The sequence below is a fragment of the Pseudomonas sp. genome (genome assembly GCF_002796985.1).
GTDB lineage: Bacteria > Pseudomonadota > Gammaproteobacteria > Pseudomonadales > Pseudomonadaceae > Pseudomonas.
On the sequence record NZ_PEKX01000020.1, the window covers coordinates 1 to 57157 of the forward strand.

Annotated in this window: 50 protein-coding genes and 1 riboswitch; of the genes, 35 read left to right on the top strand and 15 right to left on the bottom strand. The window is 66.7% G+C overall.

What is annotated here, in order from left to right; all coding sequences use genetic code 11:
• Positions 1–125: 125 nt before the first annotated feature.
• Positions 126–2042, bottom strand: coding sequence for a sigma-54-dependent Fis family transcriptional regulator (locus tag CTR55_RS22395; protein WP_296289482.1), 1917 nt, complete (start codon positions 2040–2042; stop codon positions 126–128).
• A 341-nt stretch (positions 2043–2383) separates the two neighbouring features.
• Between CTR55_RS22395 and CTR55_RS22400 the strand changes: the two genes are divergently transcribed.
• Positions 2384–3904 carry an aldehyde dehydrogenase family protein gene (locus CTR55_RS22400; RefSeq protein ID WP_296289485.1) on the top strand — a complete coding sequence of 507 codons (1521 nt, stop codon included), beginning with the start codon at positions 2384–2386 and terminating at the stop codon, positions 3902–3904.
• 301 nt (positions 3905–4205) lie between these two features.
• Here the strand turns inward: CTR55_RS22400 and CTR55_RS22405 are convergent, their stop codons facing one another.
• Complete coding sequence (locus tag CTR55_RS22405; protein ID WP_296289487.1) at positions 4206–5258, bottom strand: AraC family transcriptional regulator; 1053 nt, start codon at positions 5256–5258, stop codon at positions 4206–4208.
• Positions 5259–5600: 342 nt separating this feature from the next.
• Here CTR55_RS22405 and eat point away from each other — a divergent pair, with 342 nt between their 5' ends.
• From eat to CTR55_RS22530, 25 genes are all read left to right on the top strand, one after another.
• Positions 5601–6965, top strand: coding sequence for an ethanolamine permease (gene eat / locus CTR55_RS22410; protein WP_296289488.1), 1365 nt, complete (start codon positions 5601–5603; stop codon positions 6963–6965).
• Positions 6966–6976: 11 nt separating this feature from the next.
• Positions 6977–8371, top strand: coding sequence for an ethanolamine ammonia-lyase subunit EutB (locus CTR55_RS22415; protein WP_296289490.1), 1395 nt, complete (start codon positions 6977–6979; stop codon positions 8369–8371).
• Between the two features lie 15 nt (positions 8372–8386).
• On the top strand, positions 8387–9184 hold the full coding sequence (gene eutC, locus CTR55_RS22420) for an ethanolamine ammonia-lyase subunit EutC (RefSeq protein WP_296289493.1): 798 nt from the start codon (positions 8387–8389) through the stop codon (positions 9182–9184).
• A gap of 342 nt (positions 9185–9526) precedes the next feature.
• Complete coding sequence (locus CTR55_RS22425) at positions 9527–9991, top strand: N-acetyltransferase (RefSeq protein ID WP_296289495.1); 465 nt, start codon at positions 9527–9529, stop codon at positions 9989–9991.
• 100 nt (positions 9992–10091) lie between these two features.
• Complete coding sequence (locus CTR55_RS22430; protein ID WP_363711586.1) at positions 10092–10976, top strand: transporter substrate-binding domain-containing protein; 885 nt, start codon at positions 10092–10094, stop codon at positions 10974–10976.
• A gap of 197 nt (positions 10977–11173) precedes the next feature.
• Positions 11174–11833: a DedA family protein gene (locus CTR55_RS22435; protein WP_296289497.1), complete on the top strand. Its 660-nt coding sequence runs from the start codon at positions 11174–11176 to the stop codon at positions 11831–11833.
• 7 nt (positions 11834–11840) lie between these two features.
• A complete protein-coding gene (locus tag CTR55_RS22440; RefSeq protein WP_296289499.1) occupies positions 11841–12659 on the top strand; it encodes a M90 family metallopeptidase in 819 nt (272 codons plus the stop codon).
• 80 nt (positions 12660–12739) lie between these two features.
• Positions 12740–13270, top strand: a complete 531-nt coding sequence (gene ppa, locus CTR55_RS22445) for an inorganic diphosphatase (protein WP_296289501.1) — start codon at positions 12740–12742, stop codon at positions 13268–13270.
• Positions 13271–13595: 325 nt separating this feature from the next.
• Positions 13596–14225 (top strand): START domain-containing protein, encoded by a 630-nt coding sequence (locus CTR55_RS22450; protein WP_296289503.1) that lies wholly within the window; start codon positions 13596–13598, stop codon positions 14223–14225.
• A gap of 128 nt (positions 14226–14353) precedes the next feature.
• On the top strand, positions 14354–14599 hold the full coding sequence (locus tag CTR55_RS22455) for an exodeoxyribonuclease VII small subunit (RefSeq protein ID WP_296289505.1): 246 nt from the start codon (positions 14354–14356) through the stop codon (positions 14597–14599).
• On the top strand, positions 14596–15483 hold the full coding sequence (gene ispA, locus CTR55_RS22460; protein WP_296289506.1) for a (2E,6E)-farnesyl diphosphate synthase: 888 nt from the start codon (positions 14596–14598) through the stop codon (positions 15481–15483). Before CTR55_RS22455 ends, ispA begins: the two co-directional genes overlap by 4 nt.
• 131 nt (positions 15484–15614) lie before the next feature.
• Entirely contained in the window at positions 15615–16289 is a 675-nt protein-coding gene (locus tag CTR55_RS22465) for a GntR family transcriptional regulator (RefSeq protein ID WP_296289507.1), read from the top strand.
• Between the two features lie 112 nt (positions 16290–16401).
• Positions 16402–17346 carry a 4-hydroxyproline epimerase gene (locus tag CTR55_RS22470; protein WP_296289508.1) on the top strand — a complete coding sequence of 315 codons (945 nt, stop codon included), beginning with the start codon at positions 16402–16404 and terminating at the stop codon, positions 17344–17346.
• On the top strand, positions 17343–18455 hold the full coding sequence (locus tag CTR55_RS22475) for an FAD-dependent oxidoreductase (RefSeq protein ID WP_296289510.1): 1113 nt from the start codon (positions 17343–17345) through the stop codon (positions 18453–18455). The genes CTR55_RS22470 and CTR55_RS22475 overlap by 4 nt, the downstream gene beginning before the upstream one ends.
• Positions 18448–18684, top strand: coding sequence for a 2Fe-2S iron-sulfur cluster-binding protein (locus tag CTR55_RS22480; protein WP_296289511.1), 237 nt, complete (start codon positions 18448–18450; stop codon positions 18682–18684). The genes CTR55_RS22475 and CTR55_RS22480 overlap by 8 nt, the downstream gene beginning before the upstream one ends.
• Positions 18681–19928 (top strand): FAD/NAD(P)-binding oxidoreductase, encoded by a 1248-nt coding sequence (locus CTR55_RS22485; RefSeq protein ID WP_296289512.1) that lies wholly within the window; start codon positions 18681–18683, stop codon positions 19926–19928. Before CTR55_RS22480 ends, CTR55_RS22485 begins: the two co-directional genes overlap by 4 nt.
• Before the next feature lie 201 nt (positions 19929–20129).
• Positions 20130–20909, top strand: a complete 780-nt coding sequence (locus tag CTR55_RS22490; RefSeq protein ID WP_296289514.1) for an AraC family transcriptional regulator — start codon at positions 20130–20132, stop codon at positions 20907–20909.
• 474 nt (positions 20910–21383) lie between these two features.
• Complete coding sequence (locus CTR55_RS22495; protein ID WP_296289516.1) at positions 21384–22190, top strand: transporter substrate-binding domain-containing protein; 807 nt, start codon at positions 21384–21386, stop codon at positions 22188–22190.
• A gap of 22 nt (positions 22191–22212) precedes the next feature.
• Positions 22213–23979, top strand: coding sequence for an aconitase family protein (locus CTR55_RS22500; RefSeq protein ID WP_296290351.1), 1767 nt, complete (start codon positions 22213–22215; stop codon positions 23977–23979).
• On the top strand, positions 23979–24644 hold the full coding sequence (locus CTR55_RS22505) for an amino acid ABC transporter permease (RefSeq protein ID WP_296289518.1): 666 nt from the start codon (positions 23979–23981) through the stop codon (positions 24642–24644). Before CTR55_RS22500 ends, CTR55_RS22505 begins: the two co-directional genes overlap by 1 nt.
• 11 nt (positions 24645–24655) lie before the next feature.
• Positions 24656–25306 (top strand): amino acid ABC transporter permease, encoded by a 651-nt coding sequence (locus CTR55_RS22510; protein WP_296289520.1) that lies wholly within the window; start codon positions 24656–24658, stop codon positions 25304–25306.
• Positions 25299–26021, top strand: a complete 723-nt coding sequence (locus CTR55_RS22515) for an amino acid ABC transporter ATP-binding protein (RefSeq protein ID WP_296289521.1) — start codon at positions 25299–25301, stop codon at positions 26019–26021. Before CTR55_RS22510 ends, CTR55_RS22515 begins: the two co-directional genes overlap by 8 nt.
• Positions 26022–26177: 156 nt before the next feature.
• Positions 26178–27209 (top strand): proline racemase family protein, encoded by a 1032-nt coding sequence (locus CTR55_RS22520; protein WP_296289523.1) that lies wholly within the window; start codon positions 26178–26180, stop codon positions 27207–27209.
• A gap of 107 nt (positions 27210–27316) precedes the next feature.
• Complete coding sequence (locus CTR55_RS22525; RefSeq protein ID WP_296289525.1) at positions 27317–28234, top strand: dihydrodipicolinate synthase family protein; 918 nt, start codon at positions 27317–27319, stop codon at positions 28232–28234.
• A gap of 121 nt (positions 28235–28355) precedes the next feature.
• Positions 28356–29933: an aldehyde dehydrogenase (NADP(+)) gene (locus CTR55_RS22530; RefSeq protein WP_296289527.1), complete on the top strand. Its 1578-nt coding sequence runs from the start codon at positions 28356–28358 to the stop codon at positions 29931–29933.
• A 241-nt stretch (positions 29934–30174) separates the two neighbouring features.
• Here the strand turns inward: CTR55_RS22530 and CTR55_RS22535 are convergent, their stop codons facing one another.
• On the bottom strand, positions 30175–31179 hold the full coding sequence (locus CTR55_RS22535; RefSeq protein WP_296289528.1) for an Ldh family oxidoreductase: 1005 nt from the start codon (positions 31177–31179) through the stop codon (positions 30175–30177).
• 639 nt (positions 31180–31818) lie between these two features.
• On the opposite strand from CTR55_RS22535, the gene CTR55_RS22540 reads away from it, so the two are divergent.
• The 3 genes from CTR55_RS22540 to CTR55_RS22550 all read left to right on the top strand — a co-directional run bounded on the left by CTR55_RS22540 (position 31819) and on the right by CTR55_RS22550 (position 38330).
• Positions 31819–33933, top strand: coding sequence for an Ig-like domain-containing protein (locus CTR55_RS22540; protein ID WP_296289530.1), 2115 nt, complete (start codon positions 31819–31821; stop codon positions 33931–33933).
• Between the two features lie 307 nt (positions 33934–34240).
• The gene (gene dxs, locus CTR55_RS22545) at positions 34241–36151 is read left to right on the top strand and encodes a 1-deoxy-D-xylulose-5-phosphate synthase (protein WP_296289532.1); all 1911 of its coding nucleotides are present in this window, start codon (positions 34241–34243) and stop codon (positions 36149–36151) included.
• Between the two features lie 37 nt (positions 36152–36188).
• Positions 36189–36385: riboswitch (cobalamin riboswitch) on the top strand.
• A gap of 88 nt (positions 36386–36473) precedes the next feature.
• A complete protein-coding gene (locus CTR55_RS22550) occupies positions 36474–38330 on the top strand; it encodes a TonB-dependent receptor (protein ID WP_296289533.1) in 1857 nt (618 codons plus the stop codon).
• Positions 38331–38611: 281 nt separating this feature from the next.
• On the opposite strand, the gene CTR55_RS22555 is transcribed toward CTR55_RS22550, so the two are convergent.
• Genes CTR55_RS22555 through CTR55_RS22570 form a run of 4 tightly spaced genes read right to left on the bottom strand, consistent with a single transcriptional unit; the run spans position 38612 to position 42246 of the window.
• A complete protein-coding gene (locus CTR55_RS22555; RefSeq protein ID WP_296289535.1) occupies positions 38612–39211 on the bottom strand; it encodes an HAD family hydrolase in 600 nt (199 codons plus the stop codon).
• A complete protein-coding gene (gene tesB, locus CTR55_RS22560) occupies positions 39208–40077 on the bottom strand; it encodes an acyl-CoA thioesterase II (protein ID WP_296289537.1) in 870 nt (289 codons plus the stop codon). Before tesB ends, CTR55_RS22555 begins: the two co-directional genes overlap by 4 nt.
• Before the next feature lie 13 nt (positions 40078–40090).
• On the bottom strand, positions 40091–41707 hold the full coding sequence (locus tag CTR55_RS22565) for a SagB/ThcOx family dehydrogenase (protein ID WP_296289539.1): 1617 nt from the start codon (positions 41705–41707) through the stop codon (positions 40091–40093).
• Positions 41704–42246 (bottom strand): GNAT family N-acetyltransferase, encoded by a 543-nt coding sequence (locus CTR55_RS22570; RefSeq protein WP_296289541.1) that lies wholly within the window; start codon positions 42244–42246, stop codon positions 41704–41706. Before CTR55_RS22570 ends, CTR55_RS22565 begins: the two co-directional genes overlap by 4 nt.
• 210 nt (positions 42247–42456) lie before the next feature.
• Here CTR55_RS22570 and CTR55_RS22575 point away from each other — a divergent pair, with 210 nt between their 5' ends.
• Complete coding sequence (locus tag CTR55_RS22575; protein WP_296289542.1) at positions 42457–43662, top strand: MFS transporter; 1206 nt, start codon at positions 42457–42459, stop codon at positions 43660–43662.
• Positions 43663–43750: 88 nt separating this feature from the next.
• Positions 43751–44674 (top strand): histone deacetylase, encoded by a 924-nt coding sequence (locus CTR55_RS22580; RefSeq protein WP_296289544.1) that lies wholly within the window; start codon positions 43751–43753, stop codon positions 44672–44674.
• Here the strand turns inward: CTR55_RS22580 and CTR55_RS22585 are convergent.
• A complete protein-coding gene (locus CTR55_RS22585) occupies positions 44659–45159 on the bottom strand; it encodes a hypothetical protein (protein WP_296289546.1) in 501 nt (166 codons plus the stop codon). The two genes, CTR55_RS22580 and CTR55_RS22585, sit on opposite strands and share 16 nt — an antisense overlap.
• Before the next feature lie 331 nt (positions 45160–45490).
• On the opposite strand from CTR55_RS22585, the gene CTR55_RS22590 reads away from it, so the two are divergent.
• The 3 genes from CTR55_RS22590 to CTR55_RS22600 all read left to right on the top strand — a co-directional run bounded on the left by CTR55_RS22590 (position 45491) and on the right by CTR55_RS22600 (position 47856).
• Complete coding sequence (locus CTR55_RS22590) at positions 45491–46732, top strand: TIGR03862 family flavoprotein (protein WP_296289548.1); 1242 nt, start codon at positions 45491–45493, stop codon at positions 46730–46732.
• A gap of 60 nt (positions 46733–46792) precedes the next feature.
• Entirely contained in the window at positions 46793–47398 is a 606-nt protein-coding gene (locus CTR55_RS22595) for an N-acetyltransferase (RefSeq protein WP_296289549.1), read from the top strand.
• A gap of 89 nt (positions 47399–47487) precedes the next feature.
• A complete protein-coding gene (locus tag CTR55_RS22600) occupies positions 47488–47856 on the top strand; it encodes a VOC family protein (protein WP_296289550.1) in 369 nt (122 codons plus the stop codon).
• A gap of 214 nt (positions 47857–48070) precedes the next feature.
• On the opposite strand, the gene CTR55_RS22605 is transcribed toward CTR55_RS22600, so the two are convergent.
• From CTR55_RS22605 to CTR55_RS22635, 7 genes are all read right to left on the bottom strand, one after another.
• Positions 48071–49543 carry an aldehyde dehydrogenase family protein gene (locus tag CTR55_RS22605; protein WP_296289552.1) on the bottom strand — a complete coding sequence of 491 codons (1473 nt, stop codon included), beginning with the start codon at positions 49541–49543 and terminating at the stop codon, positions 48071–48073.
• Positions 49544–49568: 25 nt separating this feature from the next.
• Entirely contained in the window at positions 49569–50387 is an 819-nt protein-coding gene (locus tag CTR55_RS22610; protein ID WP_296289554.1) for an ABC transporter permease, read from the bottom strand.
• A gap of 1 nt (position 50388) precedes the next feature.
• Positions 50389–51300, bottom strand: coding sequence for an ABC transporter permease (locus CTR55_RS22615; protein WP_296289556.1), 912 nt, complete (start codon positions 51298–51300; stop codon positions 50389–50391).
• A 131-nt stretch (positions 51301–51431) separates the two neighbouring features.
• Positions 51432–52574 carry a spermidine/putrescine ABC transporter substrate-binding protein gene (locus CTR55_RS22620; protein ID WP_296289557.1) on the bottom strand — a complete coding sequence of 381 codons (1143 nt, stop codon included), beginning with the start codon at positions 52572–52574 and terminating at the stop codon, positions 51432–51434.
• Between the two features lie 53 nt (positions 52575–52627).
• The gene (locus CTR55_RS22625; protein WP_296289559.1) at positions 52628–53743 is read right to left on the bottom strand and encodes an ABC transporter ATP-binding protein; all 1116 of its coding nucleotides are present in this window, start codon (positions 53741–53743) and stop codon (positions 52628–52630) included.
• 161 nt (positions 53744–53904) lie between these two features.
• Positions 53905–54867, bottom strand: coding sequence for an agmatinase (gene speB, locus CTR55_RS22630; protein ID WP_296289560.1), 963 nt, complete (start codon positions 54865–54867; stop codon positions 53905–53907).
• A gap of 111 nt (positions 54868–54978) precedes the next feature.
• Complete coding sequence (locus CTR55_RS22635) at positions 54979–56070, bottom strand: polyamine ABC transporter substrate-binding protein (protein WP_296289561.1); 1092 nt, start codon at positions 56068–56070, stop codon at positions 54979–54981.
• 115 nt (positions 56071–56185) lie between these two features.
• Between CTR55_RS22635 and CTR55_RS22640 the strand changes: the two genes are divergently transcribed.
• Positions 56186–57094 carry a LysR family transcriptional regulator gene (locus CTR55_RS22640; protein ID WP_296289562.1) on the top strand — a complete coding sequence of 303 codons (909 nt, stop codon included), beginning with the start codon at positions 56186–56188 and terminating at the stop codon, positions 57092–57094.
• Positions 57095–57157 lie beyond the last annotated feature (63 nt).

Consider the following 57157-nt stretch of genomic DNA (forward strand, 5'->3'; position numbering starts at 1 on the left):
ATGATAGGAAACCGTTACCCATGTCCCCCGACAACCGTTACCTATGTCTCCCGGCAGAACACGAAGCGATACCCATGCTGATCCGACGCCCGGCATTGATGGGTATCGCTTCGCTCCACGCCATCCTACGAAAGCTGCTTCCGGCTCAATCCGTGGCGATTGAGCTTGCGGTACAGCGTATTGCGGCTGATGCCCAACTGCTGCGCGACCCGGCTGACATGCCAGTGATGCGCTTCGAGCACCTCCAGCAGGGCGTTGCGTTCGGCAGCGCCGAGAGTGTCGCCGCCCTCCTCGCCCATTGCGACGGGAGAGGCAGCGGCAGCCGGCGTGCGGCGCAGGTCCGGTGGCAGGTCGGCCATCTGGATGCGCCCGCCTTCGCACAGCGCACAGAGCGTGCGCAGCACGTTGCGCAGCTGGCGCACGTTGCCCGGCCAGGGGAAGTCCAGCAGGTGCCGGCGCACGTCGTCGTCCAGTCGCACGCTGCGGCCCTTGCGCTCCTCGGCTAGCAGGTGATCGAGCAACTCGCCACGGTCTTCGCGCTCGCGCAACGGCGGCAGCGCAACGACCAGGCCATTGAGTCGGTAGTAGAGGTCTTCACGGAATTGCCCGGCCGCGACCAGCGCTTCCAGATCACGGTGGCTGGCGCTGATCAGGCGGATGTCCACATCCTGCGGCTCACCGCCGATAGGCACCACCTGGCGCTCTTCCAGCACGCGCAGCAGGCGGGTCTGAAGGGCCAGCGGCATGTCGCCGATTTCATCGAGGAACAGCGTGCCGCCGTCGGCCTGTTGCAGTTTGCCGCGCATGCCTTCCTTGCGCGCGCCGGTGAAGCTGCCGCCGCGATAGCCGAACAGCTCGCTCTCGATCAGGGTCTCGGGAATCGCCGCGCAGTTCAGCGCGACGAAGGTTTTGCCAGCGCGCTCGCCGCCCAGATGCACGGCGCGGGCAAAAGCTTCCTTGCCGGTACCGGTCTCACCTTGCAGCAACAGCGGAACGTCGTGGGCATACACCTTCAGCGCACGGCGGAAATCATGGGCCAGTTGCGGGTCGTCGATGCACAGCCCCTTCGCCAGCGGCGCACGCGGCAGCACCGGCGCGGCGGCGATGGGCCGTTTGCCGCGCAGCAGCGCATAGAGGGTGCGCCCGGCATGGGTGCGCAGCGGCCAGCTGGCATTGGGATGCGGGTCAGCGCGGCTGAACAGGTCGTCCAGCCGGCAATCGAAGAACTGCTCCAGCGAGCGGCCGATCAGGCTGTCCCGGCGGCTGCCGAGCAGGTTGATGGCGCTTTGATTCGCCGCGCGGATGCGCCCGTCGCCACCAAAGGCCAGCATGCCCTCACTGAACAATCCGAGGCCATCCGGCTGCAGATGGAAGCGCAGCAGCCACTGATCCTCGAAATGGCGCAGGAAGTAGCAGCTCTCGATGGCCTTGGCCGACAGGTTGACCAGCGCCATGGTGTGGAACTGGCTTTGCCGCGACACGTCGCGGCGTGCGGAAGAAACATCGAGCACCGCCAGCAGTTCGCCCTGCGGGTCGAACACCGGGCTGGCCGAGCAGGTCAGCCCGGTGTGGCGGCTACGGAAATGTTCGTCCTGGTGGATGGTCAGCGCCTGGCGCTCCACCAGGCAGGTGCCGATGCCGTTGGTGCCTTCGCGCGCCTCGCTCCAGTCGGCGCCGAGCCACAGCCCGGCCTGCTCGAAGGTGCGCCGCTCGGCGGCTTCGCTGACGCAGTTGAGGATGATCCCGCGCGAGTCGGTGAGCAGCACCGCATGGCCAGCCCCGGAGAGTTGCTGGTGCAGGCTGTTCATCTCGTCGCTGGCGATTTCCAGCACCTGGCGGTGGCGCTCGCGGACTTCGAGCATGCGCGCGTGCTCCAGCACCGCCGGCGCCATGGGTTGCGCCGGGTCGAGGTGGTACTGATCCAGGCAGCGCATCCAGGAGCGGGCGATAGAAGGGTCCGCGCCGGGGGCTCCGGCAGGGGCCTTGCCCTCGGCCACGGTCATGACCTGGCGGGCGTGGCGGCTCAAATCGTTGGCGCGCATTCTTGTTGTTCTCCGCTATGGGGTCGGGGAGGCAGCCCCGGGTTCCCACGCAAGCCTTGTAGGACCTTTCTCTTCCTACAGAAAGCGCGGGAACGCAGGACAGCATCCCCCACGCGCCGGACCAATGCAACGGCCGCCCGACCGTCAGGTCACAACTGTCACGGAAACGGGACAAAGTGTCCCGAGGCGCTGTGCCAGGGGCGTAACAGCGTGCTTTGCGGGGCAGCGCCAGCAACCCCTCCAGCCCATGCCCGGCGTGCCTTTCGCTGGCATGGCCCGTCCCTTGCTCTACGCTTGTTCAACGTCCTCCCCAACAAGCACAAGACCCAGGAGATCCGACCATGCGTTATGCCCATCCCGGTAGCGAAGGCGCCATCGTTTCGTTCAAGGCGCGCTACGGCAACTACATCGGCGGCGAATTCGTCGCGCCGGTGAAGGGTCAGTACTTCACCAATACCTCGCCGGTGAATGGCCAGCCCATCGCCGAATTTCCCCGCTCCACCGCCGAAGACATCGACAAGGCACTGGACGCCGCCCACGCCGCCGCCGATGCCTGGGGCCGCACCTCGGTGCAGGACCGCTCGCTGGTGCTGCTGAAGATCGCCGACCGCATCGAACAGAACCTGGAACTGCTGGCCGTCACCGAGACCTGGGACAACGGCAAGCCGATCCGCGAAACCCTCAACGCCGACATCCCGCTGGCCGCCGACCACTTCCGCTACTTCGCCGGCTGCATCCGCGCGCAGGAAGGCAGCGCCGCCGAGATCAATGAGAACACCGTTGCCTACCACATCCACGAGCCGCTGGGCGTGGTCGGGCAGATCATCCCGTGGAACTTCCCGCTGCTGATGGCCGCGTGGAAACTCGCGCCGGCCCTGGCCGCCGGCAACTGCGTGGTGCTCAAGCCGGCCGAGCAGACCCCGCTGGGCATCTGCGTGCTGATGGAAGTGATCGGCGACCTGCTGCCCAAGGGCGTGCTCAACGTCGTCCAGGGCTTCGGCAAGGAAGCCGGCGAAGCGCTGGCCACCAGCAAGCGCATCGCCAAGATCGCCTTCACCGGCTCCACTCCGGTGGGCTCGCACATCCTCAAGTGCGCCGCCGAGAACATCATTCCGTCCACCGTTGAACTGGGTGGCAAGAGCCCGAACATCTACTTCGAAGACATCATGCAGGCCGAGCCGACCTTCATCGAGAAGGCCGCCGAGGGCCTGGTGCTGGCCTTCTTCAACCAGGGCGAGGTGTGCACCTGCCCGTCCCGCGCGCTGGTGCAGGAGTCCATCTACCCGCAGTTCATGGACGTGGTGATGAAGAAGGTGAAGGCCATCAAGCGCGGCGACCCGCTGGACACCGACACCATGGTCGGCGCCCAGGCCTCGCAGCAGCAGTACGAGAAGATCCTCTCCTACCTCGACATCGCCCAGCAGGAAGGCGCGCAGATCCTGGTCGGCGGCTCGGTCGAGAAGCTCGAAGGCAACCTCTCCACCGGCTATTACATCCAGCCGACCCTGCTCAAGGGCAACAACAAGATGCGCGTGTTCCAGGAAGAAATCTTTGGGCCGGTGGTGGGCGTCACCACCTTCAAGGATGAAGCCGAGGCGCTGGCGATCGCCAACGACACCGAGTACGGCCTGGGCGCTGGCCTCTGGACCCGCGACATCAACCGCGCCTACCGCATGGGCCGCGGCATCAAGGCTGGCCGCGTGTGGACCAACTGCTACCACCTGTACCCGGCGCATGCCGCCTTCGGTGGCTACAAGAAATCCGGCGTGGGCCGCGAGACCCACAAGATGATGCTCGATCACTACCAGCAGACCAAGAACCTGCTGGTGAGCTACGACATCAACCCGCTGGGCTTCTTCTGAGTTACTGCTGATTCACCCGCCCGGCGCGCGCCGGGCACTCCTCACATCGATCCTTGCGCGGCCCACGGGCCGCGCTTTTTTATGCCTGGGGGAAAGGTATCGACGGGCTGCCTTGCCGTAGGAGCGGACTCCGTCCGCGATAGGTTCGCGGCGCGCCGGATGCCATCGCGGACGGAGTCCGCTCCTACGCATGCTTCAAGCAGGGCGCGAACCTGTAGGAGCGAGCTTGCTCGCGAACCCGCCCAGCCTCTGAGCTGCCGGGAAATCCGTTCGCGAGCAAGCTCGCTCCTACAGAAGAGCCTCAGCTGGCGTCGCTCCGCCACTGTCGTGGGCTCACGCCGAACCAGCGGCGGAACGCACGGGAGAACGCGCTGGTCTCGGAGTACCCCAGCAGCGGCGCCAGCTCGGAGATCGGCCGCTGCGGCTGACGCAGGTAATGCAGCGCCAGTTCGCGGCGGGTGTTTTCCACCAGTTGGCTGAAGCTCAACCCGGCCTCGCGCAGGCGCCGCTGCAGGCCGGCGGTGGTGAGTTCCAGCTGCTCGGCAATGACCTCCAGCGACGGCTCGCCCTCACACAGAGCCAGGCGAATCTGCGTGCCGGCGTCCTCCACCAGGTTCGGCGCGCCGCCCTGCTCGCCCAGGCGACGGATCACGTCCTGCACCAGGAACAGCAGGTTGGCGTCGTGGTCGGGCATCTGCCGGCCGTAGAGGTCGCGCTTGGGAATCAGCATCGAATTGCAGCCGCGCTGGAACAGCACCGGCGCGTCGAATACCCGGCCATGCTCCTGCCAGCCTTCCGGCCGCCCGTGCTCAAAGCTCACCGCGCGCGGCGCCCATTCCGGGCCGAGCGCGTGGCGCATCAGGTTCAGCGCCATCCCCAGGGTCAGCTCGGCGTCCTGGCGACGGTCGAGGATCGCGCCGTGGCGCACCTGGTAGTCGAAGCGGTAGCACTCGCCGCAATCCACCAGGCGGATCAGGGTGTCGTGCTGGTGATAGGGGAAGGCACTGGCGAAGTTCTTCAGCGCGTCTTCCAGCGTCTCCGAACACAGCCCGACGTAGCCCAGCAGGCCCAGCTCGCGGGGGCGGAACTGCTCACCGTAGCGCAGCCCGAAGTTGTCGCAGCCCGACTGTCGCGCAGCCTCCTCCAGCACCTGGCAGTAGTTGGTCAGCGCCAGGCTCAGGGTCGGATGCAGCAGGCGCTCCGGGTCGATCCCGGCGCGGCCGAAAACGCGGTCGATGTCGCCGCCCTGGTCGCCAATGAAGCGACCCAGGCCGCTGGCGGCAGCGGACAGCACGCCGATGTTACTGGCCAGTGGAAGGTTCAGGCCGGACGGGGAAAACAGAGGCTGGCTCATGTCGGTTACCGATCTTGTTATGGAGCACCCAAGGCACGTCGTTCCCGGAAAAACGGGATGAATAAACAAAGCAAATCCCGTGCCTCGCCCATAGCCCGCCCAAACAGCCAGACGCAGCGCCACGCCTGGCCTGCAGCTGCCACAGCAAGGGGCAGACAAGCGATTTCCGGCACCAGAAACGGGCACCACGCGCGCGGTGGGGCGTTGGGTAACAGCCAGTTGACCCTGCGCGGCGAAAGCCGGTTCCAGCGGTCAAGTCTTGCGCGGCAGTGCACCCCTACCATCGAGGCTCAGGAATTCGTCCACGCCCTCGCGGGCTGCCCCGAAAGAGGAATAACAACAATGAGCGCATCACAACTCAAACCGACGCTTGGCACCCTGCACCTCTGGGGGCTCGCCGTGGGCCTGGTGATCTCCGGCGAGTACTTCGGCTGGAGCTACGGCTGGGCCGCCGCCGGCACCCTGGGCTTCCTCGTCACCACGCTGATCGTCGCGGTGATGTACACCTGCTTCATCTTCAGCTACACCGAACTGACCACCGCCATCCCCCACGCCGGCGGGCCCTTCGCCTACAGCCTGCGGGCCTTCGGCAAGACCGGCGGGATGATCGCCGGCATCGCTACCCTGATCGAATTCGTCTTCGCCCCGCCAGCCATCGCCATGGCCATCGGCGCCTACCTCAACGTGCAGTTCCCCGGCCTCGATCCGAAGTGGGCGGCCACCGGCGCCTACTTCATCTTCATGACCCTGAACATCCTCGGCGTGAGCATCGCCGCCACCTTCGAACTGGTGGTGACCGTGCTGGCGGTGGCCGAGCTGCTGGTGTTCATGGGCGTGGTCGCGCCGGGCTTCAGCTTCAGCAACTTCGTGCTCAACGGCTGGGCCGGCTCGGACGTGTTCGGCTCCACCGCCATGGCCGGCATCTTCGCCGCGATCCCGTTCGCCATCTGGTTCTTCCTCGCCATCGAGGGCGCGGCCATGGCTGCCGAAGAGGCGAAAGACCCGAAACGCACCATCCCGCGCGCCTACATCGCCGGCATCCTGACCCTGGTGACCCTGGCCATCGGCGTGATGATCTTCGCTGGCGGCGTCGGCGACTGGCGTGCCCTGTCGAACATCAACGACCCGCTGCCGCAGGCGATGAAGGCGGTCGTCGGCAACAACTCCACCTGGATGCACATGCTGGTGTGGATCGGTCTGTTCGGCCTGGTGGCGAGCTTCCACGGCATCATCCTGGGCTACTCGCGGCAGTTCTTCGCCCTCGCCCGCGCCGGCTTCCTGCCGCGCAGCCTGGCGAAACTCTCGCGCTTCCAGACCCCGCACCGCGCCATCCTCGCCGGCGGCGCCGTGGGCATCGCGGCGATCTTCAGCGACGGCCTGATCAGCCTGCAGGGCATGACCCTGACCGCGGCGATGATCACCATGAGCGTGTTCGGCGCCATCGTCATGTACATCATGAGCATGCTCAGCCTGTTCAAGCTGCGCCGCAGCGAGCCGGACCTGGAGCGCAGCTTCCGCGCGCCGGGCTACCCGGTGGTGCCGGCCATCGCGCTGGTGCTGGCGCTGGTCTGCCTGGCCGCGATGCTATGGTTCAATAGCGTCATTGCCTCGGTGTTCCTGGTGCTGATGATCGGCGGCTGCTCCTGCTGCAGCATCGTCATCAGCCTCAATCGCGGCACCGACGCCTCGTTCGCCAGCCAGGGTTGAGGAGTAGCGTCATGTCCGGATTCGTCCACAGCGTCGGTGGCCAGACCTGGCGCTTCGACAGCCTGCGCGAAGTGATGGCCAAGGCCAGCCCGGCGCGCTCCGGCGACCGCCTCGCCGGGGTCGCCGCCGGCAGTGATGCCGAGCGCGTCGCCGCGCAGATGGCACTGGCCGACATCCCGCTCAAGCACTTCCTCGACGAGGCGCTGATTCCCTACGAGAGCGACGAGGTCACCCGGCTGATCATCGACACCCACGATCACCAGGCCTTCGCGCCGGTCAGCCACCTCACGGTGGGTGGTCTGCGCGACTGGCTGCTTGGCGAAACGGCCGACGAAACCAGCCTGCGCGCGCTGGCACCGGGGCTGACGCCGGAGATGGCGGCGGCAGTGTCGAAGATCATGCGCGTGCAGGACCTGGTGCTGGTCGCGCAGAAGATTCGCGTGGTCACCCGCTTCCGCAACACCCTGGGGCTGCGCGGGCGGATGTCCACGCGGCTGCAACCCAACCACCCGACGGACGACCCGGCCGGCATCGCCGCCAGCGTGCTCGACGGCCTGCTCTACGGCAACGGCGACGCCATGCTCGGCATCAACCCGGCCACCGACAGCCTGCAGTCGATCTGCACCCTGCTGGAGATGCTCGACGCCATCATCCAGCGTTACGAGATTCCCACCCAGTCCTGCGTGCTCACCCACGTCACCAGCTCCATCGAGGCGATCAACCGCGGCGCGCCGCTGGACCTGGTGTTCCAGTCCATCGCCGGCACCGAAGCGGCCAACGCCAGCTTCGGCGTGAGCCTGTCGATCTTGAAGGAAGGCTACGAGGCCGGGCTGTCGCAGGAGCGCGGCACGCTGGGCGACAACCTCATGTACTTCGAAACCGGCCAGGGCAGCGCGCTGTCGGCCAACGCCCACCACGGCGTCGACCAGCAGACCTGCGAGACCCGCGCCTACGCGGTAGCGCGGCACTTCAAGCCGTTCCTGGTGAACACCGTGGTCGGCTTCATCGGCCCGGAGTACCTGTACAACGGCAAGCAGATCATCCGTGCCGGCCTGGAAGATCACTTCTGCGCCAAGCTGCTCGGCGTGCCCATGGGCTGCGACATCTGCTACACCAACCACGCCGAAGCCGACCAGGACGACATGGACATGCTCCTGACCCTGCTGGGCGTGGCCGGCATCAACTTCATCATGGGCATCCCCGGCTCCGACGACGTGATGCTCAACTACCAGACCACCTCCTTCCACGACGCGCTCTACGTACGCCAAACCCTGGGCCTGCGACCGGCACCGGAATTCGAAGCGTGGCTGGAGCGCATGGATATCCTCCGCCAGCAGGACGGCCGCGTGCACATGGCCAGCCAGCTTCCCGGAGCCTTCCGCCACGCGCTCGCGCAACTGTCCTGAGTGGAGGAGTTTTCGATGAGCGACAGCTTCACCCCCAACCCCTGGCAGGAACTGCGCCGGCTGACCTCTGCGCGCATCGCCCTGGGCCGCGCCGGCACCAGCCTGCCGACCGGCGCGCAACTGGACTTCCAGTTCGCCCACGCCCAGGCGCGCGACGCCGTGCACCTGCCCTTCGACCGCGACGGCCTCGCCACGCAACTGGCCGAGCGCGGCCGCGATACGCTGCTACTGCACAGCGCCGCCGCCGACCGTGACACCTACCTGCAACGCCCTGATCTGGGCCGCCAGTTGAACGAGGAATCGGCGAATATCCTGCGCCGCCATGCTGACCGCCATCCCCAGGGTTACGATCTCGCCGTGGTGATTGCCGACGGTCTCTCCTCGCTGGCCGTGCAGCGCCACAGCCTGCCCTTGCTCGAACGCATGGAAGAACAGGCGCGCAACGAAGGCTGGAGCCTGTCGCCGGTCGCGCTGGTGCAACAGGGCCGGGTCGCCGTGGCCGACGAAGTGGCCCAGCTGCTGCGGGCAAAGATGGTGGTGATCCTGATCGGCGAGCGCCCCGGCCTGTCCTCACCGGACAGCCTGGGCCTGTACTTCACCTGGGCGCCGAAGGTCGGCCTGAACGACGCCTACCGCAACTGCATCTCCAACGTGCGCCTGGAGGGCCTCAGCTACGGCCTCGCCACGCACCGCCTGCTCTACCTGATGCGCGAAGCCTGCCGCCGGCAGCTATCGGGGGTGAACCTGAAGGACGAGGCGGAACTGCCAACACTGGAAGGCATCGGGCCGGGGGCGAATTTCCTGCTGACCTGAACGCCAGCTCAGACGCTTTTTTGTAGGAGCGAGCTTGCTCGCGAACAGGTTTACCGGCGACTCCATCGCTGAAGCGGCTCGCGAGCAAGCTCGCTCCTACAGATATTAATTACCGCCAGCGCATCCACGCCCTGTCACCACCCCGCAAAACTTCGCGAGCAAGATCCAGGCGCCCCTCACTCCTACGGACAGGGCAGCCCCATCTGCCAACCACACCAGATCAAACGCTCGCTTGGATTGCGCTTTCCACAATTTCTGGTGCAGCATCGGACCAATGGCTATTCGCTGGCATAGCCCCTGCATTGCCCTACCCGCCCATTCACCTCCCGCCGAGGCCCGCTTATGCGCATCGTGCAAGCCACGCTCGACCACCTCGATCTGCTCGCGCCGCTGTTCGTCAAATACCGCGAGTTCTACGGCATGCTCCCCTACCCCGAGTCCTCGCGGAAATTCCTCGAGAAGCGCCTGCGCCGCAAGGAATCGGTGATCTACCTGGCCCTGCCGGATGACGACGACAGCAAGCTGATGGGCTTCTGCCAGCTGTACCCGAGCTTCTCCTCGCTGTCGCTCAAGCGCGTGTGGATCCTCAACGACATCTATGTCGCCGAAGAGGCGCGCCGCCAGTTGGTGGCCGACCACCTGCTGCAGACCGCCCGGCAGATGGCCCGCGAAACCCAGGCCGTACGCATGCGCGTATCCACCAGCGTCAATAACGAAGTGGCGCAGAAGGTCTACGAGTCCATCGGCTTCCACGAGGACAGCGAGTTCAAGAACTACATCCTGCCGATCAGCGACGACCTCAACTGACGATCTGATTCAAGGTGCGCCCCGCCCGCTGGCATCGGCGTGCCAGGCGCACTAGAGTGCCCTCAGCGCAATTGCCGCGGCCTCCGCACGAAGGGATCCCATGCGTCATTCCCTGCTCGTTCTGCGTACAGCCTGCCTCTGCCTCGCACTCCTGGGCGCCACCGCCCAGGCCCAGACCCTGCGTGTCGCCACCCTGGAGTGGGCGCCGTACGTCGGTAGCGACCTGCCGGGTAACGGGCTGGCCAGCCGCATCCTCAACGAAGCCCTGGCACTCAACGGCGACAAGGCCGAGCTGGTATTCCTGCCCTGGCAACGGGCGCTCAACGAAACCCGCGAAGGCCGCTTCGACGCCCTGATGCCGGCGTACCTCTCGGCCGAGCGGCGGGAAGACTTCTACACCTCGATGCCGCTGCTGGATTCCCAGCTCGGCTTCTTCCGCCGCCGCGACCGGGCGCTGCCGATCGACCCACACAACCTCGACAGCCTGCGTCCCTACCGCATCGGCGTAGTGCGGGGCTACGTCAACCAGAGCGCCTTCGACGCCGCCGACTTCCTCAACAAGGACGTGGTCAGCAGCGACTGGCAGAACCTGGAAAAACTCCTGCGCGGGCGCATCGACCTGGCCGTGGTGGATCGCTACACCGGCTACCAGCTGCTCAGCCAGAACGCCCCGGCCCTGCGCGAACAGCTGGAGTTCGTCGAGCCGCCGCTGGAGGTCAAGCCGCTCTACGTGCTGGTGCCGAAGAAGCGCGCCGAAGGCCAGGCCCTGGCCGCCAGCCTCGACCGCGGCCTGCGTACCCTGCGCCGCAGTGGCCGTCTTCAGCAACTGATAGCCGAGGCACACCTGGAAAGCGCGATGAACACCCGCGAAGTCGCCGCGCATCCCTTGGCCGAACAGTTGCCGGCGACCAGCGATCCGCACGGGGCCGCCTTGACGTCCAGGACGACACCGGACCTGCTGAGCTGGCAGGCCAGCCTGCTCTGAAACGCCCTATCCGGGACTGCCCGGGGTATTTGTCACAAGGAGTTGCCGCGCTCGCAGCGACAGGATTTTCACGCAGAAGCTGTAATATCCTCCCGCGGACCTTCGTCGCAGGATTCGACGGAGCGCGCCCCCGGCAGCCCGGCCGCGCCTTATAATGGGCGGCCCGGCCGTTCACCTTGTTGTCACACAGGCTTCTCATGGAATTCAACCCGATCGATCTGATTCTCCACCTCGACACCTACCTGTCGATGGCGGTGGCCAACTATGGCACCTGGATCTACGCCATCCTCTTCCTGGTGATTTTCTGCGAGACCGGCCTGGTGGTGACCCCCTTCCTGCCGGGCGACTCCCTGCTGTTCATTGCCGGCGCCATCTGCGCCGCTGGCGGCATGGACCCCTGGCTGCTCGGCGGCCTGCTGCTGGTCGCGGCCATCACCGGCGACAGCACCAACTACGTGATCGGCCGAACACTGGGCAAGCGCCTGTTCAGCAACCCGGACTCAAAGGTCTTCCGCCGCGACTACCTGGACCAGACCCACTCCTTCTACGAGCGTCATGGCGGCAAGACCGTGACCCTGGCGCGTTTCCTGCCCATCGTGCGGACCTTCGCGCCCTTCGTCGCCGGCATGGCCTACATGCCCTACGTACGCTTCCTGTTCTTCAGCGTCGCCGGCAGCATCGCCTGGGTTGGCGGCCTGGTCACCCTGGGCTTCTTCTTCGGCAACGTGCCGTTCATCAAACAGAATCTCTCGGTGATGATCGTCGCCATCATCGCCTTCTCGCTGGTGCCCATGCTGATCGGCTTCATCCGCCACAAGATGCGCCCCTCCGCCAAGGCCCAGCCCGGCGAGCATTGATCCGCCCATGTGGTCGTTCAGCGCCTGGCGCCGCCGGCGCTTCCTAGCCCGTCACCCGCTCGACGCACAGCTGTGGGCGCAGGTGCGTCAGCATCTGCCGATCCTCGACGGCCTGAGCGAAGAGGATCTGTGCCGGCTCGGCGAACGGGCGCTGCTGTTCCTGCGCGACAAGCGCCTCTCGCCGCTGCCGGGCATCGAACTGGACGACCAGCGCCGCCTGCTGCTGGCCGCCCAGGCCGAGCTGCCACTGCTGCACCTGCCCGACCTGAACTGGTACGGCGGCTTCCACGAGCTGGTGCTGTACCCCGACGACTTCGTCAGCCCGCAGAAGCACCGCGACCCGGCGGGCGTCATGCATGAATTCGACGACGAGCGCGCCGGTGAAACGTCCCTGCAAGGCCCGGTGATCCTCGCCTGGCCCGGCGTGGAAAGCGGTGGCGGCTGGGACGCCTACAACCTGGTGATCCACGAGCTGGCGCACAAGCTCGACATGCTCAACGGCGACGCCAACGGCCTGCCGCCGCTGCACCGCGACATGCGCGTCACCGACTGGGCCAGCGCCATGCAGGCCGCCTACGACGACCTGAACCGCCAACTCGACCACGACCCGCAGGCGCACACCGCCATCGACCCGTACGCGGCCGAGAATCCGGCGGAATTCTTCGCCGTTACCAGCGAGTACTTCTTTACCGCCCCCGACCTCCTTCAGGCGGCCTATCCCAAAGTCTATGAACAGCTTTCGCTGTTCTACCGGCAAGATCCGCTCTCGCGCCTGCACCGGCTGCAGACCGAGCACCCCGAATATCAGGAAACTCCGGCGCACTAGGCGATGTCTGTGGCTTGGACACGGCAATCTGCCTATAATCCGCCGCACTTTTTCGGCCCGACCACTATCTGGAGTCGTCCATGAGCTACAGCAGCATCCCGGCTGGCAAAGACCTGCCGAACGACATTTACGTCGCCATCGAGATCCCGGCCAACCACGCGCCGATCAAGTACGAAATCGACAAGGACACCGACTGCCTGTTCGTCGACCGTTTCATGGCCACCCCCATGTTCTACCCGGCCAACTACGGCTTCATCCCGAACACCCTGGCCGACGACGGTGACCCCCTCGACGTGCTGGTCGTGACCCCCTACCCGGTCGCTCCGGGTTCGGTGATCCGCGCCCGTCCGGTCGGCGTGCTGAACATGAGCGACGAAGCCGGCGGCGACGCCAAGCTGATCGCCGTGCCGCACGACAAGCTGAGCGTGCTGTACCAGGACGTGAAGGAATACACCGACCTGCCGGCCCTGCTGCTGGAGCAGATCAAGCACTTCTTCGAGAACTACAAGGATCTCGAGAAGGGCAAGTGGGTGAAAGTCGAAGGCTGGGGCGATACCGCACAGGCTCACGACTACATCAACAAAGCCGTCGCCGCCTACCAGGCCAAGTGATGCTGGCGCGGGCTGCCCGCGCCGTGAAGAGCCCCGCCCGAGCGGGGCTTTTTTATGACTGGGATTAGGCTTTTCGTCCCGACCTTGCTACTATCTTCGCCCCCGCACGCAGCCCGCTGCGTTGCCACAGAATCAAGGCGGCCCGCCCTACCAGAAGTAAGGTTGGACCACCCCCTGAAAGCCGGCCACAAGCCGGCTTTTTTAATGCCTGCGATTCACCCCCGCGCAGCCGGCACAATCCCCCGCCAGACCGCTCGCCGGCCAATGCGCCGTTGTCACGGGCCAGGCATAAGATCGGAGCTAGTCCCCCGCCGGTCTCGCCGTCATGAAGCACTCGTCATCGCTCCTGCTCGCCCTGCTGCTGACAGCGCCTGCGCTTGCCCATGCGCAAGCGGCCGACTGGAAGCTCGCCAAGGACGAAGATGGCGTGAAGGTCTACCTGAGCCAGGTGCCCGGCTCGCGCTACAAGAGCTTCCGAGGCGTGACACTGGTAAAGGCCGACGTCGCCACGCTCGGCCACCTGCAGGAGAACCTGCGCGTCTCCTGCGCCTGGCTCTATGCCTGCGCGCAGATGCGCCTGCTCAAGTACAGCGACGAAGCCATCTGGGTCTACCTCGACACCAAACTGCCCTGGCCCGCCGCACCGCGCGACCTGGTGCTGAAGGTGAGCACCGAGGAAACCCCCGACGGCGGCATGGTCCGCCACCTGCAGGCGGCGCCGAACTACATCCCGCCGGTGAAGGACCGCATCCGCGTGCCCAGCGTGTCCGGCACCTGGCAGATGGTCCCCAAGGGCCCGAAGCTAACCGAAGTCACCTACGAGATGCGCGGCGAACCCGGCGGCAGCGTGCCGTCCTGGCTGGCGAACCAGTTCGTGGTGGATGCGCCATTCGAGTCGCTGCGCATGCTCAAGCTGGTGGCGGAACACCAGGGCGTCCGGGACAGCGGCTACTAGGGCAGCCCGCCCGGAAGTGCTGTCGGCGGCACTGGCACAGGTGCCTGCAGCGTGACCGAAGATTTGCCCGCAATGCCCGTCTCTGCTAGTGTCCCGAGGTTTCCGAATACCCCCGCCGAGATGTCCGCATGGCCCGCAAGAAAGCTTCCCTCGACTTCGAACAGTCCCTCGCCGAGCTGCAAACGCTGGTGGAGCGCCTGGAAAGCGGCGAGTTGTCGCTGGAGGACTCGCTGGGGGCCTTCGAGCAGGGCATCCGCCTGACCCGTGAATGCCAGGGAGCACTGACCCAGGCGGAGCAGAAGGTGCAGATCCTGCTGGAACGCGACGGCGAACTGAGCGAAGCGCCCTTCGATCCGGAAGGCGAAGACGCATGATCGCCGCGTACCAGGCGCGCTGTACGGCGCGTGTCGATGCTGCGCTGGAAAAACTCTTCGTCGCTCCCCGTGAAGAACTCACCCGTCTCTATGCCGCCATGCGCTACAGCGTGGTCAACGGTGGCAAGCGCGTACGCCCGCTGCTCGCCTACGCGGCCTGCGAAGCCTTGGGTGGCGAGGCCGGGCGTGCCGATGGCGCGGCCTGCGCGGTAGAGCTGATCCACGCCTATTCCCTGGTGCACGATGACCTGCCGGCGATGGACGACGACGCACTGCGCCGTGGCCAGCCGACCACCCACATCGCCTTCGACGAAGCCTGTGCGATCCTCGCCGGCGACGGCCTGCAGGCGCTGGCGTTCGAGGTGATCGGTAACGCCCAGCTCAATCCACAGGATACCCAGACCCGTCTGGACATGCTGCTGGCCCTGACCCGCGCGGCCGGTTCTGCCGGCATGGTCGGCGGGCAGGCTATCGACCTGGAATCCGTGGGCCGCAAGATCGACCAGGCGGCGCTGGAAACCATGCACCGGCACAAGACCGGCGCGCTGATCGAAGCCAGCGTGCAGCTCGGCGCCCTGGCCAGCGGCCGCGCCGACAGCGCTGCGCTGGAGGCCCTGCGCCGCTACGCCGAGGCCGTGGGCCTGGCGTTCCAGGTGCAGGACGACATCCTCGACGTGGAAAGCGACACCGCCACCCTCGGCAAGACCCAGGGCAAGGACCAGGCCCACGACAAACCGACCTACCCCGCCCTGCTCGGCCTCGACGCCGCCAAGGCCTACGCCCTGGCCCTGCGCGACCAGGCACTGGCCGCGCTGGAAGGCTTCGGCGACAACGCCGAGCCGCTGCGCGCCCTGGCCCGCTATATCGTCGAACGCCGCCACTGATTCCTCGGCACGCGCGTTGCGTGTGCAAATCACGTGAGTCGCCCATTGCGATGACCGCTTGCCGGTGCTTCACTGCATTACAGGGATTTCGTATACCATATCCGACACCAGCCAACTGACCGGACTGCATCGTGCCGCTACGCAACGCTCCCAATCTGGGTATCGTCCCCTCCGCTTCGGAGACCATCGCCAAGCACCTGCGCGAGGCGATCATTTCCGGCCAGCTGGCGGAGCACGAGCCGATTCGCCAGGACGACATCGCGCAGATCTTCAACGTCAGCAAGATCCCCGTGCGCGAGGCGCTCAAGCGCCTGGAGGCCGAGGGCCTGGTGGAGTTCCAGCGCAACAAGGGTGCGCTGGTAACGAAGATTTCCGAACCGGAACTGGCGCAGATGTTCGAGGTGCGCGTGGTCCTCGAGGTTCAGGCGCTGCGCCTGGCGATTCCGAACATGGGCGCCCAAACCTTTGCCCGCGCCGAGAGCATCTGTGCCGAGTTCGTCGGCGAGGATGACATCGGCCGCTGGGCCGAATTGAACTGGGCACTGCACGCCTGCCTCTACGAGCCGGCGCAGCGGCCGTACCTGGTCGGGCTGATCCGCTCGATCCATGACAAGGTCGAACGCTACCTGCGCCTGCAGATGAGCATGTCCGACGGCAAGGAACGCGCCGACCACGAGCACCACGACATCCTCGAAGCCTGCCGCGCCGGCGACGCCGACCGCGCCGCGCAACTGCTGGAAGAACACATCAACGGCGTCTGCCGCACGCTCTACGAACACCTGCCGAACCGTCCCACGCCGAGCTGATCGACCAGCGTCGCTGTGCCGATTTCATCATCGGCCCGGCGGAAAACCCTCAAGCCCCATTCCCCGCTCCGCGCCACCCTAGGGTCAACCACAAGACACCCCAGGGGGCAGCATGAAACGCATCCAGGTTCTCGATTCCCACACCGGCGGCGAACCCACGCGCCTGGTGCTCGAAGGCTTTCCCGATCTGGGCAAGGGCAGCATGGCCGAGCGCCGCGCGCTGCTGGCCAGCGAGCACGACAGCTGGCGTGCCGCGACCGTGCTGGAGCCGCGCGGCAGCGACGTGCTGGTCGGCGCGCTGCTCTGCGAGCCGGTGGACCCGAGCGCCTGCGCCGGGGTGATCTTCTTCAACAACACCGGCTACCTGGGCATGTGCGGCCACGGCACCATCGGCCTGGTGGTCTCGCTGGCGCACCTGGGTCGCATCGGCGCCGGCACGCACAAGATCGAAACGCCAGTGGGCACCGTCGAAGCCACCCTTCATGACGACCGCTCGGTGAGCGTGCGCAACGTCCCCTCCTACCGTTACCGCAAACAGGTGCCGGTGGAAGTGCCCGGCCACGGCCTGGTGCACGGCGACATCGCCTGGGGCGGCAACTGGTTCTTCCTGATGGCCGATCACGGCCTGCGCGTCGCCGGCGACAACCTCGATGAGCTGACCGCCTACACCGTCGCCGTGCAGAAGGCGCTGGAAGACCAGGGCATCCGTGGCGAAGACGGCGGGCTGATCGACCACATCGAACTGTTCGCCGACGATCCCGAAGCGGACAGCCGCAACTACGTGCTCTGCCCCGGCAAGGCCTACGATCGCTCGCCCTGCGGCACCGGCACCAGCGCCAAGCTGGCGTGCCTGGCCGCTGACGGCAAGCTCGCCGCTGGCGACGCCTGGCACCAGGCCAGCGTGATCGGCAGCCAGTTCGAGGGCCGCTTCGAGTGGGCCGGCGAGCCGGCCGAAGGGCGCATCATCCCGACCATCCGTGGCCGCGCCAACATCAGCGCCGAGGCCACCTTGCTGCTGGAAGAGGACGATCCCTTCGCCTGGGGCATCCGCCCGTGAGCGACGCGGACATCATCGTCATCGGCGCCGGCATAGTCGGCGCCGCCTGCGCCCACGCCCTCGCCCGCCGCGGGCTGGACGTACTGGTGCTGGACGCGCGCCTGCCCGGCGCCACCGCCGTCGGCATGGGCCACCTGCTGGTGCTCGACGACAACGCCGCCGAACTGGCCTTGAGCAATTACTCGCTGCAACGCTGGCGCGAATGGGGCCACGACATGCCCGCCGAGTGCGCCTACCGCAGCAACGGCACGATGTGGCTGGCGGCCAACGACGAAGAGATGGCCGAAGCCGAGCGCAAGTTCGCCGTGCTGCGCGAGCACGGTATCGCCGCAAAGCTGTTGAACAATGTCGAGTTGCTGCGCGAGGAACCCGAGCTGCGCAGTGACCTGCACGGCGGGCTGGAGATCACCGGCGACGGCATTCTCTACGCGCCGCGCGCCGCCGCCTGGCTGCTGGAATCGGCGCTGAAGCCGATTCGCCAGCTTCAGGCCAAGGTGGTGGAAATCGACGAACCCCGCGTGCGCCTGGACAACGGCCAGTGGCTCAGCGCCAAGGCCGTGGTGCTGGCCAACGGCATCCAGGCCGGCGAGCTGTGCCCTGGCCTGCCCATCGAGCCGAAGAAGGGCCATCTGCTGATCACCGACCGGTACCCCGGCAAGGTGCGCCGCACCCTGGTCGAGCTGGGCTACGTGACCAGCGCGCACAACGCCAGCGGCCCGTCGGTGGCCTGCAACATCCAGCCGCGCCCCACCGGCCAGCTGTTCATCGGCGCCTCGCGGCAGTTCGGCACCACCGACCCACAGGTGGAAGGCTGGATGCTGGCGAAGATGCTGCGCCGCGCCGTGGACTACATGCCCGGCCTGGCCAACCTCAACGTGATCCGCAGCTGGGCCGGCTTCCGCGCCGCCAGCCCCGACGGCATGCCACTGGTGGGCGAACACCCGCAGCGCCCCGGCCTGTGGCTCGCCGTCGGCCATGAGGGCCTGGGTGTGACCACCGCGCCGGGCACCGCCGACCTGCTCGCCGCGCAGCTGTGCGATGAGCCGCTGCCGCTGCCGGCCGAACCCTATTCCCCGCGCCGCTTCCTCGGAGCCAAAGCCCATGCCTGAGCTGATCCTCGACGGCCGCCCGCTGAGCGTCGCCGCCGGCACCACGGTCGCCGCCGCGCTCGCCCTGGGCGGCGACGGCACCACGCGCACCTCGGTCAGCGGCCAGCGTCGCGCGCCACTGTGCGGCATGGGCGTCTGCCAGGAATGCCGCGTGAGCATCGACGGCCAGCGTCGCCTGGCCTGCCAGACCCTGTGCCGTGACGGCATGCAGGTGGAGACCCGCCCATGAACGCTGCGGCCGATATCGTCATCCTCGGCGCCGGCCCGGCCGGGCTGTCCGCCGCCCTCGCCGCCGCGCCGAGCGGCGCCAGCATCGTCATCCTCGACGACAACCCGCTGCCCGGCGGGCAAATCTGGCGCGACGGCCCGAATGCCCACCTGCCGCGTGCCGCCCTCGAACTGCGCGAGCAGGTTGCCGCCTGCGCCAATATCAAGATTCACAACGGCACCCGCGTGGTCGCGCTGGCCGGCGAGCGCGGCCTGTTGCTGGAAGACTTCGAGCACGGCTGGCGGCTGGACTATCGCAAACTGATCCTCTGCACCGGCGCCCGCGAACTGCTGCTGCCCTTCCCCGGCTGGACGCTGCCCGGTGTTACCGGCGCGGGCGGTTTGCAGGCGCTGGTCAAAGGCGGCATGCCGGTCGATGGCCAGCGCGTGGTGATCGCCGGTAGCGGCCCGCTGCTGCTCGCCAGCGCTGCCACCGCCCGAGCCAATGGCGCGAAGATTCTGCGGATTGCCGAGCAGGCGTCCTGGCCGGCAATCACGCGTTTCGCCCTGAAGCTACCGTGCTGGCCGAACAAGCTGTTGCAGTCCTTCGGCCTGTACGACCCGGGCTACCGCGCCGACAGCCATGTGGTCGCCGCCCTGGGTAACGATCACCTGGAGGGCGTACGAATCCGCCAGGGTGGCAAGCTGAAGGAAATCGCCTGCGACCGGCTGGCCTGCGGCTTTGGTCTGATCCCCAACGTGCAGCTCGGCCAGGCGCTGGGGTGCGCACTGGACGATGGCGCGATCCGCGTCGATGCCTGGCAGGCGACCACCTGCGAAGGCGTCTACGCGGCGGGTGAATGCACCGGCTTCGGCGGCTCGGAGAAAGCCCTGGTGGAAGGCCGCATCGCTGGCCACGCCGCAGTGGGTGAGCACGACCGCGCCCGTGATTTCTGGTCGCAGCGCCAGCGCTGGCAGGGCTTCGCCGCTGCTCTGAAGCGCGACTTCGCCCTCGACCCGCGCCTGAACCAGTTGGCCCAGCCGGACACCCTCGTCTGTCGCTGCGAAGACGTGCCCTACTCGGTGCTCGCCGGCAAACCCGACTGGACCGCCGCCAAGCTCGCCAGCCGTTGCGGCATGGGCGCCTGCCAGGGCCGTGTGTGCGGTGCGGCGGCGAAACAGCTGTTCGGCTGGCAACCGCCGGCCCCGCGCCCGCCCTTCAGCCCGGCGCGGGTGGAAACCCTGTTGCAGCTCGCCGAAGACTGAAGGATGGCGGATAACGCTTGAGGCGTTATGCGCCCTACGTCCGCCTCACGCACCGCCCTCGTAGGGCGCATAAAGCGGCACGCTTTATCCGCCGTCTCCTCTGCCGAACACCGGGTGACGGCGGATAACGCCAAAGGCGCTATCCGCTCTATGAGTTGACAGCGCCCCGCCACCCCGCCACTTTGCACCGAACCTTCCGCCATGTTCCGACAGCCGACCCGCTTCCCGATGCACGACCTGATCCCCCAGGGCGCCCGCGACCTGGACAGCCTGCTGCAGACTTTCCAGCAGATAGCCCCGCTGCTCGATGCCATGCCCGGCGTAGTGTTCTTCATCAAGGACACCGCGGCGCGCTACGTGCTGGTCAACCAGACCCTGGCGCGGCGCTGCGGCGTGCAGGACGCCAGCGAGCTGCTCGGACGCACCGCCGAGGAAGTCTTCCCCTCACGCTTCGGCCCGGTCTACACCGAGCAGGACCGCCGCGTGCTGGAAACCGGCGGCCAGCTCAGCGACCAGCTGGAGCTTCACCTCTACCCCGGCCGTCTGCCCGGCTGGTGCCTGACCCACAAGCTGGCGCTGCGCGATGCGGCCGGCGCGGTGATCGGCATGGCGGGGATTTCCAGCGACCTGCAGGCGGCGCAATCCACGCACCCGGCGTACCAGCGCCTGGCGGCGGTGGACGCCTATATCCGCGAGCACTTCGACAAGCCGATCAACCTCGGCGAGCTCACCGAGCTGGCCGGGCTGTCCGTCGCCCAGCTGGAGCGCCACTGCAAGCGCATCTTCCAGCTCACCCCACGGCAGATGATCCACAAGGCGCGCCTGGGCGCCGCCACCCGCCTGCTGGGTGAAGACCTGCCGATCACCGAGATCGCCCTGCGCTGCGGCTACACCGACCACAGCGCCTTCAGCCGGCAGTTCCGCGCGCTCACCGGGCTGTCGCCGACGCAGTATCGCGAGTCGCAGTCCGCACCCCACTGATAACGAAGCACCCTTAGGGCGGATAACGCCTACGGCGTTATCCGCCGTCAGACCCGTCGCGGAGATGGCGGATAAAGCGTGCCGCTTTATGCGCCCTACGGGGCTGACATGCCTACAGGTTGGCCTGCTGCGGATGTCGACCTGGCGTAGGAGCGGACTCCGTCCGCGATCGGTATCCGCCACGCAAGTGCATCGCGGATAAATTCGCTCCTACGCTCCTACAGGAAAGCGCGGCCCAGCCAAGTGCTCCCATAAGGGGCAGCGGAACACCTTCCTGCTTCATTTCGTAACAGCGTCCAGAAGCCGCCTACAGTTAATTCGGAAGGCTCCCAGCCACCAATCCCCTAAACACCGAGCTCTGCGACCCATGGGTCACACCCAGGTGGTTTTGGCACATGCCTTGCTCTAAGAAATATCGTATACGAAATCCATAATACAAAAACTGCTGCACAACACTGACTCAGAGAGGCCCTCATGAAATTCACCCGAATTGCTCTAGCCCTCACCGCTGTGTTTCTCGCCGGCCAGGCCCAGGCCGACAAGCTCGACGACATCATCGAATCCGGCAAGCTGCGTTGCGCCGTGACCCTGGACTTCCCCCCCATGGGTTCGCGCGATGCGCAGAACAACCCGGTCGGCTTCGACGTGGACTACTGCAATGACCTGGCGAAGGTGCTGGGCGTGACCGCCGAAGTCGTCGAGACGCCGTTCCCCGATCGTATCCCCGCGCTGGTGTCCGGCCGTGCCGACGTGATCGTCGCTTCCACCTCCGACACCCTGGAGCGCGCCAAGACGGTCGCCATGACCATCCCCTACTTCGCCTTCCAGATGGTGGTGCTGACCCGCGACGACACCGGCATCACCAAGTACGAAGACATCAAGGACCGCCCGGTGGGCAACACCAGCGGCACCTATGAAGCCATCGCCCTGGAAAAAGACGTGAAGAAATGGGGCGGCAAGGGCTCCTTCCGCGCCTACCAGAGCCAGAACGACACCATCCTCGCGGTCGCCCAGGGCCACATCGACGCCACCGTGGTCACCAACACCGTCGCCGCCTCCACCCTCAAGTCCGGCAAGTACAAGGGCCTGAAGGTCGTCGGTAACGCGCCCTACGTGATCGACTACGTGTCGCTGGCTGCCGCACGCAACGAGTACGGCCTGATCCACTACCTCAACCTCTTCGTCAACCAGCAGGTCCGCACCGGCCGCTACGCCGAGCTGTACGAGAAGTGGGTCGGCGGCACCCCGGTCGATCTCACCGTTCCCAACGTGTACTACTGACGGCGGGCGCGACATGTCTTCGATGCAGGCTTCACGGGTGCGGGACGCCAGCCTTACCGGGCGGGTCCTGATGGGGGGTAGCGCCGAAGGGGCGCTACTCCATGCCGACACCGGGCTGAGCTTCTGGGGTGGCGTCGAGCCCTTCAGCGGCGAGGTCATCGACCGCCACCATCCGCTTTCGGGCAGCTTCCTGCCCGGCCGGGTGCTGGCGATTCCCAGCGGACGCGGCTCCTGCACCGGCAGCAGCGTGATGCTGGAGATTCTGCTCAACGGCCACGCGCCGGCAGCCCTGCTGCTGGCCGAGCCGGACGAAATCCTCACCCTCGGCGTGCTGGTGGCACAGGCGTTGTTCGGCCGCTCCATTCCGGTGCTGTGCCTGGGGCAAGAAGGTTTCGAGCAGTTGTCCGCGGGCGGCTGGGCCCGCATCGAAGACGGTCAGGTCACACTCACGGCCGAACGCCCTGCCGATGGCTGGCAGGGCGTGATGGCCAGCGATGCCGGCCCGCTGCCGGAAGGCCTGGCACTCAATGCCGGCGACCATGCACTGCTCGACGGCAAGCACGGCAAGGCCGCCCAGGCCGCCATGCAGATCGTCCTGCGCATGGCCGCGCTGCAAGGCGCGAAAGACCTGCTCGATGTCGCCCAGGCGCACATCGACGGTTGCATCTATACCGGCCCCGCGAGTCTGCGCTTCGCCCGCCAGCTGGCGGACTGGGGCGGCCAGGTGAAGGTGCCGACCACCCTCAATTCCATCTCCGTGGACCACCGTCGCTGGCGCGAACTGGGGGTCGACAAGGCCTTCGGCGAACCCGCCGCCGCGCTGGGCGATGCCTACATGGAGATGGGTGCGCAGATGAGTTACACCTGCGCGCCCTACCTGCTGGACAGCAAGCCGAGCCTCGGCGAACAGGTGGTCTGGGCCGAGTCCAACGCCGTGGTGTACGCCAACAGCGTGCTCGGCGCGCGCACCCTGAAATACCCGGACTACCTCGACATCTGCATCGCCCTCACCGGCCGCGCGCCGAACGTCGGCAGCCACCGCGACGAAGGCCGGCTGGCCACGCTGCGGATCGATGTCGAACTGCCGGCCGAACACGACGAATCGATCTTCCCGCTGCTCGGCTACCACATCGGCGAGCTGTGCGGCTCGCGCATCCCGGTGGTCGACGGCCTGCTGCCGCTGGCCCCAGACAGCGACGCCCTGAAAGCCTTCGGCGCAGCCTTCGCCACCACCTCCGCTGCGCCGATGTTCCACATCGCCGGTGTCACCCCGGAAGCACCGGACGTGGCTACCCCCCTGGGCGGCAAGGCACCTCTGCAACACCTGCGAATCACCCCGGCGGACCTGGTCGCATCGTGGCGCGAACTGGACCACGCCAGCGAGCCGACCGTGCAGTTGGTCTCGCTGGGCAACCCGCACTTCTCCGCCAGCGAATGCGCGGCCCTGGCCAAACTGGTCGCCGGGCGCCGCAAGCATCCGGGCGTCGCGCTGGTCGTCGCCCTCGGCCGCGCCGTGCAGGAAAAGGCCCGCGCCGCCGGTGACGTGAAGGTGCTGGAAGACTTCGGCGCGCAACTGCTCAACGACACCTGCTGGTGCATGATCGGCGAGCCGGTGATCCCGCCACAGTGCACCACGCTGATGACCAACTCGGCGAAGTACGCCCACTACGGTCCGGGCCTGGCCGGGCGCCAGGTGCATTTCGGCAGCCTGGCCGCCTGCGTCGAGGCAGCCTGCAGCGCTCGCGCTGACGGCGGTGTGCCGCGCTGGCTGAGCGAGGGGGTACGCTGATGTTCAACTACAGCTTCCACTGGCGTTCTGCGTTCAAGGCCCTGCCGGACATGCTCGGCGGCGCCTGGGTGACCCTGGAAACAGCCGCCCTGTCGATGGTCCTGGGCGTGCTCATTGCCCTGCTGCTTACAGTCATGCGGCAGATGAAGAACCCGCTGCTCAAAGGCTTCGCCGACACCTGGGTATCCATCGCACGCAACACCCCGTCGCTGTTCCAGATCTACATCCTGTACTTCGGCCTGGGCTCCTTCGGCCTGCACGTCAGCTCCTGGGTAGCGCTGCTGGCGGGGATCACCTTCAACAACGCCGGCTACCTGGCGGAGAACTTCCGCGGCGGCCTCAAGGCCGTGCCGGACACCCAGATGCGCGCCGCGCGCTCGCTGGGCATGAGCGCCTTCCAGGCGTACCGGATGATCATCGTTCCGCAGCTGCTGCGCATCGTCTATTACCCGCTGACGAACCAGATGGTCTGGGCGGTGCTGATGACTTCGCTGGGCGTGGTGGTGGGCCTGAACAACGACCTCACCGGCGTGACCCAGGACTTCAACGTGCGCACCTTCCGCACCTTCGAGTACTTCGCCCTGGCCGCGGTGCTCTATTACATCATCGCCAAGGTCATCGTGGCGGTCGCCCGCCTGTTGAGCTGGCGACTGTTCCGCTACTAGGAGAAGCACGCATGTTTTCCACGAGCTTCACCGTCAACGACCTGATGTTCCTGCTGCAAGGGGCCTGGGTCACCGTCAAGCTGACCGTCGGCGCCATGCTCATCGGCACCCTCGCCGGCGTCGTGCTGGGCTGGCTGCGTGCCGCCCTGCCGCGCGCCACGATGCCGGTCGGCTGGTTCCTCGACATCTTCCGCAGCGTGCCGCTGCTGATCCAGTTCGTGCTGTTCAACTCGCTGAAAAGCATCGTCGGCCTGAACTGGAGCGCCTTCACCGTCGGCTGTCTGGTGCTGGGTGTGTACGCGGCAGCGTTCTGCACCGAGATCATCCGCAGCGGCATCCTTGCCGTCGGGCCGAACATCCGCCGCGCCAGCCGCTCGCTGGGCCTCTCCTACTGGCAGGACCTGCGTTACATCGTGCTGCCGCTGGCCGCGCGAGTGGCCTTCCCCGGCTGGCTGAACCTGGTGCTGGGGGTGATGAAGGACACCGCGCTGGTCATGTGGATCGGCATCGTCGAACTGCTCCGCGCCTCGCAGACCATCGTGACGCGCATCCAGGAACCCCTGCTGGTGCTGTGCGTCGCCGGGGTCATCTATTACCTCATGAGTTGGGTCGTGGCGCGCCTTGGTGCCCGGCTGGAAAAAAGGTGGCAGGAAAATGATTGAAATCGACAACGTGCACAAAGCCTACGGCGATCTGGAAGTGGTCAAGGGCGTGAGCCTGACCGTGAAGAAAGGCGAAGTGGTCTCGATCATCGGCGGCTCGGGTTCGGGCAAGTCCACCCTGCTGATGTGCATCAACGGTCTGGAGCCGATCCAGCGCGGCAAGATCCGCGTCGACGGCATCGAGGTGCATTCCAAGACCACCGACCTGAACAAGCTGCGGCAGAAGATCGGCATCGTCTTCCAGCAGTGGAACGCCTTCCCGCACCTCACCGTGCTGGAGAACGTCATGCTCGCCCCACGCAAGGTGCTCGGCCTGTCCAAGGACGCCGCCGAGGCGATGGCGGTGAAGCAGCTCAAGCACGTGGGCCTGGGCGACAAGCTCAAGGTGTTCCCGCAGAAGCTCTCCGGCGGGCAGCAGCAGCGCATGGCGATTGCCCGCGCGCTGGCCATGTCGCCGGACTACATGCTGTTCGACGAAGCCACCTCGGCGCTCGACCCGCAACTGGTGGGCGAGGTGCTCGACACCATGCGACTGCTCGCCGAAGAGGGCATGACCATGGTCCTGGTGACCCACGAAATCCGCTTCGCCCGTGACGTGTCCGACCGCGTGGCGTTCTTCCGCGAAGGGCTGGTGCACGAGATCGGCACGCCCGACCAGGTGATCGGCAACCCGCAGCGGGCGGAGACGGCGGAGTTCCTGAGGTCGGTGAACTGATAAGAGCCCCTCACCCTAGCCCTCTCCCGCAAGCGGGAGAGGGGACCGTTCGGTGAAGGATGAAACCACAGCGTCAGCCGGCACGACCTGCCCCCTCTCCCTCTGGGAGAGGGCTGGGGTGAGGGAAGGCCGGCGGCACGGAACCAGGAGACAGCAATGCGTTCAAGCAAGATCATCCACGTGGTCAGCTGCCATGCCGAAGGCGAGGTCGGCGACGTCATCGTCGGCGGCGTCGCCCCGCCGCCGGGCGATACCGTGTGGGCGCAGTCGCGCTTCATCGCCAGCGACAACACGCTGCGCAACTTCGTCCTCAACGAACCGCGCGGCGGCGTGTTCCGCCATGTCAACCTGCTGGTGCCGCCGAAGGACCCGCGCGCGCAGATGGGCTGGATCATCATGGAGCCGGCCGACGTGCCGCCCATGTCCGGCTCCAACTCGCTGTGCGTCAGCACCGTGCTGCTCGACAGCGGCATCCTGCCGATGCAGGAACCGCAGACCCGCCTGACGCTGGAAGCCCCCGGCGGGCTGATCGAAGTGCTGGCCGACTGCAAGGACGGCAAGGTGCAGCGCGTGGAAGTGCGCAACCTGCCCTCCTTTGCCGACCAGCTCGACGCCTGGATCGAAGTGGAAGGCCTGGGCTCGCTGCAGGTGGATACCGCCTACGGCGGCGACAGCTTCGTGCTGGCCGACGCCCACGCGCTGGGCTTCACCCTGCACGCCTCGGAGGCCGCCGAGCTGGTCGCCACGGGTATGAAGATCACCCAGGCGGCGAACCAGCAGCTGGGCTTCAAGCACCCGGAAAACCACGACTGGGCGCACATCTCCTTCTGCCAGCTGACCGCTCCGGTGGAACGCGTCGACGGCGTGCTGCACGGCCGCAACGCGGTGGTCATCCGCCCCGGCAAGATCGACCGCTCGCCCTGCGGCACCGGCTGCTCGGCGCGCATGGCGGTGCTGCATGCCAAGGGCCAGCTGAAGGACGGCGAGCGCTTCGTCGGCCATTCGATCATCGATTCCAAGTTCCACTGCCGCATCGACGGCCTCACCAGCGTCGGCGGCAAACCGGCGATCCACCCGTGCATCTCCGGTCGTGCCTGGATCACCGGCACCCACCAGCACCTGCTCGACCCGAGCGATCCATGGCCCGAAGGCTACCGGCTCTCGGACACCTGGCCGAACGGCTACTGATTTCCCCCTTTCCACCCTGATTCGCCGCGTAGCGGCACCCGACGACGAAATGCTGCGGGATTTCCTTCAGACGTTTCGTATACGAAATACGACAATTGGAGACAAACATGAGCAAGAAGGTCAATTGGAGTGGCGTGTTCCCCGCGGTGACCACTCAATTCAACGACGATTACTCGGTCAACCTGGAAGCCACCCACAAGGTGATTTCCAACCTGGTACGCGACGGCGTCTCGGGCCTGGTGGTGTGCGGCAGCGTGGGCGAGAACACCTCGCTGTCGATCGAGGAGAAGATGGCCGTCACCGAAGTCGCCAAGGATGCCTCCAACGGCCGCGTGCCGGTGATCTGCGGCATCGCCGAGTTCACCAGCCATGGCGCCTCCCAGGTGGCCAAGGCGGTGCAGAAGGTCGGCGTCGACGGCATCATGGTGATGCCGGCGCTGGTCTACTCCTCCAAGCCCCACGAGACCGCCGCGCACTTCCGCAGCGTGGCCACCAGCACCGACCTGCCGGTGATGGTTTACAACAACCCGCCGATCTACAAGAACGACGTCACCCCGGACATCCTCATCTCCCTGGCCGACTGCGAGAACATCGTCTGCTTCAAGGACAGCTCCGGCGACACCCGCCGCTTCATCGACGTGCGCAATGAAGTGGGCAACCGCTTCATCCTCTTCGCCGGCCTCGACGATGTGGTGCTGGAGAGCATCGCAGTGGGCGCCGAAGGCTGGATTTCCGGCATGTCCAACGTCTTCCCGCAGGAAGGCGAAACCATCTTCCGCCTGTGCAAGGCCGGCCGCTTCGAGGAAGCCATGCCGATCTACGAATGGCTGATGCCGATCCTCCACCTCGACGCCCGCCCGGACCTGGTGCAGTGCATCAAGCTCTGCGAAGAGATCGCCGGCCGCGGCACCGCGCTTACCCGTCCGCCGCGCCTGGCGCTGCAAGGGGCTGACCGCGAGCATGTGCAGACCATCATGGCCAAGGCGCTGGCGAACCGGCCGAAACTGCCGGATGTGGGGCTCTGAGTCGAGTTGTATCGAGTGCCTGGGGCAACCCTCTCCCCCGCCCTCTCCCTGAAGGGAGAGGGTTAGGGAGAGGGGCTCTCGCCCCCGCACAAATCCCACCGGAGACGACGGAACCCATCCCATGACCGCCCAGAACTTCATCGCCGGCCGCCGCGTCGGCACCGGCAGCATCCGCCTGCAGAGCCTCGACGCCAGCACCGGCGAAGCCCTGCCGCGCGACTTCCTCCAGGCCACCGAAACCGAAGTCGACGCCGCCGCCCGCGCCGCCGAAGCCGCCTTCCCGGCCTACAACGCACTGTCGCCGGAACGCCGCGCACAGTTCCTCGACGCCATCGCCAGCGAACTCGAAAGCCTCGGCGACGACTTCATCGCCACCGTCTGCCGCGAGACCGCGCTGCCCGCCGCGCGCATCCAGGGCGAGCGTGGCCGCACCGCTAATCAGATGCGCCTGTTCGCCAAGGTCCTGCGCCGTGGCGACTTCCTCGGCGCGCGTATCGACCGCGCCCTACCCGAGCGCCAGCCGCTGCCACGCCCGGACCTGCGCCAGTACCGCACCGGCGTCGGCCCAGTGGCCGTGTTCGGCGCCAGCAACTTCCCGCTGGCCTTCTCCACCGCCGGTGGCGATACCGCCGCCGCGCTGGCTGCCGGCTGCCCGGTGGTGGTGAAGGCCCACAGCGGCCACATGGCCACCGCCGAATACGTCGGCGAGGCCATCACCCGCGCCGCCGAGGCCACCGGCATGCCGGCCGGCGTGTTCAACATGATCTACGGCGCCGGCGTCGGCGAGCCGCTGGTCAAGCACCCGGCGATCCAGGCGGTTGGTTTCACCGGCTCGCTCAAGGGCGGCCGCGCGCTGTGTGACCTGGCCGCCGCGCGCCCGCAGCCGATCCCGGTGTTCGCCGAGATGAGCAGCATCAACCCGGTTCTCGTGCTGCCCGCCGCGCTGCAGGCACGCGGCGAGAAGATCGCCCGCGAGCTGGCGGACTCGGTGGTACAAGGCTGCGGCCAGTTCTGCACCAACCCCGGCCTGGTGATCGGCATTGCCTCGCCGGCGTTCAGCCTGTTCGTCGCCAGCCTGATCAGCGAAATCGGCCAGCGCCCGGCGCAGACCATGCTCAACGCCGGCACCTTGAGGAGCTACGAGAAGGGCATCGCCCGCCTGCTCAGCCACCCTGCCGTGCGCCACCTTGCCGGCCAGCCGCAGGAGGGCAAACAGGCACTGCCGCAGCTGTTCCAGGCCAAGGCCGAGCTGCTGGTGAAGGGTGAGGAATTGCTGCAGGAAGAAGTCTTCGGCCCGACCACCATCGTCGTCGAAGTGGCCGATGAAGCCGAACTGCGCCGCGCGCTGGACGGCCTGCACGGCCAGCTCAGCGCCACGCTGATCGCCGAGCCAGAGGACCTGTCGCGCTTCGCGGCGCTGGTACCGATACTGGAACGCAAGGCCGGGCGCCTGCTGATCAACGGCTACCCGACCGGCGTGGAAGTCTGCGACGCGATGGTCCACGGTGGCCCGTATCCAGCGACCTCCGACGCGCGCGGCACCTCGGTGGGCAGCCTGGCCATCGACCGCTTCCTGCGCCCGGTGTGCTACCAGAACTACCCCGACGCGCTGCTGCCCGACGCGCTGAAGGACGCCAACCCGCTGGGCATCGCGCGGTTGGTGGATGGCGAGACGACGCGGGATTCCGTCTCCCGCTGAGGGTTCGTCGACGCGGGAGTGAACTGTCGGCCAGTCCCGCGCCGATGCTCAGCCCCGGCCTTGCGCCGGGGCTTTTTTATGCACAGCGTTTGCTCTTCGTAGGGCGCATAACGCGCCAGCGTCATCCGCCGAGCCGTGCTCTTCGTAGGAGCGAGCTTGCTCGCGAACCAACCTCCGCTGCGAGGGCAGGGTTCGCGAGCAATAACGATGGCGTCCTCCTCGCTCCTACAAGAAGGCAGCGCTACTCCAGCAACTTGCGCAAATCGGCATACAGCGAATCGCTGATCTCCACACCCTCTGCCAGGCTGCGTTTACGCGCCGCGAAACGCCGCTGGGACGGCAACCGCGCGCCCATGTCGACGATGGACTCGAACAGTTTCTCCGCCCGCGCCAGGTGCTGCGGAGCGTCCGCACCGAGGAAGCGTGCAGGATCGAAGGCGATCAGCAACTCGCCATGGTACGGCGAGGACTTGGTCCCCTCATCGAACACCGAGGCTTCAGCGCTGGTCAGGTCACCGATCAAAGGCCCGGCGATCAGCTCGACCATGGTCGCCAGCGCCGAGCCCTTGTGCCCGCCAAAGGTCAGCATGGCGCCATCGAGCACGGCGCTGGGGTCAGTACTCGGGTTGCCCTGGGCATCGATGCCCCAACCCAGCGGAATCGCCTTGCCCTCGCGCTCATGCAACTGGATTTCCCCGCGCGCCACCACCGTGGTGGCGAAGTCGAACACATAGGGATCGTTGTCCCCACGCGGCCAGCCGAAAGCAATGGGGTTGGTGCCGAACAACGGCCGCGTCCCGCCCGCTGGCGCCACATAGGCCTGGGCCGGGGTGACCGCCAGCGCGACCAGGCCCTGGGCGGTGATCCGCTCGATCTCCACCCACAGGGCCGAGAAGTGCACGCAATGGTTGATCGCCAACGCAGCCAGGCCCTGGCTGCACGTTTTCTCCACCAGTTTCGGCAGGCCGAGGTCAAAAGCGCATTGCGAGAAGCCGCCCTTCGCGTCCACGCGCACCAGCGCCGGAGCTGGTTCCGACAATTCCGGCACAGCATCGGGCACCACTTTGCCGGCACGCACCGTATGGATGCAGCCGAGCAGCCGCCACACGCCATGGGACGTGCAGCCATCGCGCTCGCCGGCCAGCACGGTATCGGTCACCGCCTGCACATGGGGCTCGCTGAAGCCGTTGTGGCGCAGGATCGCCACCGACAGTTCGCGCAATTCATCCAGAGTCAGTTGGGTCACAGGTCACTCCTTGGCAGGCAGATCAGGAAAAGCATCGGGCGCAGCAGCAGCGCATCCCCCAGGCTCCCACTACTTTGACGCTTCGTGACGGTCGCGGCTTGCTTGCGATCCGCCTGGTCGACGACGAAATCGGCATAGCCAAAGAAATATCCTGAAACATTCCCTCTTCACATCTGGCTCAGCCAGAACTGAACAACACCAAAACCACAGAGTTCAATCCGAAAAAAGACCGCCACAACAAGTAAAAGCTCACCCTCATATATCTAATTTTCCCACAGCAAAGTTCCAAGCCACCCCAAACTTTCCCGCCAAAAATAACAACTCTTTCAACATCTCCAGAATCATCTTTTCCGCACGCCGGCAGGACCACTGCAAGTCCAGTCCACCCCTTAGCATTGACGCAAACAAAAAGGCCAACAGGCCTGTTTCAACTCCCGTTCCCAAAATTATTTCGAGCGTATAGATATGGAAAAGAAACTAGGAAATATCCGAAACAAAGGTTATTCAAATCAGCAAGACGATAATCTCTATCCCGCGCAACCCATGACAACGCAATGGAACTCGCAGTCCGCCGCCGCAAACTTCGGTGCAACGGCTTGGGGGGCTCAGACGCTGTATACCACTACCGTACCAACGGCCATGGTCAAGGCGACCATCACCGGCGCCACCGACAAGGTCGGCCCGGTACAGGGTGAACTGGCCAACGGCGCTACCACCGATGACACCCGCCCAGGATTCCACGGCACCGGAACCCCCAACGAGCAGGTCAAGCTGACGGCCGTCGGCTACTACGCCGATGGCACCCCCAACCACGTGGTCATCGATCTGGGTAAAGCACTGGTCCAGCCCGACGGCACCTGGCACTTCACCTCGCCAGCCACTATTCCCAACGGCATCTACGAGATCCATCTCGGCGAATTGGGCAACCGCGAGAGCGAGGCCTTCCGTCTGGTCATCGACAACCCGTCGATGCCGCCGGCTCCGCAGCAGAACCCTGTGGATACCGTCGTTCTGGGCGCCATCGACGACAGCGGGGCAAGCATCACCAACCTGCCCCAGGGTGCGACGACCCACGACGCCAGCCCAACCTTGTTCGGTACGGCTCAGCCCGGCACGGTACTGCATGTATTAGCGGTGCAATTGAGCGAAAATGGCTCCTTCATCGGCCAGACTGTTCTGGGTGATGCCCAGGTTCAGGCGGATGGTTCCTGGCAGTTCAGCGTTCCGCCGCTGGCACAGGAAGGTCAGTATCTGTTCCAGGTCGAAGGCACGAACTCGTACGCCTCATTTGCCCTGAATTACACCAGTGGGGATGCCCCGCTCCATCTGGAGCCAGCCATCACTGGTGTCGTTGACCACTACGGTCCGGTTCAAGGCGAACTGAGCAACGGTGCTACCACCGACGATATCCGTCCGGCCTTCCATGGCACCGGCACTCCAGGCGAACTGATCATGATCAGTGCCGTGGCTGTCGACGTGAATGGCATCCCGGCGAACGCCGCCCTCGACCTCGGCCAGGCCCTGGTGCAGGCCGATGGTACCTGGCAGTTCACCTCGTCTTACCCACTCGCCAACGGCACCTACGACTTCCATGCCGGCCAGGGCACCGGGAGTGAAGCCTTCCGTCTGGTGATCGACAACACCGGCGCCGTACCGCAACCGGAGCCTCAGCCAGAGCCGCAGCCACAACCGGAACCGGAACCGCAACCGCAACCGCAACCGCAACCAGAGCCGCAGCCGGAACCCGTGCCGAGCAAGGCCGCCATCACTGGCGCCGTCGACCATGTCGGTCCGGTACAGGGTGAACTGGCCAATGGCGCCACCACCGACGATATCCGTCCGACCTTCCACGGTACCGGCACCCCCGGCGAACTGGTCATGATCAATGCCGTCGCCGTCGCCGTGGATGGCATCCCGGCGAACGCCACGCTCGGCCTCGGTCAGGCCACGGTTCAGGCCGATGGCAGCTGGCACTTCAGCACTGCCTATCCGCTGGTCAACGGTACCTACGACTTCCAGGTCGGCCAGGGTGATGCGTTCCGTCTGGTGATCGACAACACCGGCGCAGTACCGCAGCCAGAACCGCAGCCGCAACCTGAGCCACAGCCCGAGCCGCAGCCGGAACCGCACCCGGGCATGATCAATGCCGTCATCACCGGTGCCATCGACAACGTTGGCCCGGTGACCGGCGAGCTGGGTAACCATGCCACCACCGATGACTCCGCTCCCACTTTCCACGGTCTCGGCAACCCGGGCGAAGCACTGGCGCTGACCGCCATCGGTGTCGGCATAAACGGCAAACCCACGGGTGAAGTGATCAAGCTGGGCATGGCCGTGGTAGACGCCGATGGCACCTGGAGCTTCACCTCGAAGCTCCCGCTCAGCTACGGCAGCTACGACATCCATGTCGGCAACGGCCCCCAGGTCGAGCCCTTCCGCATTACCTACGAAGACGGGCACATGGCTCAGCAGCAGGAGCCGCTCGTGCTCAACGCCCAGCAAAGCGATAGCTGGCTCGCTGGCGACAGCCACGGCGAACTCCAGTTGACGCTCAAGAGCGGTGCAACGGAGCAGCCGCAAAGCAACGCATCCCTGCCGCAACTGGGCAACGTGCTGGAAATGGACGCCGGCCAACTGCAGTGGGGCGCTCAGCAGAACACCCACGAAGGCCAGTTCGCCCACTCCAGCGCCGCGTTCGACGCGCGTCCAACCATGCTGGAAGAGCTGAACACCTTCAACGCCCACGTGGTTTAAGCCACAAGCCCGGCGGCGGCCCTTCGGCCGTCGCCGGCTGACTGATCCCCATCTCGCCCCGTCCCCCATCAGGAATATCCCCGATGGGATACCGGGGCTTTTTTCCACCGCCGCGACACTCCGCCACTGCCAGCCGGCCTATTCAGCCCCGCTGGCCAGCCACCGTCGTGGCCCACCGCACAGGCCACACAGCGATGCTTACCGCCCGACCATCCGCTCGTCCGAAGGATTGGCCCCACGTTGCTTGGGCCATTTCAGCGCATCAGGTAAACTTCCGCATCTTTGCCTTCTCATAACGATCAGCCTGATGCCCACGACGTTTCACGAGATTCCCCGCGCGCGCCCCGCCACGCCCCTGCTCGACCGCGCCAGCACGCCGGTAGAGCTGCGTCGGCTGGGCGAAGCGGAGCTGCTGACCCTCGCTGACGAGCTGCGCCAGTACCTGCTGTACAGCGTCGGCCAGACTGGCGGGCACTTCGGCGCAGGCCTGGGCGTGATCGAGCTGACGGTCGCCCTGCACTACGTCTTCGACACCCCGGACGACCGCCTGGTGTGGGACGTGGGCCATCAGGCCTACCCGCACAAGATCCTCACCGGTCGCCGCGAGCGCATGGGCAGCCTGCGCCAGAAGGACGGCCTCGCCGCCTTCCCGCGTCGTTCGGAAAGCGAGTACGACACCTTCGGCGTCGGTCATTCCAGCACCTCCATCAGCGCTGCCCTCGGCATGGCCATCGCCGCGCGCATGCAGGGCTCGGGGCGCAAATCGGTGGCGGTGATCGGCGACGGCGCACTGACCGCCGGCATGGCCTTCGAGGCGCTCAACCACGCGTCGGAGGTCAAGGCCGACATGCTGGTGATCCTCAACGACAACGACATGTCGATCTCCAACAACGTCGGCGGCCTGTCCAACTACCTGGCCAAGATCCTCTCCAGCCGCACCTACAGCAGCATGCGCGAAGGCAGCAAGAAGGTGCTCTCGCGCCTGCCCGGCGCCTGGGAAATCGCCCGCCGCACCGAGGAATACGCCAAGGGCATGCTGGTCCCCGGCACGCTCTTCGAGGAGCTGGGCTGGAACTACATCGGCCCCATCGACGGCCATGACCTGCCGACCCTGATCGCCACTCTGCGCAACATGCGCGACCTCAAGGGTCCGCAGTTCCTGCATGTGGTGACCAAGAAGGGCAAGGGCTTCGGCCCGGCCGAGATCGACCCGATCGGCTACCACGCCATCACCAAGCTGGAGCCCGAGGGCGCCCCCGCCCACGCCGTGCCGAAACCGGCCGGCGGGCCGAAATACTCCAGCGTGTTCGGCCAATGGTTGTGCGACATGGCCGCGAGTGACCCGCGCCTGGTCGGCATCACCCCGGCGATGAAGGAAGGCTCCGACCTCGTCGCCTTCGCCGACAGATTCCCGGACCGCTACTTCGACGTTGCCATCGCCGAGCAGCACGCCGTGACCCTGGCGGCCGGCATGGCCTGCGACGGCGCCAAGCCGGTGGTGGCGATCTACTCCACCTTCCTGCAGCGCGGTTACGACCAACTGATCCATGACGTCGCGGTGCAGAACCTCGACGTGCTGTTCGCCATCGACCGCGCCGGCCTGGTGGGCGAAGACGGCCCGACCCACGCCGGCAGCTTCGACCTCTCCTACCTGCGCTGCATCCCCGGCATGCTGGTGATGACCCCCAGCGACGAGAACGAACTGCGCAAGCTGCTCACCACCGGCCATCACTTCGAAGGCCCGGCGGCGGTGCGCTACCCGCGCGGCACCGGCCCCAACGCGCCCATCGAGGCAACGCTGGAACCGGTAGAAATCGGCAAGGGCGTGCTGCGCCGCGAAGGCAAGGCCGGCAAGGTCGCCTTCCTGGTGTTCGGCGTGCAACTGGCCGAAGCGCTGAAAGTCGCCGAGCAGTTCGACGCAACCGTCGCCGACATGCGCTTCGTCAAGCCGCTGGACGAGGAACTGGTGCGCCAGCTGGCCGCCAGCCACGAACTGCTGGTGACCCTCGAAGAGAACTCGGTGATGGGTGGCGCCGGCGCCGCCGTCAGCGAATTCCTCGCTCGCGAGAATCTCCAGCAGCCGATCCTGCACCTGGGCCTGCCGGACTACTACGTCGAGCACGCCAAGCCGGCGCAGATGCTCGCGGAGTGCGGGCTAGACGCCGCCGGCATCGAGGCCTCGGTGAAAGCGCGCCTGGAGGCACTCGGCAAGCGCTGAGACCGATCGGCGTCTCCCTCGCCGGGAGTATTGCCAGTGACGGGCGCACCGACTAAGGTGCGCCCGTTTTCGTTCGAGGTAACGGGAAGCAGGTGAAAGACCTGCGCTGCCCCCGCAACGGTAACCGACGCACTCCTCACGGAGCGCAGCATCGCCATCCGCCACTGCATTTAGCGGGAAGGCGGCGATGTGACGTCGGCAGCCCGGAGACCGCCCTCGACACGCCCCGACAGGTGTTGCGGAGGGCCGCACCGTCAAGTGCGGCCTGCCGCCCTTGCCACGCCCTCCTCGAAAGTCATCCGACCGCTTTTGAGGACGTTCCATGAAACTGACCCGACTCGCCCTGGCCACCAGCCTGCTGCCCGGCATGGCCTTCGCCACTGGCGATATCTACACGCTCTCCGACCAGGTGATCACCTCCGCCCGCCAGGCCCAGCCGCGTGCCGAAGCTACCTCGGCCAACAGCGTGTTCACCCGCGCCGACATCGAACGCCTGCAAGTGCGCAGCGTGCCCGCCCTGCTCGCCCGCGTGCCCGGCGTGCAGATGGGCAGCTCCGGTGGCGTGGTCTCCTACTCCGTGCGCGGCACCGGCACCGCGCAGACCCTGGTGCTGGTCGATGGCCAGCGTGTCGCCTCGGCCAGCAGCGGCATCGCCCGACTGGACTACCTGAGCATCGACAGCATCGAGCGTGTCGAAGTAACTCGCGGCCCGCGCTCCGCGCTGTACGGCGCCGACGCCATCGGCGGGGTCATCCAGATCTTCACCCGCCGCGGCGAAGCCGGCCTGCACCCGGAAGTGCGTCTGGCCGCTGGCAGCCACGGCACCTTCGAACGCAGCCTGAGCCTCTCCGGTGGCGACGAGCAGACCCGCTACAACCTCGGCGGCAGCCTGGACGAAAGCCAGGGCTGGGATCGCACCAGCGACAACGTCGGCGCCGACAGCGACCACGACGCCCAGCGCAACAAGGCCGTGCACCTGAACCTGGACCATCGCTTCAGCGAGGACTGGAAGGCCGGCCTGAACCTCAACGACCAGCGCGGCAAGAACGAATACGACGACGCCTACAACTTCGAGCCGGGTACGCCCCAGGACGAATTCCGCGTCAGCAGCTACAGCGCCTTCCTCGACGGCCAGCTCACCCAGATGTGGAACAGCCGCCTGGAGCTGGGCCGCAGCTTCGACCGCAACAAGGCCGTGGGCGCTGCCGACAGCTGGAACAACGGCACGCTGGAAACCACCCGCCACTCGGCGAGCTGGATCAACCGCCTGCAACTGGACGACGCCAACCAGTTGGCCCTGGGCGCCGACTGGTACGAAGACAAGGTCGACGGCAGCACCGCCTTCGCCGAAGACCAGCGCAGCAACCGCGCCTTCTTCGCCCAGCACAGCTTCAAGGGCGACAACTTCGGCACCGAGCTGGGCATCCGCCACGACAACAACCAGGCGTACGGCAGCCAGAACAGCTGGAACGCCGCCTTCAGCCTGCCGGTGGGCGACAGCCAGACCTGGATCGCCAGCTACGGCGAAGGCTTCCGCGCGCCGACCTTCAGCGACCTCTACTACCCCGGCGCAAGCAACCCGGACCTCAAGGCCGAGACCTCGAAGACCTACGAGCTGCAATGGCGCGGGGACATCGAAGGCACGCACCTGGAAGCCTCGCTGTACCGCACCGAGATCGACGACATGATTGCCTGGGACAGCAACAGCAATCAGCCGGAGAACATCAACAAGGCGCGCATCAATGGCTTCGAGGCCAGCGTCGCCCGCGACGTGCTGGGCTGGCAGGCCGCGCTCGGCCTGAGCCTGATCGACCCGCGCGACCGCGACACCGGCCACACCCTGCCGTACCGCGCACGCCGCACCCTGAGCCTGGACCTCGACCGCCAGTTCGGCGCCATCGGCGTCGGCGGCACCTGGCGTGCAGTCAGCCAGCGCTACGACGACGCCGCCAACACGCGCGAGCTGTCCGGCTACGGCGTACTCGACCTGCGCACCAGCTGGCTGGCCAGCGATGAGATTCGCTTCGACCTGAAGCTCGATAACGCCCTGGACCGCGACTACACCCTGGGCGACTACCTGCGCCCGACCAGCCCGATGGACTTCATGGGCGAAGCCCGCCCCTACCAGGAACCTGGCCGCACCGCGCTGCTGGCGGTGACCTGGACGCCGGAGCTGTAAGTCAGGCCCGAGCCGAATGGCTCTTCGTAGGATGGCGTGGAGCGAAGCGATACCCATCGATCCCTGCACCGACAGCATGGGTATCGCCTAGGCTCCACGCCATCCTACGGTCGAGGCTCCCGGAGGCGGTAGTGGGCCATGCCCTCGATCGCACCCATGGGGCGCTCCTGCAGGGAACATCGGTGTCAGGACCTGTTCGCGAGCAAGCTCGCCTCCTACGAAGAGCGCACTGGCCCAGCCTGTAGGAGCGAGCTTGCTCGCGAACCCGCTCAACGGCGGGCTCAGCCCAGAACACCCGCCATCCGCCCCAACTCCGCGCAGTCCCGCGCGTGCCAGTCGGTCAGCTCCGGCCATGGATTCTCCGGCAGATTGACCAGAGCACTGTGCGCCCCGGCGGCGCGGGCGCAGTCGAGGTCGAAGCGGTAGTCACCGACCATCAGCATCCGCTGCGGCGCCACGTCCCAGCGCGCGGCCAGGCGTAGCAGGCCGTCCGGGCTGGGCTTGGGCTCGGCCTCGCCACGGCCGAGAACATCCTCGGTCAGGAAGCAATCACCGATGCCAATCGCGGCCAGCGTGATCAGCGCCAGCTCATGGGCATTGCGGGTGAGGATGCCGAGGCGGTAGCCGGCGCCGTGCAGCGCACGCACCAGTTCGACTGCGCCGGGAGCAGCAGTGGAGGCCACCGCCAGCTCGCGCTCGTGCTCCAGCAGCCAGGCATGCTTGGCCGCCGCCTCGGCTTCCGGCAGCGCCGCCAGGTGGCTGAGGATGTCGTGCTCCTGGGGAATCCCCAGGGCGCGCTTGATCGCCGGGAAGTCATGCACCGCCAGGGTCAGGGTGCCGTCCATGTCGAACACCCAGTGGCGGATGCCTTCCAGCGTCATGCCCAGTCCTCGCGGCGGCGGATCAGGCCTTCCTGGGTCGAGGAGGCGACCAGCTGGCCGTCCCGGTTGAAGATGCTGCCACGCACGAAGCCACGGCCATTGCCGGCCCAGGGGCTGTCGATGGCGTAGAGCAGCCACTCGTCCGCGCGCAGGTCGCGGTGGAACCACACGGAATGGTCGATGGTGGCGACCTGCATGTCCTTCTGCCACACCGAGCGCCCGTGGGGCAGCAGCGAGGTGGTGAGGAAGCCGAAGTCCGAGGCGTAGGCGAGGATGTATTTGTGCAGCGCCGGGATGTCCGGCAGCTTGCCGTCGGCGCGCAGCCAGAGGTACTTGATCGGCTCGCCGACCTCGGGGTCGTACGGGTCGTTCTCGGTCACCGGGCGGATTTCGATGGGCTTGGGATACAGCAGCTTGTCGCGGATGCGCTCGGGGAACTGCGCAGCACTGCGCTTCTTCAGGTCCTGATCGGTCGGCAGGTTCTCCGGGCCGACCACGTCGGGCATGGCGATCTGGTGCTCGAAACCGCCCTCGTCGGTCTGGAACGAGGTGCTCAGGGCGAAGATCGGCTGGCCCTTCTGGATCGCGGTGACGCGGCGGGTGCTGAAGGTGCCGCCGTCGCGCACGCGATCGACCTGATAGACGACCGGCTTGCTGGCGTCGCCCGGGCGCAGGAAGTAGCCGTGCATGGAGTGCACATGGCGCTCCGGCTCCACGGTCTGGCTGGCCGCCGACAGCGCCTGGCCGAGCACTTGCCCGCCGTAGAGCTGGCGGAACCCGAGGTCCTGGCTCGAGCCACGGAACAGGTTCTCTTCGATCTGTTCCAGGCTCAGCAGAGCCACCAGGTTGTCCAGGATCTGGGTCATGCGCTTTGTTTCCTCAATTGCGGTCTTGCTGAAGTGGGAGTCGGCGCGGCGCGCTGTAGGCGGGAAGGCTGCTGAGGCGTTCGTCCCAGACTGCGCGGCCGATGGTGAAATGATAGAGGCTGACCGGGCAGTCCGAACCACCGCCGAGCAATTCGTCCAGCGCCGGATCGAAATAGCAGCCGATGCCGGTGCCCGAGAGGCCGGCCGCCTCGGCTTCCAGGTAAAGCAACTGGCCGACCTGCCCAGCCTCCCAGTACAGGCGCGGGTAGGTCCAGGCACCCTCGGCAAGCGCAGCGTCGAGATCGGCCAGCATGGCGAAAGCGACGCAACCGTCGCTGGCGATGTCCTGCCCGCAGGAGAGGAACGCCGACAGCCCGCGCGCATCACCGGACAACAGGCGGTACAGCGGCACGCCGCTCTCCTCTACCGGTTGCCACAGGTAATCCTCGCGCAGCCCGCCCGCCTCGCGACCACTGCGGCCCAGCCAGTACAAGCCCGGCTCCAGGCCCTGGACGCGATGGACGAACAGTAGCAGGTCGATGCGCGACAGCTCGCCGGTGCAGGCGAAGGGCACGGGCGAACGCTCAGGCATCAGGCGGCGCAGCCAGGCATACAGCAACTCGGCGTGAATGCCGCTGCGGCCGTCCATGGACTGCGCGCTACGCCGGCGATGCAGGATCGGGCGCAACGGCAGGCCGGGGTTATCCACAGCGGGCTCGGCTCTCGACGCGGACCAGTCGCGAGCCGGCAGTGCGGGCGCGCGGCATAACGGGTGCACACGCTCCAGCTCCGGCCAGTGGCGGGAGTCCCGCGACAGGCGATTGGGCGTGCCGATCAGCGGCAACTCGGCGAGGCTCTTGAGCAGCGCGCCGGGCAACGGGAACTCGTCGGGCTGTGCCGGGCCGATCCACAGCAGCGCGTCGGCGAACTCGTGCTCGCTGAAGCCGTCGCGGTCGAGGCCGATCAGGCTATCCAATTGCGCCTCGGCCACACCGCGCAGCAGGCGCATCTCCCAACCCTGGATCGCCGCGGCAATGCTCAGGCAGGCCAGCGCATGGCCGAGGTCGTGATTGCAGTAGCGATAGGCGCGCTCGCCGTACTTCCAGGCCTCGCGCCAGGGAATGCTCGCCAGCGTCAGCAGGAAACCGCCGGCGGGCAAGGCGTCGTTCAGTTGTTCGGCCAGCGGCGCGGGCAGCTCGGCACGCACCTCCAGCACATGTTCGTCGGCGCTGTAGTGCGCCAGCAGCGCGGCGTTATCCACAGCCCCGGAGGGCAGCAGCAGGTAGGCCTCGGTCGGGTGCAGGTTGCCGCTGGAAGGATTGACCCGCAGCGCCCAGCGGCTGCCGCCGGCATCCTTCCAGGCCGACAGCGCCAGGCTGTCGTAGAGCAGTTGCGAGACGCTGGCGAGGTTCAGCGGAGCGGGCGCACCGAGGGGGCCGGCGAACACCTCGTCATAACCCGGCGACTCTTCCTGCGATCGGTGCAGCAGCTCGATGCAGCGCGCCCCGGCATAGCGGCGGAAGGCGGCCGGCTGGGTCGCCCAGTCGAGCTGGCCGGGGCCGGGGGCGAAGCGCTCCGGGCGATGGCTGCTCAGGTCGTGATAGGCGCGGACGCCTTCGATCGGCTTCATGGGCGACGAATCCGGTAGAGCACATGCTGGCGCAGCGGATGGCCTTGCGGCAGGCGTGGATGTTCGAAGTCGCCGGCCTCGTCACGTTGCATGCCCAGGCGCTGCATCAACCCCTGCGACGGCAGGTTGGCCGGCACGGTGAAGGCGACCACTTCTTCCAGCTGCAACTGCTCGAAGGCGAATGCCAGTGCTGCGCGAGCCGCCTCCAGCGCATAGCCCTGCCGCCAGTAGGCCGTATTGAAGCGCCAGCCGATTTCCACCGCCGGGGTGAACGGCGCGTCGAAGGAGACGTGCTGCAAGCCGAGCACGCCAATGCAGGCGCCATCCTCGCGACGCTCGACTATCCACTGGCCGAAGCCGTGCTCATCGAAGTGCCCGAGAATGCGCGCGGCCAGCAGGTCGCTGTCCTCACGGCTCATGCAGGCGGGGAAATGGCGCATCACCTGGGCGTCGGCATTCAGCGCGGCGAAGGGCGCCAGGTCGTCGTGGCGCCACGGTCGCAGGAGCAGGCGCTCGGTGGTCAGGCTGGGAAAATCCATGGGCGTCATCGCGGCTGAGCATAAGGTCACCATGATACCCGGCGACGGGCCTGTAGGACGCAATCCGTCAGACGAGGCGCAATCGATTCAGCAGGGAAGGCCTTCATCTGGTATTTTTCTCCTACCTTCGCTGTCGGTCACTGCCTTGACCGTGCTCACGCAGACAGCCGCGCCGCCCTGGCGCACCTCGAAAAAGACCAAGGAACCCCCATGACGACCTCCACCACCGGACTGCATCGCAGTACGGCCCTGGTGCTTTTCGCATTGGCTGTCGGCGGCTTCGCCATCGGCACCACCGAATTCGCCACCATGAGCCTGCTGCCCTATTTCGCCCCGGCGCTGGGCATCGATGCGCCCACCGCCGGCCACGTGATCAGCGCCTACGCCCTCGGCGTGGTCGTCGGCGCGCCGCTGCTGGCGGTGCTCGGCGCGCGCCTGCCACGGCGCACCCTGCTGGTGCTGCTGATGGCACTGTTCGCCGTCGGCAACGGCCTCAGCGCCCTGGCGCCGACCTACCACTGGATGCTGCTGTTCCGCTTCATCAGCGGCCTGCCCCACGGCGCCTACTTCGGCATCGCCGCACTGGTCGCCGCCTCCATCGTGCCGCCGCACCGGCGCACCGTGGCGGTCGGGCGGATGTTCCTCGGCCTCACCGTCGCCACCATCATCGGCGTGCCGGCGGCCAACTGGCTCAGCCAGGCCGTGGGCTGGCGCTGGAGCTTCGCGCTGGTGGCCGCACTGGGCGTGCTGACCATGCTCTGCGTGCGTCTGCTGGCGCCTTACTCGCCCGCCGAGCCGGACTCCAGCCCATTGCGCGAGCTGGGTGCGCTCAAACGCGGACAGGTCTGGCTGACCCTGGGCATCGGCGCCATCGGCTTTGGCGGGCTGTTCGCGGTGTACACCTACCTGGCCGACATACTCGGCGCGGTCACCCACGTCTCGCCGAGCGTCGTGCCGCTGATCCTGGCGGTATTCGGCATCGGCATGACCCTGGGCAACCTGTTCATCCCGGTACTCGCCGACCGCGCCGTGATGCCCACCGCCGGCGGCCTGCTGGTGTGGAGCGCGGTGGTGCTGGCGATCTTCCCGTTCACCGCGGGGAATATCTGGGCCATTTCGATCTGCGTGTTCTTCGTCGGCTTCGGCGGCGCGCTGGGCACCGTGCTGCAAACCCGCCTGATGGACGTCGCCGAAGACGCCCAGGGCCTCGCCGCAGCGCTGAACCACTCGGCGTTCAACTTCGCCAACGCGCTGGGCCCGTATCTCGGCGGCCTGGCCCTGGCGGCCGGCTATGGCTGGACCTCGCCGGGCTGGGTCGGCAGCCTGCTGGCCGTCGGCGGCTTCGTGCTGTGGTCGGTGTCGATGCTCACCAGTCGCAGCGCGCGAAACGACGCAGCCCTCTCCAACCAAGGCTGATACGTAAAAGGGCCGGCGCGATGCCGGCCCTTTCGTCTGCGCGCTGCGCCGACGTACCCTGTGAGCACATTCCCGACCCGCCGACGCCATGCCGCTGCCCCTGGTCTACCACGACGACTACAGTCCGCCCTTTCCGGACAACCACCGCTTCCCCATGGAAAAGTTCCGCCTGCTGCGCGACCACCTGGTGGACAGCGCCCTGGTGGAAGACGCGCAATTGCTGCGCCCGGAACTCTGCCCGCAGGACGTCCTCGCCCTGGCCCACGACCGGGACTACATCGAACGCTACTGCAGCGGCGAGATGAGCCGCGAGGAGCTGCGCCGCCTCGGCCTGCCCTGGAGCGAAGCGCTGGCGCGGCGCACGGTACGTGCGGTGGGCGGATCGGTACTGAGTGCTGAGCTTGCGTTACAGCATGGATTGGCCTGCCATCTGGCGGGCGGTACGCACCACGCACACCACGACCATGCCTCGGGCTTCTGCATCTTCAACGACCTGGCGGTGATCAGCCTCTACCTGCTGGAAAGCGGCAAGGCCAACCGCGTGCTGATCTTCGACTGCGACGTGCACCAGGGCGACGGCACCGCGCGCATCCTGGAGAACGTGCCGGACGCGGTGACGGTGTCACTGCATTGCGAGAAGAACTTCCCCGCGCGCAAGGCGCAGAGCGACTGGGATATTCCCCTGCCGCTGCACCTGAGCGACGCGGAGTACCTGAAGGTGGTGCGGGAAGCGCTGGACTACCTGCTGCCGCTGTACCAGCCGGACATCGTGCTCTACGACGCCGGCGTGGACGTGCACCAGGACGATGCCCTGGGCTATCTGCAACTCACCGATGCGGGACTGGCGGCGCGCGACGAACACGTCATCCGCCGCTGCCTGTCCAGTGATATTCCGGTGGTCGGTGTGATCGGCGGCGGCTACGACAAGGATCGCCACGCGCTGGCCCGGCGCCACGGCATCCTGCACCACAGCGCGGCGCGGGTGGCGACGGAGCTTCAGTTGGTGCGGTAGCGCGAATTGTTGGTGTCCATCCGCGAGACCAGTCGCTGTTGTTCCCAGCGCGTCAATTCGTGGTCGGAGAACCCGAGCAGCGCGGCGGCGCGGGGCCGGCACTCCGCCGCATAGTGCTTCTCGCAGAAACGCATCACCTGCTCCGGCACATGGTGCTGCAACAACTCCTGAGCGCGCAGCGGCCCTGCGTACTTCAGGTAGCGCGGCAGCAGGCGGCTCCAGTTGGTGAACACGTACAGGTTGTGCAACGCGATCTGTATCGACAGCAGCTCCAGTACGCGCTGTTCGAACTTCTGCTTGGAGCCCTGCAGGTTCTTGTTCAGGCGCACCACCATGTGAGCCACCGCCTCGTTGAGCAAGGCGCGGATCTCCTCGTTGGGGAGACTCCTGATGACAATGTCGAGGCCATTCACCCGCACGCGGGTGTCGCTGCCCTCCACCCACAGGTGGGCCTCATGAGAGCGAAGGTAATCACGAACTTTCATTGACAGTCGGACCAAGGTTGCAAGAGGCCCGCATGCTGATGGATTCACAAAAGCGCCAACATCGGCGCAATCTCGATCCCCTGTAGGAATTCTCGTAACCCCCTCTTTTTCAGACATCACTCGCGAGCCTCGGCGTTGCCGGACGCCCCAAGGACAGCACCGCGTCTTTTCCCCGACAACGGTGGAGCCGCCTGTGGATAAGCTGCGGAAAAGCACTCGTCACGCCCGCCCCCGCAGGCCCCGCGAGAGCTGGGCAAAAAATGAACAACCGGCGCAAAGCATCGCTGCGCTAGAATTGCGCCCTCCCCGCTTATCCTCGTCTGGCCTTCGCATGACCGATTCCCGCCCCATCGCCTCCCGCACTGCCGTTGTCATCGGCGGTGGTCCTGCCGGCCTGATGGCGGCCGAAGTCCTGGCCAGCGCCGGCGTGCAGGTGGAGTTGTTCGACGCCATGCCCTCGGTCGGGCGCAAGTTCCTGCTGGCTGGCGTCGGCGGCATGAATATCACCCACTCCGAGGCGCGCGAGCCGTTCCTCTCCCGCTATGGGAAGCGCTCGCAAACCCTGGCGCCGCTGCTCGACGCCTTCGACAACCAGGCGCTGTGCGCGTGGATTCACGGCCTGGGCATCGACACCTTCGTCGGCACCTCGGGCCGGGTCTTCCCTACCGACATGAAGGCCGCGCCGCTGTTGCGGGCCTGGCTCAAGCGCCTGCGCGAGGACGGCGTGGTTATCCACACCCGTCACCGCTGGCTGGGCTGGGATGCCAATGGCGCGCTGCTGATCGAGGGGCCGGAAGGCCAGCGCAGCGTCACCCCCGACGCGACCGTGCTGGCCCTCGGCGGCGGCAGTTGGCAGCGTCTGGGCTCGGACGGCGCCTGGGTGCCGCTGCTCGCCGAGCGTACGGTGGATATCTCGCCACTACGCCCGGCCAACTGCGGCTTCGAGGTCGCGGGCTGGAGCGAATTCTTCCGCGACAAGTTCGCTGGTGCGCCGGTCAAGCCGGTGGCGCTTTCACTGGAAGGCGATACGCCGCGCCAGGGCGAATTCGTGGTCACCGCTGGCGGTATCGAAGGCAGCCTGGTCTATGCACTGTCCGCCGGTATCCGCGAACGCATCGAGCAGACCGGCAGCGCCACGGTGCACCTCGACCTGCTGCCCAACCGCAGCCTGGAGCAGGTCGCCAAGGCCGTCGCCCAGCCGCGCGGTTCCAAGTCCATGGCCAACCACCTGCGTGGCCGACTCGGCCTGGACGGCGTGCGCGCCGGGCTGTTGCGCGAGTTGTCCACAGCCGCCGACTACGCCAATCCGCAGCGCCTCGCCCAGTTGATCAAGGCGTTGCCGCTGAGCGTGGTGCGCACCCGTCCGCTGGATGAAGCCATCAGTAGCGCCGGTGGCGTGACCTTCGAGGCGCTGGACGACAGTCTGATGCTCAACGCCTTGCCGGGCGTGTTCTGCGCCGGCGAGATGCTCGACTGGGAAGCGCCCACCGGCGGCTACCTGCTCACCGCCTGCTTCGCCAGCGGTCGCGCCGCCGGGCTCGGCACATTGCAGTGGCTCGAATCGCAAGGCTGAGCGCTGCCAAAACTGGAACCATGGTGCTAGATTCTCGACTCCCACCCAGGAGTCGCCTGCATGCCGCTGACCTTCCGCCGCGCCCGTCCCGATGATGTCGATGCCGCCATCCCGCTGATCTACAGCTCCGGCCCCGACGCCTTCGACTACGCCTTCGCCCGCCCCGGCCGCAACAGCGCCCAGGACTTCCTGCGCTATGCCTTCGTCCAGGGTGGCGGGCAGTTCGGCTGGCGCCAGCACTGGGTCGGCGAACAGGACGGCCAGGTGGTGGCAGCCGGCACGGTGTTCGGCGGCGAAGTGACCCTGGGCTACATGCTCGCGGCCACGCGACAGATTCTCGGTTACTTCGGACTGGGCTCGGCGGGAGTGATCCGCCGCGGCCTGCAACTGGAACGGATCATCTGCCCACCGCCGCGCAAGACCCTGTACCTCGCGCACCTGGGCGTCACCCCGGATCTGCGTGGCGAAGGCCTCGGCAGCCAGCTGATCGACCACTTCCTGCAGATCGGCCGCAGCGGCAGCCTGCCCATGGCCGCGCTGGATGTCTCGGTGGCCAACCCCAAGGCCCAGGCACTCTACGAACGCCTCGGCTTCAGCGTGCAGAAGGAACGCCTGTCGACCTTGCCGGGGGTTTCCAGCCACCGTTACATGCAGCGCAAGCTCTGAGCTAGACTCGCGGCCAGCCGCCCGCCAGTGGCGGCCCGATCCCTTGCCGTCGTGACAGCCTGCTCACGCATTAACCAGGAAGGTTGCCCATGAGCACTGCCAGCGTTGAACTGAAAGTCTTCGTCCCCGCCCGCGATTTCGCGCTCTCCCGGCAGTTCTACCAGGACCTGGGCTTCCACTCGCCGTGGAACTCAGAAGAGCTCGCCTACTTCCACCACGGCGACCACTGCGCCTTCCTGCTGCAGAACTACTACGTCAAGGAATTCGCCGAGAACCTGATGCTGCACTTGCTGGTGGAGGACGCCGACGCCTGGTACGCGAAGGTGCGCGACTCTGGCCTCGCCGAGCGTTATGGCGTGCGCCTTGGCGTACCGGAAGACCAGCCGTGGAAGATGCGCGACTTCACCCTGCACGACCCCAGCGGCGTGCTCTGGCGGATCGGGCATAACCTCGACTGAGGCGCTCGCGCACGATGTACGGGCGGGTTCATCCGCAATCCGGCCGTGAGGCCGGCCAGGGAAGCATCGCGGACAGGGTTCGCTCCTACAGGCTCAAGGGCCCCTAACCCTCTCCCGCAAGCGGGAGAGGGGACTGACATGGCATCCGCCGTTGCCACGACGGCGGATAACGCTGGCGCGTTATGCGCCCTACGAGTCTGACTTGTAGGAGCGACTACTTCAGGTACCACCCCCAAGGCTGATCCGAGAGGTACTCGGTCACCTGCTTCACCTCCAGGTAGTTTTCCAGCCCCCACACACCCAGCTCGCGGCCGATGCCGCTGTGTTTCATGCCGCCCCAGGGCGCCTGGGTGAAGGTCGGCTGCGAGCAGTTGACCCAGACGATCCCCGCGCGCAGCCCATCGGCCACCCGCGCGGCGCGCTGCAGGTCGCCCGACATCACCGCGCCGGCCAGGCCAAAGCGGCTGTCGTTGGCCAGGCGCAGGGCCTCGGCTTCGGTCTTGAAACGCTTCACGCAGAGCACCGGGCCGAAGATTTCCTCGCGCCAGATCAGCGCGTCCTCGGCCGGCTCATCGAAGATCGCCGGCTCGATGAACCAGCCTTCGTCCAGGCCCGCCGGCCGCTTGCCGCCGGTAAGCAGCCGGGCGCCGCCGGCGCGGCCCTTCTCGACAAAGCCGAGCACCTTCTCGTGCTGCCCCTGGCTGACCAGCGGGCCAAGCAACACGCCCGGCTGCAGGCCGTTACCGATGCTGATGGCGCGGGTCGCCTCCACCAGCCGCTCGATCAGGCGCGGCGCGATGCCCTCCTGCACCAGCAGGCGCGAGGTGGCGCTGCAGACCTGGCCCTGGTTCCAGAAGATACCGAACAGGATCCACTCCACCGCCGCCTCGACGTCGCTGTCGTCGAAGACGATGAAGGCCGACTTGCCACCCAGCTCCAGGCTGACGTTCTTGATGTCCTGGGCTGCCGCCGACATGATCCGCGAGCCGGTCGGCACGCTGCCGGTGAAGGCCAGCTTGTCCACCCCCGGATGCTGACTCAGCGGCCCGCCGGCCTCCGCGCCGAGGCCCGGCAGCACGTTGAGCACGCCTGCCGGCAGGCCCACGGCATCCGCCGCAGCGGCCAGTTCGAGTGCGCTCAGCGGCGTCAGTTCAGACGGCTTGAGCACGCAGGTGGCGCCCGCTGCCAAAGCCGGCGCGACCTTCCAAGCGGCCATCAGCAGCGGGTAGTTCCACGGAATGATCTGCCCCGCCACGCCCACCGGCTCCTGGCGGATACGGCAGCGAAAGCGCTCGTCGGGCAGCGCCAGCAACTGGTCCTGGCGCTGGTCCAGTTCCCGCGCCAGCTCGGCGTAGTAGCAGAAGCAGCCGATGGCGTCGGCCACGTCCCACTGCGCTTCGGGCAGAGGCTTGCCGTTGTCGCGCACTTCCAGTTCAGCCAGTGAATCCTGGTTGCGTTCCAGCTCGCCGGCCAGCGCCTCCAGCCATTCGGCGCGCTCGCTGCCGCGGCTCTGCCCCCAGCCGCGATTGAACGCGGTACGCGCCGCGCGCACGGCGTGGTCGACGTCTTCCTCGGTGGCCGCCGGCACTTCGCCCAGGGGCTGGCCGGTGGCCGGGTCGAAGCTGGTGAAACGGCCGCCCAGGTCCGGCCTGACCCACTGCCCGTTGATGTAGAGCTGGTCACGCATCTTCGCGTCTCCTTGAAGTCGGCCCTCAGGCGGCCTGAACGCCGGTGCGGCGGTTCTGCAGGTAGCGGGAGGTGAACAGCAGCGCCAGCGAGGCGCAGATGATCACCGTGGAGATGGCGTTGATCTCTGGCGTGATGCCGCGGCGGATCGACGAGAAGATGTAGATCGGCAACGTGGTCTCGGAGCCGGCGACGAAGAAGGCGATGATGAAATCGTCGAAGCTGAAGGTGAACGCCAGCAGGAAGCCGGCCAGGATCGCCGGGGCGATCTGCGGCAGGGTTACCCGCCAGAAGGTATCCAGCGGCGGCGCGTAGAGGTCGGCGGAGGCTTCCAGCAGCGACTTGTCCATCGCCTCGACGCGGGTGCGGACGATCACCATCACCAGCGCCATGGTAAACAGCGAGTGCGCCGCCACCACGGTGCCGAAGCCCATGTTGAGTTTCGGCAGGCCGATGTCCAGCAGCGCCAGCAACGGGTTGAGCACGTCGAACAGGGTGATGAAGGCGATCAGCGTGGCGATGCCGATGACGATCCCCGGCACGATGATCGCGCAGTAGGTCAGGGCGTCGAACAGCAGGCGCACGCGCTTGCCGACCCGCTGCAGGCCGAACACCGCAAGGGTGCCGAACAGGGTGGCGATCAGCGCCGAGCAGAGAGCGATCAGCGCGCTGTTGCCCAGGGCTTCCATGATGAAGGGGTTGCCGAAGGCGCGGCCGAACCACTGCACCGAGCAGCACTGGAAGCTCAGCCCGCTGCGCCCGGCGTTGAAGGCGAAGAGCATGATCAGCGCGATGGGCGCGTAGAGGAACAGGTAGACCGAGGTGGAGTAACTGCGCAGCCACATGTCAGAGCACCCCGTCGTTGCGCGAGCCGCCGTAGCGGGCCACGAGTTTCAGATACACGCCGATGATCACCAGCATCATCGCCACCAGGGTCATCGCCACCGCGCTGCCGAAGGCCCAGTTGCGCGATTGCAGGAACAGGTCGACCAACGCGTTGCCGACGAAGAACACCTTGCCGCCGCCGAGGATCGCCGGGATCAGGAACTCACCCATGAGCAGGATGAACACCAGCATCACCCCGGTGATCACGCCCGGCGCGGACAGCGGCAGGGTGATCCGGCGGAAGGTTTCGAAGGCGCTCGCGCCGAGGTCGCCGGAGGCTTCCAGCAGGCGCTTGTCGAGCTTCTCCAGGGTCACGTAGATGGGGAACACCATCAGCGGCAGGTAGCCGTAGACGATGCCGATCAGCACCGCGTAGGGCGTGTTGATCAGGCGCACGTCGGCAATGCCGAAGGTCTCCAGCAGCGCCGGGATGCCGCGCCCGCTGAGCAGGAATATCCAGGCGTAGGTGCGGATCAGGAAGCTGGTCCAGAACGGCACGATCACCAGCGTGAGCAGCAACGACTTGTTGCGTTGCACCTTCACTGCGAGGAAGTAGGCCAGCGGGTAGGCTGCCAGCAGGCAGGCCAGGGTGCCCAGCGGCGCCAGGGTCAGGGTGTTCCAGAAGGCCTGGGCGCGGGAACCGAGGTTCAGGTAGTTCTCCAGCGTCAGCCCGCCGCCGTAGCCACCCACGGCGCTGCGCTCGCCGAAGCTGAAGACCAGGATGATCACCAGCGGCATCAGGAGCAGCAGCAGGAACCACAGGGTGGACGGCAGGAGCAGCAGGAGCGTGACGCGCCGGCCGAGGCTTTTCGCGCGCGAGGTGCTGGGCGTCGCCTGGGTCTGCGGCAACGGGGCGCTGACAGCGATGTTCATGTTCGATTCCCTACGCATGGTGTTACGCGGCCCCCTTGTAGGAGCTAGCTTGCTCGCGAACGAACTCCCCGGCAGCTCGGAAGCTGGGCGGGTTCGCGAGCAAGCTCGCTCCTACAGTCGGGGCATCGTCCTCAGGCGGCCTTGAACCGCGCCATCAGTTCGGCGCGCGCCGGGCTGGTGAGGGTCGCCGCGGCGCCGAACTCCAGCGGCGCCAGACGCTCGGCCGCCGGGTACATGATCGGGTCGTCGAGCATCTCCTTGGAGAGCAGCGCATCGACGCGCTTGTCCCCGCTCGGGTAGCCGTGGGAGAGCACCTCCAGCTTGTTGTGCTGCGGGTCGAGCAGGTAGTTGATGAACGCGTAGGCGGCATCGCGATGCTCGGCGCTCTTGGGAATGGCGAAGAAGTCGCTCCAGATCTCGCCGCCTTCCTTGCCCAGCACGAAGGTCATGTCCGGGTTGTCGCGGTGCAGCTGCGAGGCGTCGCCGGTCCAGGCCATGGCCATCCAGGCGTCGCCGTTGCGCAGCGAGGGCTGGATGTCGGAGTTGATCGCAAACAGGTGCGGCTTGGCCTGGATCAGCAGCTTCTCGGCCTCGGCCAGTTCCTTCGGGTCCAGCGAGTTGAAGCTGTAGCCGTAGTACTTGAGCGCGTTGCCGATGGCGGTGAGCTGGTAGTCGTGGACGATGGTGCGGCCCGAGGCGCTGGTCAGGGTCAGGTCCCAGAACTGCTTCCAGGAATCCGGGCTGCCCTTCACGCGGCTGGCGTCATAGACGATGCCGGTGGTGCCCCAGTTCTTCGGCACCGCGTAGACCTTGCCGTCCACCGTGCCCTGGGCCATGAAGCGTTCCTCGAAGGCCTTGGGGTCGAAGTTGGGAATGCGCGAAAGGTCCAGCGGCTCGATCAGCCCGAGCTGCACGTAGGTGCTGATGGTGTAGTTGGTCGGCACGAAGACGTCCCAGCCACTGCCGCCGGCCTGCAGCTTGGCGAGCATCTCCTCGTTGGAGCCGAACACGTTCATCTGTACCCGCGCGCCGGTGGCCTTGGCGAAGGCGTCGAAGTTCTCCTGGCTGTGGTAGTTCGGCCAGGTGGCCAGGGCCAGGCGATCGCCGATGTTGCTGCCTTCGGCGGCGTAGGCCTTGCCGCTCAGCAGTCCGGGGGTGTTGGCGGCGACCACGGCCATGGCCAGCCCGAGGCCGGTCCTGCCGAGAAAGTCGCGCCGCGTGATGGAGCCGTTTTCCCAGCTGCGCATCGTCTTGATGAAGCTCTTCTTGTCCATCGTCACTCCCCGCCTGTCTGCTGATTGTTGTCGTTAGGGTTGGATCGTCGAACTCACAGGGCCATGGCCAGGCCGCTGGCCTGGTTCCAGCCGACCTGCACCGGCGCGCCATGCTCGAAGGCTTCCGCTTCGCCGCCGGCCTTGCGCGGCACGCGCACGCAGACGATGCCGAAGGCGTCGGTGCGCACGCGGTATTCGGTGAGGTTGCCCAGGTAGATGCGGTCTTCGACGCGGCCCTTCAGGCGCACCTCGCGCTGCAGGTCCGAATCGGCGGCGGCGATGCCGACCAGCTCCGGGCGCACCGCGATGCAGCCTTCGGCCTGGGGCGTCAGCGCGGGGCCGGTGGGCGTCGGCGGGCTGCTCAGTTCCAGCCCGGCCGGGGTGCCCAGCACCACTCGGCCGGAATCGAGGCGGCGCACGGTGCCGGAGAACAGGTTGGATTCGCCGATGAAGTCGGCCACGTAGCGGCTCGCCGGGGTCTCGTAGAGCGCCTCGGGGGTGGCGGTCTGGATGATCAGGCCGTCCTTCATGATGCTGATGCTGTCGCTCATCGACAGCGCTTCTTCCTGGTCGTGGGTGACCAGCACGAAGGTGATGCCGACCTCGCGCTGCAAGCGCAGCAGCTCCGACTGCATCTCCTTGCGCAGCTTGCGGTCGAGTGCGGCGAGCGGCTCGTCGAGCAGCAGCACGGTGGGCTTGTTCACCAGCGCGCGGGCCAGTGCCACGCGTTGCTGCTGGCCGCCGGAAAGCTCGTGGGGCTTGCGCGTGCCAAAGCCGGAAAGACGGACCATCTCCAGTGCCTCGTCGGCCATGCGGCGCTGCTGCGCGCGGTCCGGGCGCGGCGTGCGGTAGCGCAGGCCGTAGGCAATATTCTCGGCCACCGTCAGGTGCGGGAACAGCGCGTAGTGCTGGAACACCATGTTCACCGCGCGCTGGTGCGCCGGCACCCCGGCCACCGCCTGGCCGGCCAGCAGCACTTCGCCCTCGCTGGGCTGCTCGAAGCCGGCGATCATCCGCAGGGTGGTGGTCTTGCCGCAGCCGGAGCTGCCGAGGAAGGAATGGAAGGCGCCGCGCTTCACCCGGAAGCTCAGCCCGTTGACCGCCGGCACGCTGCCGTAGCGCTTGACCACGTTACGGAATTCGATATCGAAGTCCTGACCGCTCTCCATCACCGCGCGCTCCCACTTTGTTCTTGTTGGTGGTCACGCTAGCAATGGGGCTTTCGGGGTGTATATATCCCTCGGGGGATAGATGTCGGGATTGGTGCGCCCCGTAGAAACGCGCCATGCGCACGATCGCCGGCATGGCGCGTCTCTGCTGGGTCAACCCATCAGCGTTCGCCCAGCTTGTGCCGCGCCGCGTACAGGCAAACCATCTCCATCGCCAGGGTCGCGCCGGCCAGGGCGGTGATCTCGGCGCTGTCGTAGGGCGGCGCGACTTCCACCACGTCCATCCCCACCAGGTTGATGCCACGCAACGCGCGGAGGATTTCCAGCGCCTGGTGCGAGCTCAACCCGCCACAGACCGGCGTGCCGGTGCCCGGAGCGAACGCCGGGTCGAGGCAGTCGATGTCGAAGGTCAGGTACACCGGGTTTTCGCCGACCCGCGCGCGGATGCGCTCGGCGATGGCCTGCGGCGTATGGCGGTGCACCTCGCGGGCGTCCAATACCTGGAAGCCCATGACGTCGTCGTTGGTGGTGCGCAGGCCGATCTGCACCGAGCGCGACGGGTCGACCAGCCCCTCGCGGGCGGCGTGGTAGAACATGGTGCCGTGGTCGATGCGCTGGCAATCCTCGTCCGGCCAAGTGTCGCTGTGGGCGTCGAAGTGGATCAGCGACAGCGGGCCGTGCTTCTTCGCATGGGCCTTGAGCAGCGGGTAGCTGATGAAGTGGTCGCCGCCCAGGGTCAGCAGCGCGCAACCGGCATCGAGGATGCGCGCTGCGTGGGCCTCGATGACTTCCGGGGTTTCCTGCGGCACGCCGTGGTCGAAGGAACAGTCGCCGTAATCGACCACCGCCAGGTGGTCGAAGGGGTCGAATTCCCAGGGGAAGTGCCGGGCCCAGGCCATCTGCACCGAGGCGGCGCGGATCGCGCGCGGCCCGAAGCGGCTGCCGGGGCGGTTGGTGGTGGCTGTGTCGAAGGGCACGCCGCTGACCACCAGGTCGACACCGCGCAGGTCGCGGCTGTAGCGGCGGCGCATGAAACTGGTGATGCCGGCGTAGGTGGATTCGGCAGCGGTGCCATACAGGCTGTCGCGGGTGATGGCCTGGTCGTTGTCCTGGGCAATGTCCATGGGGTCCTCGTCGTGGTTATCGGGTGATCACGGTGAACAGGTGGAGTGTCCGGTTCCGTAGGGCGCATCACCTGGAACAGGTTATCCGCCCTACGAAAGCCAGCGCATTCGTCAGCTACGGGTACGAAACGCCGACCACAGCCGGGTGCGTTCGCGCTGCTGCTTGAGGGTCAGCAATTGCTCGCCAAACAGCTTCTGGCGCATGGCGGCAGGTGGGTAGATGTCCGGATCACCGGCGACCTCGGCAGACAGCAGCGGCGTGGCCTTCAGGTTGGCGTTGGCGAAGTACAGGGTGTTGGTCAGCTCGGCGATGGAGTCCGGGCGCAGCATGAAGTCGATGAACACGCGGGCCTCCTGTGGGTGCGGCGCGTCCGCCGGGATGGCCATGGTGTCGAACCAGATCAGCGTGCCTTCCTTGGGTATCCGGTAGATCACCTCGAACGGCTTGTTCGCCTGCTTCGCTTGCGCGGCGCCCATCAGAGCATCGCCGGTGTAGGTCAGGGCGACGCACAGCGTGCCGTTCGCCAGGTCGTTGATGTGCTTGCCGCTGGCGATGTAGCGCACGTTGGGTTGCAGCTTCGCCAACAGCTCGCGGACCTGGGCCAGGTCGGCCGCCTCGGTGCTGTAGGGCGACTTGCCCAGGTAATTCAGCGCCACGCTGATGACTTCCTGCGGCGAGTCGATCAGCGAGATTCCGCAGTCGGCCAGGCGGCTGGCGTACTCGGGCTTGAACAGCAGGTCGAGGCTATCCAGCGGTGCGTCGGGAATGCGTTTGAGCACCTCGTCCTTGTTGATCGCCAGGCCCACGGTGCCCCAGGTGTAGGGCACGCCGAAGCGATTGCCGGGGTCGATGGCGGCGAGCTTGGCCAGCAGCTCCGGGTCGAGGTTGGCAAAATTCTTCAGCTGCGCGTCGTCCACCGGCTGCACGGCCTTGGCCTGGATGGCGCGGGCCAGGCCGCTGCTGGCGGGGAACACGACGTCGTAGCCGCTGGCGCCGGTCATCAGCTTGCTGTCGAGCACCTCGGCGCTGTCGAAGGTGTCGTATTTGACGCGGATGCCGGTTTCCTTCTGGAAGCGCTGCAGGGCATCGGCGCCGACGTAATCGGCCCAGTTGTAGAGGTTGAGCACCCGCTCCTGCGCCTGCAGGGGCATGGCCAGGGTCACGGCCAGAGCCGCCAGAGAAGCCTGGAAGAACGCACGCATGATCATCGCCTCAGGGTTGTTGTCGTTATGCGGCGAGCATGGAGCGGGCTTTACTTTGTAAAAATACAAAGTTAATTACTTTGGCATTTCACTACGGCAATGTTTGGAGACGACCATGCTCAGCCAATTGCGCGACCTCGACCTGCAGCTGCTGCGGCTGTTCGTCACCGTTGTGGAGTGCGGCGGCTTCAGCGCCGCGCAGGGCGAGCTGGGCCTGAGCCAGCCGAGCATCAGCATCCAGATGGCCAAGCTGGAGACGCGCCTGGGCTATCGCCTGTGCGAGCGCGGCAAGGGCGGCTTCCGCCTGACGCCCAAGGGCGAGCACCTGCTGCAATCAACCCGGCGGCTGTTCGTTGCCATCGAGGGCTTCCGTGACGAGGCACGCGGCGTGGCCGACAAGCTGCTGGGCGAGGTACGCATCGGGCTTTCCGAGGGGCTGGATGTGGAAGTGCTCGCGCAGCTGTCCGGAGCGATCCGGCGCTTCCGCCAGCGCAACGAGGCAGTCAGCCTGGAATTGATCACCGCCGCGCCCGCCGAGCTGGAACGCCTGCTGCTGCAGGATCGCCTGCACCTGGCGGTCGGTTACTTCGCCGGCACCCAGGCAGCGCTCGAGCATGTCGAGCTGTTCAGCGAACCCCAGGGTCTGTACTGCGGCATCGGGCATCCCGCCTTCAGCGAAAAGCAGCCGAGCCGCGACTCCCTGGCCGATGCCGACCAGGTGCTGCACCCCTACCGCTTCATCGCCGCCGACGAGCCGCTGCAAACCAGCCGCAGCAGCGCTCGCTGCGAGCAGGTGGACGGCAGCCTGGCGTTCATCCTCTCCGGCGCGCACATCGGCTACCTGCCCAGACACGTCGCCCAGCCGTGGGTCGAGCGCGGCCAGTTGCGTGAACTGCTGCCCGACGAGTTGGGCTTCGACGTGGCCTTCAGCCTGACCCGCCACCGTGGCCGCCACCCCGGCGACGCCGAGCAGGCCTTCGTCAGCGATCTGCTGGCAGCTTTTGGTCAGCACGCGGCCGATTGACGCGGCGGCGCCACGGGAACCGAGACTTGTAGGCGCAGTCCCACAGCCGCGATCACTTCTTGT

Bases quoted from the DNA above. Each gene is read 5' to 3' on its own strand.
- CTR55_RS22395 (WP_296289482.1), bottom strand. From the start codon at position 2,042: ATGCGCGCCAACGATTTGAGCCGCCACGCCCGCCAGGTCATGACCGTG.
- CTR55_RS22400 (WP_296289485.1), top strand. From the start codon at position 2,384: ATGCGTTATGCCCATCCCGGTAGCGAAGGCGCCATCGTTTCGTTCAAG.
- CTR55_RS22405 (WP_296289487.1), bottom strand. From the start codon at position 5,258: ATGAGCCAGCCTCTGTTTTCCCCGTCCGGCCTGAACCTTCCACTGGCC.
- eat (WP_296289488.1), top strand. From the start codon at position 5,601: ATGAGCGCATCACAACTCAAACCGACGCTTGGCACCCTGCACCTCTGG.
- CTR55_RS22415 (WP_296289490.1), top strand. From the start codon at position 6,977: ATGTCCGGATTCGTCCACAGCGTCGGTGGCCAGACCTGGCGCTTCGAC.
- eutC (WP_296289493.1), top strand. From the start codon at position 8,387: ATGAGCGACAGCTTCACCCCCAACCCCTGGCAGGAACTGCGCCGGCTG.
- CTR55_RS22425 (WP_296289495.1), top strand. From the start codon at position 9,527: ATGCGCATCGTGCAAGCCACGCTCGACCACCTCGATCTGCTCGCGCCG.
- CTR55_RS22430 (WP_363711586.1), top strand. From the start codon at position 10,092: ATGCGTCATTCCCTGCTCGTTCTGCGTACAGCCTGCCTCTGCCTCGCA.
- CTR55_RS22435 (WP_296289497.1), top strand. From the start codon at position 11,174: ATGGAATTCAACCCGATCGATCTGATTCTCCACCTCGACACCTACCTG.
- CTR55_RS22440 (WP_296289499.1), top strand. From the start codon at position 11,841: ATGTGGTCGTTCAGCGCCTGGCGCCGCCGGCGCTTCCTAGCCCGTCAC.
- ppa (WP_296289501.1), top strand. From the start codon at position 12,740: ATGAGCTACAGCAGCATCCCGGCTGGCAAAGACCTGCCGAACGACATT.
- CTR55_RS22450 (WP_296289503.1), top strand. From the start codon at position 13,596: ATGAAGCACTCGTCATCGCTCCTGCTCGCCCTGCTGCTGACAGCGCCT.
- CTR55_RS22455 (WP_296289505.1), top strand. From the start codon at position 14,354: ATGGCCCGCAAGAAAGCTTCCCTCGACTTCGAACAGTCCCTCGCCGAG.
- ispA (WP_296289506.1), top strand. From the start codon at position 14,596: ATGATCGCCGCGTACCAGGCGCGCTGTACGGCGCGTGTCGATGCTGCG.
- CTR55_RS22470 (WP_296289508.1), top strand. From the start codon at position 16,402: ATGAAACGCATCCAGGTTCTCGATTCCCACACCGGCGGCGAACCCACG.
- CTR55_RS22480 (WP_296289511.1), top strand. From the start codon at position 18,448: ATGCCTGAGCTGATCCTCGACGGCCGCCCGCTGAGCGTCGCCGCCGGC.
- CTR55_RS22485 (WP_296289512.1), top strand. From the start codon at position 18,681: ATGAACGCTGCGGCCGATATCGTCATCCTCGGCGCCGGCCCGGCCGGG.
- CTR55_RS22490 (WP_296289514.1), top strand. From the start codon at position 20,130: ATGTTCCGACAGCCGACCCGCTTCCCGATGCACGACCTGATCCCCCAG.
- CTR55_RS22495 (WP_296289516.1), top strand. From the start codon at position 21,384: ATGAAATTCACCCGAATTGCTCTAGCCCTCACCGCTGTGTTTCTCGCC.
- CTR55_RS22500 (WP_296290351.1), top strand. From the start codon at position 22,213: ATGCAGGCTTCACGGGTGCGGGACGCCAGCCTTACCGGGCGGGTCCTG.
- CTR55_RS22505 (WP_296289518.1), top strand. From the start codon at position 23,979: ATGTTCAACTACAGCTTCCACTGGCGTTCTGCGTTCAAGGCCCTGCCG.
- CTR55_RS22510 (WP_296289520.1), top strand. From the start codon at position 24,656: ATGTTTTCCACGAGCTTCACCGTCAACGACCTGATGTTCCTGCTGCAA.
- CTR55_RS22515 (WP_296289521.1), top strand. From the start codon at position 25,299: ATGATTGAAATCGACAACGTGCACAAAGCCTACGGCGATCTGGAAGTG.
- CTR55_RS22520 (WP_296289523.1), top strand. From the start codon at position 26,178: ATGCGTTCAAGCAAGATCATCCACGTGGTCAGCTGCCATGCCGAAGGC.
- CTR55_RS22525 (WP_296289525.1), top strand. From the start codon at position 27,317: ATGAGCAAGAAGGTCAATTGGAGTGGCGTGTTCCCCGCGGTGACCACT.
- CTR55_RS22530 (WP_296289527.1), top strand. From the start codon at position 28,356: ATGACCGCCCAGAACTTCATCGCCGGCCGCCGCGTCGGCACCGGCAGC.
- CTR55_RS22540 (WP_296289530.1), top strand. From the start codon at position 31,819: ATGGTCAAGGCGACCATCACCGGCGCCACCGACAAGGTCGGCCCGGTA.
- dxs (WP_296289532.1), top strand. From the start codon at position 34,241: ATGCCCACGACGTTTCACGAGATTCCCCGCGCGCGCCCCGCCACGCCC.
- CTR55_RS22550 (WP_296289533.1), top strand. From the start codon at position 36,474: ATGAAACTGACCCGACTCGCCCTGGCCACCAGCCTGCTGCCCGGCATG.
- CTR55_RS22555 (WP_296289535.1), bottom strand. From the start codon at position 39,211: ATGACGCTGGAAGGCATCCGCCACTGGGTGTTCGACATGGACGGCACC.
- tesB (WP_296289537.1), bottom strand. From the start codon at position 40,077: ATGACCCAGATCCTGGACAACCTGGTGGCTCTGCTGAGCCTGGAACAG.
- CTR55_RS22565 (WP_296289539.1), bottom strand. From the start codon at position 41,707: ATGAAGCCGATCGAAGGCGTCCGCGCCTATCACGACCTGAGCAGCCAT.
- CTR55_RS22570 (WP_296289541.1), bottom strand. From the start codon at position 42,246: ATGGATTTTCCCAGCCTGACCACCGAGCGCCTGCTCCTGCGACCGTGG.
- CTR55_RS22575 (WP_296289542.1), top strand. From the start codon at position 42,457: ATGACGACCTCCACCACCGGACTGCATCGCAGTACGGCCCTGGTGCTT.
- CTR55_RS22580 (WP_296289544.1), top strand. From the start codon at position 43,751: ATGCCGCTGCCCCTGGTCTACCACGACGACTACAGTCCGCCCTTTCCG.
- CTR55_RS22585 (WP_296289546.1), bottom strand. From the start codon at position 45,159: ATGAAAGTTCGTGATTACCTTCGCTCTCATGAGGCCCACCTGTGGGTG.
- CTR55_RS22590 (WP_296289548.1), top strand. From the start codon at position 45,491: ATGACCGATTCCCGCCCCATCGCCTCCCGCACTGCCGTTGTCATCGGC.
- CTR55_RS22595 (WP_296289549.1), top strand. From the start codon at position 46,793: ATGCCGCTGACCTTCCGCCGCGCCCGTCCCGATGATGTCGATGCCGCC.
- CTR55_RS22600 (WP_296289550.1), top strand. From the start codon at position 47,488: ATGAGCACTGCCAGCGTTGAACTGAAAGTCTTCGTCCCCGCCCGCGAT.
- CTR55_RS22605 (WP_296289552.1), bottom strand. From the start codon at position 49,543: ATGCGTGACCAGCTCTACATCAACGGGCAGTGGGTCAGGCCGGACCTG.
- CTR55_RS22610 (WP_296289554.1), bottom strand. From the start codon at position 50,387: ATGTGGCTGCGCAGTTACTCCACCTCGGTCTACCTGTTCCTCTACGCG.
- CTR55_RS22615 (WP_296289556.1), bottom strand. From the start codon at position 51,300: ATGAACATCGCTGTCAGCGCCCCGTTGCCGCAGACCCAGGCGACGCCC.
- CTR55_RS22620 (WP_296289557.1), bottom strand. From the start codon at position 52,574: ATGGACAAGAAGAGCTTCATCAAGACGATGCGCAGCTGGGAAAACGGC.
- CTR55_RS22625 (WP_296289559.1), bottom strand. From the start codon at position 53,743: ATGGAGAGCGGTCAGGACTTCGATATCGAATTCCGTAACGTGGTCAAG.
- speB (WP_296289560.1), bottom strand. From the start codon at position 54,867: ATGGACATTGCCCAGGACAACGACCAGGCCATCACCCGCGACAGCCTG.
- CTR55_RS22635 (WP_296289561.1), bottom strand. From the start codon at position 56,070: ATGCGTGCGTTCTTCCAGGCTTCTCTGGCGGCTCTGGCCGTGACCCTG.
- CTR55_RS22640 (WP_296289562.1), top strand. From the start codon at position 56,186: ATGCTCAGCCAATTGCGCGACCTCGACCTGCAGCTGCTGCGGCTGTTC.